We start from the raw sequence: 57671 nt of genomic DNA on the forward strand, positions 1-57671 counted from the left end.
AATAGCAAACAGACGTTCGAATATGACTGCCACATCAGATTCATCAAAAAATGCGCGATTTGCTTCAATCTGTAAAATCACATCTTGATGGTCGCCATATTCACAAAGATTGAATAACAAAGGTGTGGTTTCCACCCCAGGAGGGATAAACTCTGATTCGGCGTCTATCTGTCCGTCTGCATATTTATAATCTAGCTTTTGATAATTGAACTGGACATCGAATAAGCGCTCAAGGTCTGGCTTCAACTGACGAGCGTGCTCAACAATTTTACTTACCGGATATTTCTTAAACTTTGAGACATCTCGCATTTGCGTGCGGATCTCACTCACAAGGTCAGCCATGGTCCACTGTTGATCGATGCCAAAACGCATTGGTAAAACAGAGACTATGCCGCCAATTGCTCGCATGGTGGCTTTATCACGGTTGTGAAACGGCAAAGCCAAAATAATGTCAGATGTATGATATTGAAGGTTTAAATAACATGAGATAGCTGCCATAAACAGATGATGTATACGGACTCCCATGTTTTTTGCCAGCTCAGATAGGCTAGTATAGTCTGCCTGAGCAATCGCATACTGGCTCAAAAAGCTCTCATGCATCAGGGGGGTATTTAGCTGCTTGGGAACAAACATTCTATCTGGCAATTGGCTGCTGAACTTTTGCTGCCAGAAGTCTGCTGTTGCAGCACTAATATCCACATTGTGATGCATATAATCGACAACGTGTTCAAACTGCGTCAGCTGGATAGGCTCAACAATGCCGTTTCCATCTTTATGTGCCAAATAATATCTAAATAACGTATCAAACCAGTTGCTGTAACCAAATCCATCAGTAACCAAGTGATGCGCAATCGGTACATACCAATACTCGTCGCTCGTTAGTTTGAGCAAGAAGGTTTGATATAAACCAGGTTCAGATAAATCAAAAGGCTGCGTTAGCTGTGTTTTTACAAACTGCTTCGCTTGTTCTTTCGCATCAGAAGCGGCACTAAAGTCAAGATATTCGAACTTACACGCAACTTCAGCGCGACACTGAACTGGTTGACCCATCTGCTCTTGGAAATAGAGGTGAAAAACATCGTTTTCAGCCACTAGTTGCGCCATAGCCTGTTGAAAGGAGGCCACACAAATAGGCTCTTTAATTGTAATCACTCCACCAATGTTATAGTTTGGTGAGCTTGGATATCGTTTTTGATCCAGATAAATATCGAGTTGTGCAGATGTCAGCATCATACCCTTATCCTCTGTGAGTTTATTATTGTTTTTCATGGCTTATTCCTTAGACTCAGCGGGGAGTAGCTTGAGCGAGTAAACGGTTTCCTGCGGCAAAAATGGCGAGAACACCCCTTTTTGCCAGTCGTCATGCCCCGCCATCCAGTATGGCGACATTGGATTGGACGCTTGACCTACAGGCATATGAAAGAATCCACTTTGCTCTTCACCTGGTGTCACCCCCATTCTCATCGAGGCACCGAAGCTTTGTTCCTGTACCAGGGGCATGTTGATATCTCCGTCAGCACCGTATTCTGGGATATTAAAGAACCTCCCAATGAGTGGCAGAGCACCAGCGACAGGATGAGAAATAGCAACTTTGTTGTAGTCACCCCATTTGGCATTCGCTATCGAGCCATGAGTGTTATTAAAGTGGTCATTCAAAAAAGTCAGAGCATCGGCATACAAAGCTTGCCAAGACTCAAAATGTGTATTTAAAAGGTGATCTGGGTGTTCATTGACTAACTTCCATAGTGGCCCTTCCCACTGGCTGGTTAAGCTGAAGTAGTCAAAAACATTTAGGTCGGGATTACTTTCATTCACTCCACTCAGAATGCCGCTAAAAACTCGGCGTGCGACCTGAGTTCTGAATGCCCTCACCAACAAATAACCGGTGGAGTCTTTAAGTGCTTTACCATTCCAGTTATTGACAATTTTTCGGTATTCGGCCAATTCAGGATATTTGGCCATGAACTCTTCATTCATAATAGACAGCAGCAGATACTGCCAACGCTGGAGAAATATTGCGCGACTATCGAGCTGTGTACGCAACATCTGGGCTTCACTAGGCTCATGCATCACTCTGAGACCGTTATGAATTTGCTGCGCTCTCGCGCCAAGGGCGTAATTTTCGCGACCAATAATATCTAGTTCATCACCTGAAACGACTCGTGCATTAGCAGTAAAAATAAAACCTGATTCAGGATTAATACGTTTCGGATATTTATCTGTCGTTAAGTACCCGGACCAGTCATATTCTTTATCGTCATAGTCAATGGGAGCCCATACTGAATGCGCTCTCTTAGGCAATGCCCCCAACATCGTCCAGCCAATATTTCCTTGCTCATCACCCACTACTACATTGAGATGTGTCATATGTGTGTTATTGAATAAAGGCAGCGCGGTATCAACGCTAGATGCACGCTCAACCTCCAATAACCCTAAGTTGACTGCAGAGGATGAATGGGCGACCCAACGTAAAACCAATAAATCGCCATTCTGTTCACGTTCAACGACGGGTCCGTAAGGAGTGACATCAACGACATATTCCACAGGCTCAGCGTCCTTGACATCAATGCGCTGTGTAATATGTGTGACTAGTTCTTGGCCTTTATCTGCAGGGATCCGCAGCAAATCAGACCAATCTCCCATAGAGTTAGTGAAACCCCAGGCTATATGCGTATTACTGCCCGCAATCATCAGTGGCAGGCCGGGTAAGGAAACACCCGTTAATTTGCGGTCTTCATCTGCTTCGTGCCACGAAAAGCCAACTCGATACCAAATATTGGGAACATTGAGGTTTAAGTGCATATCATTGGCAACTAAAGCCTTGCCGGATTTTGTATTTTCGCCCGACACAGCCCAGTTATTACTGCCAACAACTGATGGGCTATCTTGTAACGCCATTGTATATAAAGAATCAGCTTGCTCATGCAACGCCAAGATGTCTTGATTAGTGTCAGTAGCAGTTCTTAGCGAGTAAACTTCGGCACTAGGAATAGATATAGCAGCAAGATGTTGTGTATCTAATGGTTGATCCCAAGGAGTACCCAGTGGCACCAGAAAGTCAACCAGTGTCTGTGGTAGGTTTTGTCGTAACTTATTTAGATAAAGTGTATTGCGGTAATCATGGCCTTGCATCTCCATAAACATGGCAAAAGAGACTAAGAATGAATCCTCCGCTTGCCAAAGATTTGGTGATGCCTGCAACAAAGTATATTCAAATGGGGTACTGTCTAGCTTTTCAAGCCCAGCATTTACGCCTTCGACATAGGCATCAAGTAATGCTTTATGCCTAACATCTAAACTTTCATAAGCTTGTCGCGCAGACTTTCTGAACTGATGCAGTCTAGCTTCCTTGTCAGCACTAACAAAAGACTCACCAAAAAGTGCACTAAGTTCCCCAGCCGCCTTTCGACGCAGGTAATCCATTTGAAAAAAGCGTTCTTGAGCATGTAAGAAGCCCATTGCTCGAGATACATCCATTCTTGTCTGTGCAATAATGGATGGCACACCGCTTCTGTCTCTGTCTATAACAACCTCATTTTCAACATGAGGAAGATTAACTTCACCATTTAATAAAGGCAGAGCAGAATTCAGTCGATCCCATAACCAATAACTAGCGCAACTGGTTATTACCATAGTTGATAGGCCACTAAATAATAGTGCCTTCTTTATAGTGCTATGTTTTCTTTCTATGCTCATCTTCGCTTTCCAATACCTGTTCCTTGTGCACGACACACGGTGAACAAAACTAAACTAGCCAAGATAATTGAATAATCAGCACAGAAAGACAAAACACTTCCCATTATAATGTGTTACATTGGTCGGTAACAAAAAAACACATTAAATAAACACAATGCAATCATGAATGGTAATAGTGTTAACAGGGCAATTTGGTTAGAAGATAAACAAATTACAGTTGGTCAATTTCAGATCGATTTCAAAAAAACACGCTTGTATGACAACAACGCCGTGAATGAAGCCGAACGAGTAATTAAGCTAGAACCCTTAACCATGGAGCTTTTATGCTACCTAGTTAAGCGCCAAGGTGACTATGTAAGCCAAAAAGAGCTGCTTGATCATGTTTGGGATGGGCGCATCGTTTCAGATAACGCTATTCGCCGAGTGGTTAAAAAGCTCAGAGATGCGCTAGGTGACGATGTAAAGTCTCCTACTTATATAAAAACCGTACCAAGCAAAGGCTACCTGCTTATTGCCGAAGTAAATATAGAGGCGGTCACACAAGGTAACGGCGCTGATCACACCGATGGCAATATTCAACCCCCTGATAATAAGAACATTAAAAAAACCATTCAAAATCAAGCTAAGTATTTGTTAATATTGCTTATAGTAATATTAATTACTTGCTATGTGGCTTACACTTATATTTTGAAACCTACTAAAAAGGAAATACAACAAATAAAAGCAGTCACCAGTATGTCAGGTGAAGAGGATTGGGCGGATTACCACAAAGAGTCGGATATGGTCGTCTATTCTCATCGTAAAGACGTGTCGGGTTTTTTTAACTTATACATTAAATCTTTGTCAACCAACGTTACTAAAAGGTTAAACTCAGGCAAGGCTAATTATTATTCCGCTAAATTCTCTAAAAATGGAAAGAAAATCGCTGCACAAAAACAAAAAGGTAATCATGCAGAACTAGTCATCTTATCGCTAAATGATGCAATGGATGTTTCTAAGGAAGAGGTGATCTATGAGTATGATACATCTCAGCCAAATTTATCCTGGGCTCCAGACGATAGTGCACTGTACTTTTCCCTGAAAAAGCAATCGGATTATCCAAATACCATCTTTAAGATCGATATTAACAGTAAGCGCCTAACTCAGGTAACTTACCCAGACTTTAATCCTTATGGAGATTACTTTTCAGCAATTTCAGGGGATGGATCACGCCTTGGCGTTTTAAGATACTCAAATTATCAACGTACACACTTGATCATTTTAGAATTGACCTCTGGAAAAGTGCAGAGCAATACCGTACTTGACTTTATACCGCAAAATATCGTCTGGGATGAAAGCGGTTCAGGCCTTTATCTTTCAAATAATAATGAAATCTTCTTTTTTAACGCTCAGAAAAATGAGCTCACCCCTCAAGTGCAAACCGATTTTGGGCTATCTTCAATTTACAGTACCTGCGGAAAACATTGCTTGTTAGTAGGTAAAGAAGAAGAAAATGTGCGTGATATTATTGAAGTTAAAAATCCATTTTTTGATAATAACATCAACAACTTATTTGAGTTTTCACTTGCGGGTAAAGAGGGACATCCCGATTATCTGGCAGACTCAAATAGCATAGTATTCCGCTATGAATATGACAATATTCCACAAATCGTTACTTATTCAACATCAGGAAAAATGGAGTTATTAACCGAGTTTACTCAGCATCACAATATAAGCGATCTGGAGTATCACCCGAAGCATCACTCCATACTCGGTATTTTAGACCGCCAACTATTTACCTTAGATATCAATAGCAAACAAATACACTATCTAACCACTCAGTTAGAAAATATTCAAAACCCGAGCTGGAGCAATGATGGACGTTCAATCTACTTCTCACGAAAGGAAGGCAATCAGTTTTGGCTTATCCGCCAAGATGTCAACAGCGGTAAATCAGAACCACTGCTTTCTAATGTAGTCAGTGCAAAAGAGGATCCCAAAGGGCAGTATCTATATTATCAGCGTACTGATGGCCAATTGTATCGAGCACCATTAGACACGATGAAAGAAAGTAAACCGATAGCAAAGCTAGAGCTAGCGTCTAATATTTCTTGGCACCTCACATCTCAATACGTCTATTATTCTGTCTCAAATGGTTATAAGTATGATTTGGTTCGTACAGATTTGAATTCAGGCAAGTCTGAGCGAGCTTCTCTACTGAAATACGCATTCTACGCAAAATTTCAACTCCACCCGAGCGAACAAAAACTATTGCTACTGCAACGAGCAGCACCGAGTACTGACCTTTACAACGTCTATTTTTAACTCGATACGATAAAGTGTCCTCTGCATCACATATCATTTTGCAGAGGACAACGGGCTAGAACGATCATAGGTGTTAAAACGCCTTTCTTAACCTTTTACTATACGACCTTAAATAATCTAACTATCGCATGTAAGTATCCACTTGGCAGTAGAATATCATTATTACTCTTCCGTTGAATTATCTTCCGGCCAACACTTAGGGAAGCTTGGGCAACTTGGGGTAATAATCTCACCATTTGGGGTACCTGTGGTGTTGGCACCATTCGTGTAATAAGGTTGCTCAGAAGCCTTTGCTGGCGCCCATAAAATAAAAAACACGGTGCCGATAAAAAGTGATTTCATTGTTGTTGAGTTTATTTTAGAAAACATATTATATCCTTGTGTAATTATTGTTTTTAATTGATTTTTAATTATATTTATTGTTTAGTCGTGCTTGTTCAGTAACATTATCACTACTGAGTGCATCACCTATTACCACTTTTTCAGCATCGGAAATAGGACGTAAGCAACCTCTTCGATGTTATCGTTTTATTCTTTATTTGTGCTGTGTTGTGACGTTGATGTTGGAGGTAGAGCCGGCCAACACTTGGGAAAACTAGGGCATGCAGGTGTTACTACAAAGTCATCTGTTACTGTTGCACTATCTTGACTGTTAGTATCTTGCTCATAAGCATTTACAGATACTGTAGTTAAAGTAAGTAGAGTTGTTAGCGCTAGTTTTTTTAATGTAGAGAACATATTTATTTCCAATTTTTGAGTTTAATTTATATCGAGTTTATATCGAGCACTCATTTACTTTATTATCGTGCTTCGATTTGATGAATCTACTTTAAGCGTAAAAAGCCTATTTACCACCCCACCATTCATGACTACGCATTATTTCAATTGATTACATTCCAAAAATAGAAATAAAACCAACAAAAACAACAATTTGTAAAAAATCAATATTGCTATCTTTTATCTATTACTAAGTACTTATTTGTTTTATTAGGCTATTCATAGCGGATAGTCACAAGAGCGTGAAGATGGAATGGGACCTGAATAGTTGTAATAAGAGGATAAGTTAACGCTGCTAACTAAGTTTTAGTGTGTAAGCTGCTGTAATGAAATAAGTCTGTCACAATTTCACTACCAATTAACTCACAATAATGACTCCCAAGCTTACGGAAATCAGATCGTAATGTTAAATAAGAGGCGTATTGTTGGGTGTAATATTCGATTAATACTTAATATCATAGCGCTCAGCACAGACTCAAATACTCTTGTACATTAGGGCATAATATGACACATCGTGTAGCCTTGATGGGGGTTCCAACTTTACACGTTTCAAAGCAAAACCAGAGTTCTACAACTCATAAGAGTTACAACGTGCAATACAATAAAAAGGCCACAACTAAGTGTGGCCTTGATGGAGTTCAACTAGGTAAATAAATATTATGAAGCCGTTTCAGCATGTGGGAAGTGGGCTTCTCGCTCTTTGTATTTGACGAAAACGGGTAAACTTAACAAAGCAGCCATAACAGAAAGAGAAAATATGGCACTGAATGTCATACCACCAACGATCACAATGGCCAAGCCACGATAAATCTCCGAACCCACGCCAGGAATAATGGCCAGAGGCAACATTCCAAAAATACTTGTCAGTGTACTCATATATATGGGCCGTGCTCGTGATTTAATCGCTAACTGAATTTTATCGCCTATGGTATAGCGCAAACTTTCAAGCTCATTAAAATGACCAACAAACAGAATCGCATTATTAATAACGAGTCCAATTAGAATGATGAACCCCATCATTGAGATAACATCTAAGGGTTGATAGGTAAAAAGATTAACGGTATTGAGTGCTAACATCCCGCCAATCAGTGCAATAGGTAACGATAGCATAATAGCCAAACCATTGCGGAAAGACTTAAACCACCCGGATACAAGTAAAAATAGAATTAGCATTGCAAAGCTAAACTGTTGCAGCATATCCGAAATAAGCTCATTTAATTTACTTGCGCTACCACGATAGGACACCGAAACAGACTGTGGCATATGTTGCTCAATAATAGGAGTCACTTGAACTTTGAGATCGTCAATAAAGGTAGATAAGGGAATGCTAGGCGGTGGCGTTACATTAATTGACAATGTACGAAAGCCATTTAGACGATATAAAGAACTTGGCCCGACATCCAACTCATAATCAACTAAGGTCCTTAACAGGGTAACTTTGTTTTCAAGTGGAAAATACAACGGTGTATCCATTACATTATTGATGGCATCCCAATCTTCCCCTTTGATATAGATTGGTAAGTTTTTTGTGCCATTAGAATATTCCCCAATATAGACACCGTCGGTCAGAGCACGTAACTTCTGCGACAAATTATACTGGGACTCTCCCAACTCAAGCAGCTGATTGTCTTTTGGAGTAAAGATAATTTGTGGGTCATCATTATAAAGCGGTGTATTACTCCACGGGTTGGCATAACCCATATTGGTATTTAGATGCTCATACACTTCACGCCCAATTAATTGCAAATCATCCAGCGACGTACCGGTAAAGTCGATAGTAACCCGGCGATTGGTAGACAAACCAAAACCAAGTAAAGAGTTAAAGTTGGCATACACATTCGCATGTGGAAAAGCCGCGTCCAGTGTGTTTTTTGCCCAAGACTTTAATTGCTCAGCCTGCTCAGGCTCTTTGGGGTATAGCACCAACTGGACCGACGAACTTCCCGAAACAAATGACAAAAATTTATCAATAAGTGGGCCTTGTTGCTGTTCCTGCTCAGCTTCAATCAGTTGATTTATGGGCATCAACAACTCACTGGTTAACGCTTCATGATTCATACTTTGGTTGACATTAACAGATACGTTAACGCGCGTTCCTTCCACTTGCGGTAGAATGTTCAACTTAGGCGCGAGTAATATCAGTCCGGCAATTGGTACTACCACTAATAACAGGAGCATCAGACTTCGGTTTCGTGAACTTACTACCATACGTGCAAGGCGTGCAGAAATTCTATCGACAAAGTCTCCTGTCGTATCCAGAGCCTTGATGCTAGGCAAAATATAGCGTAAAAGCAGTGGTAACAGCAGTAATGCAACAAACAAAGAAGCGCCTAGAGCCGATGAAATAGTGATGGCCAAATCGTGGAATAACTTGCCCTCTGCACTTTGCATCAAAAGTATTGGAGCAAATACGATAATGCTAGATACCACTGAATTTACCAGCGCTCCCGATACCTCAGCCATCGTTTTATGTATCGCGTCTACAACACGCTCCCCCTGCTCTCGATATCGCACTGCAGTTTCAACCACGACGATTGCAGCATCCAAAATCATGCCTGTCGACAGAGCAATACCGGCAAGCGATATCACATTAAATGTTCTACCCAAAACCTGCATAGCCAAAAATGTGGCCAAAATGGAAATTGGTAAACTGATGAATATCATCGCGATAACCGGGAGCTTTCTAACAAACAAAAATAGAATTAAAGTAGATAATACAACCCCAAGGATCAGGTTATTTTGCACCATACTTACTGCACTATTGATGGTTTTAGAGTCATCCTTGGTCAATTCCATTTGTACACCTAGCTCAGGCAGTACTGTAGTATTGAGTTCAGTCATCACTTTTCTTAATTGTGCCAAAGATGCCAAAGCATTTGAGCCCGTTGCGGCATTAACGCTGACATAAAAAGCTTGCTGTCGCTTCCAGTAAACTGGCGATGAATCAGTAACAAAAGCATTTTCGATGTAGGCAACATCACCGAGTGTAACCACCTTTTGTTCATTCTTAGCGATAACTAGCCCATTGAGATCTGAGATATCACGACGCCCCTCAAAACGTACCGCAAAGTTGCGTGTACCTTGTTCAACGATACCGACACTTTGATCTAGAGAATTGCGCAAAATATTTAGCATTTGATCTATCGTCAACGTGTATTTAGTCAACTTTTCAGGGTCAAAAATAATATCTATGCGCTGTTCAGTAGACGCTAAAGGCGAGAGGCTGCTAATGCCCGGAATCGCTAGGATTCTAGGTCTAACATATTTCTCAAATACTTCTGTGTATCTTGTTCGATCAGCCGGAACCCCTGCACTATTTGGGAAAAGTACTAGGCCGGCAATGCTTCCTTTATTATCTTTTGACTTGTTTTGAATGATTGGTTCTAGTGCTGTTTTTGGCCGCGTATTAAATTGATTCATCTTATCGATAACTTCAATATAAGCCTCCTGCATATCGGTGCCTGGCTGAAAGGTCATATTTACCCAAGCAAACCCAGTCCCAGTATCGGTTTCATAACGCAACACTCCGGGCACTTTACTTAGCAGCTCCTCTACTGGTTCAACAATCTGACGCTCCATTTCCATGGGCGATGCGCCCGGCCAGAAGTTTCCTACAACAATTCGGTCTTCACCAATATCTGGAAGTAATTGAACAGGGAGTTTGGGTATAGCAGCAATACCCAAGATGATTATGATGAGAAAAAAACTCACCACGTAGTGAGGGTTTTTCAGTATTCTGCTATTCATAATTGAGCTACCCTTTCATCCACTTTTACTACATCACCGGATTTCAAACCTAGCCCACCTCGAGTGACAACAACCTCCCCGGCAGATAGTGCACCGCTCACGACATAATCACCATTAATGCCAGCAAGCACCTTTACATTGGCTTTTTCTACTGAACTATCAGCTTTTAACTTGTAAACAAAACTATCCTTGCCTCTTGGGATCAGCGCATCACCAGGAATAAGCAGACTATTTGGTATCGTGATTGTGAGTTGTATGGACAGGTTAGAGCCTAATACTAGCTTATCTTTCAATCCAGGTTCCGGTTCAACAAATAGCTTTACAGCGCCAGTCCCTACACTTACTTCAGGTACTACTCTCGCGACTTTGGCTGTGCCTATACGCTTCGGTACCTGTAGCTCACTTTCGATGCTCAGTTCAGCATGCTCATCAATATAATCAAGTAGTTCAATGGGAAGCTGACTAGATAGCTCAATCGCAGCAAAATTATTGACTCTTGCAATCGCATCCCCTTCTTGGACAAATTCGCCTTTACGTACGAAGGTTTCTGCAACAAAGCCACTTTCAGAAGCACGAATTGTACTAAGCGAAATATGTCTTTGGATTTCAGTCAGACTGACTTCAAGCTCAGATACCTTATTTTTGGCGCTCGCAAGCTCATAAGTAAGCTGATCTAACTCCGATTGATTAACACTTTTAGTTTTTGATAAGGTTTCGAGTCGCTTTAACTCAACATTAAGATGCTGTACCTGAGCCTCAGCTTGGTGAATCTCAAAGCGCTTTTTTTGCTCCGACAACGATAGAAATTGAGTATCCAATTGTGCAATCACATCGCCAGCATTTACTCGCTCTCCAATCTTTTTAATCCTAAGAACGTGCGCGCTGCTGTAACTAGATAGTACGATGGCATCTGAATCAACAACCTCTGCAACCAACTTACTCGTGATCCCTCGGCTATTTTCGACAACCGGAGCGGTAGTCACGATACGCTGCGCTAAGCTGTGCTGAGACACAAGGAGTAGCAACAACAAACCGACTTGATGCGTAAAAATTTTCATAACTTGATCCCCGTTGATTTCTCTTTTCTCTGTGTTTGTTTGGGTGAGTTTAGAGAGTAGAGAGCGGATACGAGAAGTGAAGTGTTGTTACCTCACGCCACAACGTGTGACCAAGTAATTATTAGCATAATAAACATATAGTTATTACAACAAATACAGAAAGTAATGAATCGTGACAAACAGCTTAAGCCGGCATATTTGATACGTCAGCATTCCTAAAGAAAGAACTTCAACATAAAGAATTAATACTGTCACAATAAGTTGGTTGCCATTTTGTAGCTCTCCTAAGAGTAGGAAAGTTTAAATGTACTAAGTAATACCAATTCGCTTAATTAAGTGAATTGGAATAAACCCAAGGAGGCAACCTCGGTAAGAAATCTTGAACTTCGTTTGGGTCGGTCGGCTTGATACTTTCAAATTGATTGGGTGGTATACATCGTTCATAAAAAAACCCACGCGATGCGTGGGTTTTTGATAACCAGATAGGTGGTTGCTTATTTGCGCAGCTGGCGAATAACGCGTAGTTGAGCAAGGGCTTCTTCTAGTTGTACCGCAGCTTGTTGATAATCCAACTCACCGGTAGTACCAGAAGCCATTTGCGCTTGCGCTTCACGTTTAGCTTCTTCAGCAGCTTGCTCGTCAAGCTCTTCCGCACGAATAGCAACGTCCGCTAGAACAGTTACTGTTTGTGGTTGAACTTCAAGCGTACCGCCTGCAACGTAGATAACTTCTTCTGAGCTATCTGCTTTAACCAAACGTACCATACCAGGTTTTAGGCCAGTCAGTAGTGGCGCGTGACCTGGATGAATACCAAGCTCACCTTCACTACCTGTCACTTGGATAGTAGTCACAGCGCCAGAGAACAAGCTCTGCTCTGCACTTACTACATCAAGGTGTACTGTCATTGCCATAACAACCTCCTAATTACATGTTTTTAGCTTTATCGATCGCTTCGTCGATTGAGCCAACCATGTAGAATGCCTGCTCAGGCATATCATCGTAATCACCGTTTAGGATGCCCTTAAAGCCAGAGATTGTGTCTTTAAGAGATACGTATTTACCAGGAGCACCTGTAAATACCTCAGCAACGAAGAACGGCTGAGATAGGAAACGCTGGATCTTACGTGCACGAGATACAACTTGCTTATCTTCGTCAGATAGCTCGTCCATACCTAGAATTGCGATGATGTCTTTCAGCTCTTTATAACGCTGAAGAACTGTCTGAACGCCACGTGCTGTGTCGTAGTGCTCTTGACCGATAACTTGTGGGTCAAGCTGACGTGAAGTTGAATCTAGAGGGTCTACCGCAGGATAGATACCTAGAGACGCGATATCACGAGAAAGTACTACTGTCGCATCTAAGTGAGCAAACGTTGTTGCTGGAGATGGGTCAGTCAAGTCATCCGCAGGTACGTATACCGCTTGGATTGAAGTGATTGAACCTGTCTTAGTTGATGCGATACGCTCCTGTAGAACACCCATTTCTTCAGCTAGTGTAGGCTGGTAACCTACTGCTGAAGGCATACGACCTAGAAGTGCTGATACTTCAGTACCTGCTAGTGTATAACGGTAGATGTTATCTACGAAGAATAGTACGTCACGACCTTCGTCACGGAACTTCTCAGCCATTGTTAGACCAGTTAGTGCAACACGTAAACGGTTACCCGGTGGCTCGTTCATCTGACCATATACTAGAGATACTTTGTCTAGTACGTTTGAGTCGTTCATCTCATGGTAGAAGTCATTACCCTCACGAGTACGCTCACCAACACCTGCGAATACTGAGTAACCGCTGTGCTCGATTGCGATGTTACGGATAAGTTCCATCATGTTTACGGTTTTACCTACACCCGCACCACCGAATAGACCAACTTTACCACCTTTAGCGAATGGACATACAAGGTCGATAACCTTGATACCAGTCTCTAGAAGCTCAACAGAGTTGCTTTGATCTTCGTATGATGGTGCTGCACGGTGAATAGACCAACGCTCTTCTTCACCGATAGGACCCGCTTCGTCAATCGCGTCACCAAGTACGTTCATGATACGACCTAGTGTTGCTGTACCAACTGGAACCTTAATTGGCTCAGCTGTACCTTGTACTGGAGTACCACGACGTAGACCGTCAGTACTACCTAGTGCGATACCACGTACCACACCGCCACCTAGCTGCTGTTGCACTTCTAGTGTCAAACCAGCTAAGTCGCCTTCTGTAACTTTTAGTGCGTCATATACGGCTGGCACGTTGTCTTGTGGAAACTCGATGTCCACAACGGCGCCGATAATTTGGACGACCTTACCTAAACTCATGTCTATTCCTCTTATTAAACTTTGCCGAAGCGTTACACGGCAGCCGAACCGCTCACAATCTCACTGATTTCTTGTGTGATTGCGGCTTGACGTGCCTTGTTGTATACCAGCTGTAGCTCATCAATCAGGCCACCTGCGTTATCAGTTGCGGCTTTCATCGCAACCATACGGGCAGCTTGCTCAGAGGCAGCATTCTCAACTACGCCTTGGTAAACCTGAGACTCAATAAAGCGCACAATTAGTGTCTCTAAAATCGCCTCTGGGCTTGGCTCATATAAGTAATCCCAAGCGTGAGCTGATACTTCTTCTTCAGCTTTTGGCAAAGGTAATAACTGATCGATAACAGGCTCTTGTTTCATTGTGTTGACAAACTTGTTGTACACAACGAATAAGCGGTCAATTTTGCCTTCTTCGTATGCATCTAGCATTACTTTTACAGGACCAATTACGTCCTGAATTGAAGGTGCATCTCCCAGCCCTGCCTTTTTGGCTTCAAGCGAACCACCAAAACGTCTAAAGAAACCAGCAGCTTTGCTACCTAGTGTTGCGAACGACGCCTCAACACCTTTTTCTTTCCACGCTTTCACGTCTTTCGCTACACGCTTAAACTCGTTTGAGTTTAAGCCACCACAAAGACCACGGTCTGTAGAGATAACGATATAACCAACTCGTTTCACATCACGTTCTTCAAGGAACGGGTGATGGAAATCAAGATTAGCCTGAGCAACACGACCGATCACTTTGCGTAAGTTTTCAGCGTATGGACGACTAGACGCTACGCGTTCTTGTGCCTTCTTCATTTTAGAAGCGGCAACCATCTCCATTGCGCTGGTGATCTTTTGAGTATTCTTGATACTCCCGATCTTGCTTTTTATCTCTTTTCCGCTGGCCATGACTCTCTCTCCGAATCTCGGTGAGTAGTTACCTACTCACCTTAATAACACATTACCAAGTTTGCGTAGACTTGAACTTCTCAAGAAGCTCTTTAAGCTGCGCTTCGATCTCGGCGTTGTAGTTACCAGTTTCATTGATTTGAGCCATTAGCTCTGCGTACTCGCTCTTAGCAAATGCGATTAGGCTTGCTTCGAAATCAAGGATCTTGTTGATTTCGATATCTTTTAGGAAGCCTTTCTCTACTGCAAATAGCGATAATGACATATCAGCAACAGACATAGGTGCGTACTGTTTCTGCTTCATTAGCTCTGTTACACGCTCACCGTGTTCAAGCTGTGCACGAGTTGCATCATCAAGGTCAGAAGCGAACTGAGAGAACGCCGCTAGTTCACGGTACTGAGCTAGCGCTAGACGGATACCACCACCTAGTTTCTTAACAATCTTAGTTTGAGCTGCACCACCTACACGAGATACCGAGATACCAGCGTTAACCGCTGGACGGATACCTGCGTTGAACAAGTCAGTTTCTAAGAAGATCTGACCGTCAGTGATTGAGATAACGTTGGTAGGTACGAATGCAGAAACGTCACCACCTTGAGTTTCAATGATTGGCAATGCCGTCAATGAACCTGTTTTACCTTTCACTTCACCATTAGTGAACTTCTCAACGTAGTCAGCGTTTACACGAGACGCACGCTCTAGAAGACGTGAGTGAAGATAGAAAACGTCACCTGGGTATGCTTCACGACCTGGTGGACGCTTAAGTAGTAGTGAGATTTGACGGTAAGCAACAGCTTGCTTAGACAAATCATCATATACGATTAGTGCATCTTCACCGCGGTCACGGAAGTATTCACCCATAGTACAACCAGAGAACGGCGCTAGGAATTGTAGCGCTGCAGATTCTGATGCAGAAGCAACTACTACGATAGTGTTTGCAAGTGCACCGTGCTCTTCTAGTTTACGTACTACGTTAGCAATTGTTGACGCTTTTTGACCAACCGCTACGTACACACACTTAACGCCTGTGTCTTTTTGGTTGATGATAGCATCGATTGCTAGTGCTGTTTTACCAGTCTGACGGTCACCGATCACAAGCTCACGCTGACCACGACCAACTGGGATCATCGCATCGATAGACTTATAACCAGTTTGTACTGGCTCATCTACTGATTGACGCTCGATTACGCCAGGTGCGATTTTTTCAACTGGTTCAAAACCATCGTTATCAACAGCGCCTTTACCGTCGATTGGCTCACCTAGCGTGTTAACAACACGACCTAGTAGACCACGGCCTACTGGTACTTCAAGGATACGACCAGTTGATTTAACTTTTACGCCTTCTTTAAGGTCAGCGTATGGACCCATTACTACAGCACCTACTGAGTCACGCTCAAGGTTTAGTGCGATAGCATAACGGTTGCCAGGAAGCTCGATCATCTCACCCTGCATACAGTCAGCAAGACCGTGGATGCGGATGATACCGTCGGTAACAGATACGATAGTACCTTCGTTACGCGCTTCACTTACAACTTCAAACTGCTCAATGCGTTGCTTGATCAGTGCAGAAATTTCTGTGGAATTAAGTTGCATGCTCTTTTTCCCAATTACGATTGTAGCGACGTCGCAAGACGATCTAACTTGCCGCGAACAGAACCGTCGATTACGGTGTCACCGGCTTTAATCACTAGGCCACTTACAATGGCTTCGTCGATGCTACAATTCAGCTTAACTTTGCGTGCGAAACGTTTCTCAAGTGCCGCGACCAATTTTGCTTGCGTATCATCTGCAAGCACTGTTGCCGAAACCACATCTACTTCGATTTCTTTGTCATAGTCTGCTTTTAATTCTGCAAACAATTCTGCAACAGCTGGGATGGCGGCTAAACGCTCATTTTCGGCCATCAGCTTGATAAGATTTTGACCTTGTTCATTGAGTTGCTCAGCACATAACTTGATAATGATTTCAGACTGCTGTGATTCAGTAGCGATGCTACCAAGTAGCGCCTGAACCTGCTCGTCGCTGGTAACTTGACCAGCGAAGAACAGCATTTCATTCCAAGCTTCAACTGTGCCTTTTTCAACGGCAAGTTCAAAAGCCGCTTTAGCGTATGGGCGAGCGATAGTAGTCAATTCAGACATGCTCATACCCTCCTACTTAAAGCTCAGCGACAAGTTTTTCAACGATGTCACTGTGTGTGGCTTGATTGATTTCACGCTCTAAAATCTTCTCAGCGCCTGCGATAGAAAGTGCAGCGACTTGTGAACGCAGCTCTTCTTTCACACGGTTGCGCTCAGACTCAATTTCAGAGTGTCCCTGAGCAATGATTTTTTCACGCTCTTGCTGACCACGAGTAGTCTCTTCGTCAACAATCAGCGCAGCACGCTTCTTAGCTTGTTCGATGATTTCAGCCGCTTGTGCTTTCGCTTCTTTCAACTGTTCAGCACCTTGTGCACGTACGCGCTCAAGTTCTTTCTCAGCTTCATCAGATGCCGCTAAACCATCTTCAATTTTCTTCTGGCGAGCTTCAATCGCACCATTTAGTGGTGGCCATACGAACTTCATACAGAACCATACGAAGACCACAAATGCGATTAATTCACCTATTAGAGTGGCGTTTAAGTTCACGACCGCTCCTCCTTACTTGACAGTTGTTCGTTTCAGGTATTTTGCAATATTAAAGAGCGAACAACATGTACATAGCGATACCTACACCGATCATTGCAACGGCATCGATAAGACCAGCTAGGATGAACATTTTAACTTGTAGTGAAGGCGCAAGCTCAGGTTGACGAGCACATGCTTCTAGGAACTTACCACCCATGTTACCGAAGCCTAGTGCAGTACCGATAGCACCAAAACCGATTAGTAGTGCAACAGCGATAAGTTTAATAGCAACTGCGATTTCCATTTTTATCTCCAAAGTTTTAATAGTAAATTAAAGTTTAAGTTTAAATTTAAGTTGTAAAAATCTTTATTATTCAGCAGATTAGTGACTTTTTGTACTAGCCATGCTGAGGTAAACGATAGTCAGCATCATAAATACAAATGCCTGAAGTACGATTACCATAATGTGGAATACTGCCCACACGAAGTGCAGTGGTAACTGCATCAAACCAATTGCACCGATAAGGATGAAGATCATCTCACCTGCGTATAAGTTACCGAACAAACGTAGTGCTAGCGAGAACGGCTTAGCAACCAATGCGATTGTTTCAAGTAGTAAGTTAAACGGGATCAACACTGCCATCATTAGTTTGTTTTTAGAGCTAAATGGGTGCAATGTTAATTCTGCAATAAAGCCACCGATACCTTTGATTTTAATTGAATAACCGATCATCAGAATAAACACGCCTAGCGCCAGTGCTGCTGTCATGTTTAGGTCTGTTGTAGGTACAATCTTCATGTACACATCGTGTGAATCCATACCAAATGCTTGTTCACCAACAAAGCCAGCGAATGCAGGTAGGAAGTCAACTGGAATCAAATCCATCAAGTTCATTAGGAATACCCAAACGAAGACCGTTAGGGCTAAAGGTGCAACTAACTTGCTATTACCATGATAAGTGTCACGTACGTTGGCACCAACGAACTCAACAACCATCTCGATAAAGCACTGGAATTTACCAGGAACACCTATAGTGGATTTTTTAGCGGCACTTCGGAAGATCCATAAAAATATCAGACCTAAACCGATTGACCATGCGAGGGTATCTACATGCCATGTCCAGAAACCACTATCCGCACATGCTTTGTTGAAGGCAAGACCGGCATCGGTCGAGCACATCTTGGCATTGGTCAAGTGGTGCTGAATATGGCTTGATAGAGTAACTTCTTCTGCAGCCATGTTTTATCCCAAAAGTTAATGATTAAAAAAAATCAGGACCAACCATTGTGTCAGCATCACGAGCATATACGCGCCAAAGAAAGGCAGCATCATTACTGAAAAATGCTTAAAAATCAGTGCAAAGAGCACAACAGTTAGCAAAAATTTTAATCCATTTCCTCGTTTTATCGAGGAATATACTTGATTTGCTTTGCTTGCACCCATAAATCGAAAGGCGTAAGCAGCAAATACAAAATTAGGGAGTACCAACACAGCGCCGCCAGCTAATGCTGAAACTCCGGCTTGTACTCCCCAACCTATAAAAACGATTACTGCAGCGACTAATGCTACGATACCCTGAATCAAAACACCTTGTAATGCGGCTCGCCTGTATGGGCGGGCTAACGAATGAGTCACTTTATATTAACCTTAATGACGTTAAATTTTATCAGGGTATGAAAACTGGCGAAATTATACTTGTTTCTGCTTAATTTGCAACTTGACGAGGCGAAATGTGACGTTTTTTGGACGCCAAATAGGTCAAAATTTGTTAGGGAGGAAGGCTTAAATTAAAGCCTGTACAAGAGTGGCTATTTTTCCATCAAAGTTCTTCGTATTCTCGCTATTTCGCAGCATATCGGTGAAGAAATAGCGGCGCAAAATAAAGCACCGCATTCACGGATTAGTCAATTGGTTAAGTTTACCGTTAGTCAGCTTCATTCATTTCAGGGTTAATACGCCCCAAAATACCATCAAGCTCATCCAAACTAGCATAGGAAATAACCAGTTTACCTTTGCCTTTTTGGTTGTAGTTGATCTCAACTTTTGCGCCTAAGTTTTCCTGTAATTGCTGTTCAAGCAGCTTCACATCAGGATCTTTTTGCTTCGCTTCTTTTTTCTCAACAGGCTCTAAAATGGTGCGAACCAGTTTTTCGGTTTCTCTTACGGTTAATCCCTTGGCCACAGCAGTTCTTGCCGCTTCAGATTGCGCCTCACCAGTTAGGGCAAGTAAACAACGAGCATGGCCCATTTCTATGTCGCCATGTTCCAACAAGATTTTTACATCATCGTTGAGATTGTTGAGACGAAGTAAATTGGTGACCGTTGTACGCGATTTACCCACCGCATCGGCAACTTGCTGATGCGTGAGTTCAAATTCATTTAGCAATCTATCTAGAGCAATTGCTTCTTCCATTGCATTGAGGTCTTCACGCTGAATGTTTTCAATAAGCGCAATTGCAACAGCCGCTTCATCCGGCACATCTTTGATTAAACAAGGAACGGTATCTTGCTTTGCCAGTTGTGCCGCACGCCAGCGTCTCTCACCGGCAATAATTTCAAAGCTTTGCGTGGTAACTTTACGCACCACAATAGGCTGTAAAATCCCTTGTGAACGGATCGAACTCGCCAGTTCCTCAAGTGCCTGTTCAGACATATCTTTACGCGGCTGATATTTACCCGGCTTTAGCCACTCAATAGGTAATCGTTGTAACTCTTGTTCAACCGCCGATTCGGCAGGTGCTTCACTGACTGTCGCGACCGCTTCTTGTTGATTAGGCACAGGTGCCGCAGCACTTGGATTAGGTTTAGCTGAGCTGAGTAGGGCATCCAACCCTCGGCCTAAACCACGTTTTTTAACCGACATGTTCTTTTTATCCTCTTAGGCAACCGCAGCCGCTTGCTTTTCTTTGCGTCTTAGCATTTCACCCGCTAGCGCTAGATAAGCTTTCGCACCGCTTGATGCTCTATCATAATACATCGCAGGCGCTCCAAAACTTGGCGCCTCCGCTAATCGCACATTACGAGGGATCACAGTCCGGTACACTTTATCGCCAAAGTGTTGTTTTAACTGCTCAGATACGTCGTTAGCTAGACGATTACGCGGGTCGTACATAGTGCGCAAAATGCCTTCAATTTGCAATCCTGGATTCACCAACTTACCGAGTTGGGTAATGGTGTCCATTAAAGCTGTTAATCCCTCCAGTGCATAATATTCACACTGCATCGGAACTAAAACCGCATCGGCGGCAGCCATGGCATTTACCGTTAGCATATTTAATGAAGGTGGACAGTCGATGAATATATACTCATATTTATCTTTTATCGTCTCAAGGGCGTTGCGTAGTCTCACTTCGCGCGCAAACAACTCCATCAGTTTGACTTCTGCCGCGGTTACATCCCCATTCGCTGCGATCAGATGATACTCACCACTGGTTTCTGTGGTGATCACTTGATCCATAGGCGCTTCTTCGATCAACAGATCATAAACCGTTGCAACATCGGCGTATTTATCAACGCCACTGCCCATGGTTGCATTACCTTGGGGATCGAGATCGATCAACAGAACTTTACGTTTAGTCGCCGCCATGGACGCGGCTAAATTCACCGCAGTGGTTGTTTTACCAACACCACCTTTTTGGTTTGCTATTGCAATGACTCTTGCCACATTGTCCTCGACAATTAATCTTTAGAAAGAATGATTAAATGGCGCTCACCTTCAAGCTTGGGCACCACTAAACTAATATCTTGCGATAAACTCACGCCGTTTGGTAATTGTTCTAGCTCATCCGCAGGGTATTGACCCTTTAGTGCTAAGAATACACCTTGGTTATCGATTAAATGTGAACACCACTGGATCATATCTTGTAGTGATGCAAAAGCACGGCTGAGTACACCGTCTAATTTAACACTTGGCTGATATTCTTCAACTCGAGACTGCACTGGGGTAACATTCTCAATGCCAAGCCCATGTTTTACCTGCATTAAAAATCGAACTCTTTTACCAAGGCTATCAAGAAGAACAAAATTGATGTCCGGTCTAGCTATCGCTAAAACCATACCCGGTAAACCCGGTCCGGTGCCAACATCAATATAGTTACTGCCTGTTAAGTGTGGCGCAACAACCAAAGAATCCATGATGTGTTTCACCATCATTTCTTTTGGGTCACGAACGGAAGTGAGGTTGTAGGCTTTGTTCCATTTATCCAGCAGCTGGACATATTCGACCAACTGCTGCTTTTGTTGTTCGCTGAGCTCGATAGAGGTATCAGCGAGTAATTCATTCAATTGTTCTAGTAACACAGTGTTCCACTGCTATTACGCCGACTTACGTAATAGCCCTTGCTTTTTCAGATACACTAATAATAGCGAAATAGCAGCAGGGGTGATACCAGAAATACGTGAAGCTTGGCCAATCGTTTGTGGACGAGCATCACTTAGCTTTGCCACAACCTCATTTGACAAGCCGCTTACCTGAGCATAATCAAACTCAGCAGGCAGTAATGTCTCTTCATGACGAAGCTGTTTATTAATCTCATCTTGTTGGCGTGCAATGTAACCGGCGTACTTAGTTTGGATCTCAACCTGTTCAAGGGCTGGAATATTATCAAACTCAGATCCTAATCCTTCAATTGCCATCAGGTCGTGATAATTAACCTCAGGACGGCGGATCAGATCTTCAAGACTGGCTTCGCGTACCAGTGGTTTTTTCAATAATCCATTTACCGCTTCAAGTGCAGGGTGATCTTTATGGATCCAAGTATTGCGTAGACGCTGTGCTTCTTGTTCCATAACTTCAAGCTTGTCGTTGTATGCAGCCCAGCGTTCATCGTCAACTAAACCTAATTCGCGACCTTTTTCCGTTAGACGTAAATCCGCATTGTCTTCACGCAGTAACAAACGGTATTCAGCACGCGAGGTAAACATACGATAAGGTTCTTTTGTACCAAGCGTTGCTAAGTCGTCAATCAACACACCGGCATAAGCTTCATCACGGCGCGGTGTCCATGCTTCACGGCCTTGAACTTGAAGGGCTGCGTTCATACCCGCAATCAAACCTTGAGCACCAGCTTCTTCATAACCGGTTGTACCATTTATTTGACCAGCGAAGAATAAGCCATTGATAAACTTAGTTTCTAATGATTGCTTTAGGTCACGAGGATCGAAGAAGTCGTACTCAATTGCATAACCTGGACGACAAATATGCGCATTCTCAAAGCCTTTAATAGAACGCACGATCTCCAGTTGGATATCAAATGGTAAGCTGGTGGAGATACCATTTGGATACAGCTCGTATGACGTTAAGCCTTCAGGCTCTACGAAGATCTGATGTTTTTCTTTATCAGCAAAACGCACAATCTTATCTTCGATTGAAGGGCAGTAACGCGGACCAATCCCCTCAATCACGCCAGCATACATCGGCGAACGATGTAAGTTATTGCGGATCACATCATGGGTTTTTTCATTGGTATAGGTGATATAACAAGGGATCTGTTTTGGATGATCAGACACTTTGCCCATAAACGAGAAAACCGGAGTAGGGGTATCGCCTGGTTGCTCTTGCATCACTGAAAAATCAACTGTTCTTGCATCGATACGTGGTGGGGTACCTGTTTTTAGACGATCAACTCTAAAAGGCATTTCACGTAAACGCTCAGCCAAAGCGATAGAAGGAGGATCGCCAGCACGGCCGCCTTTGAAGTTTTCTAAACCAATATGGATCTGGCCACCCAAGAAAGTACCAACCGTTAGCACCACTGAAGAAGCACTAAAGCGTAAACCCATTTGAGTTACGACACCTTTGACCTGATCGCCTTCAACAATCAGATCATCACAAGATTGTTGGAAGATCTTTAAGTTTTCTTGATGTTGCAAAATGTCTTGGATCGCCGCTTTATACAATGCGCGATCTGCCTGAGCACGAGTCGCTCGTACCGCAGGGCCTTTCGATGAATTAAGCGTTCGAAATTGGATCCCACCTTTGTCGATTGCTTTGGCCATTGCACCACCAAGCGCATCGATCTCTTTAACCAAATGACCTTTACCAATCCCACCAATAGCTGGGTTACACGACATTTGGCCTAAGGTATCCATATTGTGTGTTAACAATAAGGTATTCATACCCATACGTGCAGCTGCAAGTGCAGCTTCAGTGCCTGCGTGTCCACCACCAACAACGATGACATCAAAATGTTCATGATAAATCATTTACGGGATCCTACTTAAAACAACCGAGCAAATTTAGAAAGGATGCGTATTCTACCTAGAATTAACCAGAAGTGAAATGGTTAAACTTTGCACAACGCAAAAAAGAGATCACTTAAAATATATAAGGATCTTTTTAAAGATCTTTATTGATCTTACTACTACTGATCCTTTGATCTGTGAATAGTTTTGTATTCCTGTTTAGATCCAACTGCTTAACTAAGATCAATTGGTGTGAATTAGATCGGATCAATGGGCTTAAAACCTTTGATCAACTTGGCACTTTATTCACAGGGCTAGATCTGAATTATTTTATCCAATGGATAAGTAAGCGTAGATCAGCAGTTAGATCATAGGTTATCCACAATACGATCTAAAATAGACTGAATTTGTGAATAACTTCTGTGTATTTCAATGTTGCAGCGTTAAGCGACACATTCAACAAACTTAGGTAACCAAGCAATAGCGGTATCTTCTGGTAGATCTGGGTGTAAAACGTCGATCTTTTCTATGTCTAACAGCTGTGTTGCACCTTTTTCTTTAAGTAGATCAGCAAGATTAATAGCTGCATGATTAAAGGTGTCATAACTTGAATCACCAATTCCTACTACCGCAAAGCGTAACTGGCTTAGATCCGAGCTCGCTTTTAATGCTGATATAAAAGGTAATAAGTTTTCTGGATAGTCACCGGCCCCATAGGTTGATGTCACCACCAGCCAAAGTGCTTGCTGACAAGCTTCAAGCTCAGGTTTTTCATGCAAATTCACGGTATAACCTTGAGATTCAAGCGATTCCATTAGCTGTTCAGCAACGTATTCTGCTGATCCCATTTGGCTGCCTACAATAAGATCTAAAGTTTGCATTGTTACCCTTACCTAAGTCGTATTGCGCGCCATCTTAGCGTTTAACGTGAATATGTAAAGAGGGCTTTGAAGTTATTGGATAAAAATATTTGCACAAATAGTGTGTAATTTTTAGTGTTTTTACTTATCCTTATGAAATAAAAGCAGAAAATAAAATATTCCTAAGCTTAACTCGGTGATTTATTTGTGGATAATCTATGGGATAGCTGAGCCTAAAAATACTTTTATAAGCTAAGGCACATGCTTGAAACGGTAAGAACTTCGCTGTTTTTGAACAAATTTTGAGGTTGTGGATGAGGTGTTGTGGATAACGATCTAAAAGCTGGAAGTCGATCCAGTCTTTTAGATCTATATAGTTAGATCCATATAATAAAAGAATCTAAAAAAGCGGTCAGATCTTGTGATTTATTTAGTTTGACAGCCAAGTTGTGCGGACTGATTGCTCAAATAAGAAGTCTACAGCATGTTCTTCGAGCAGCCTTCTGGTGGCTGATTCTTGTAGTGCTATCACATGATCGCTGAGAGCATTACCCGATGAGATACGTTTGACTCCTAACTCTGCTAACGCCTGTTTATCACTAAATCCGGGCAACAGCATCACATTGACTGGAATTGAAAGCAGGGCTGTTAGGTGTTTTATCATCGTGGTGTCGGTTAAACCGGGAATAAAAAAGCCATCGCAACCCGCTGCTTGATAGGCGAGTGCACGCTCATGCAGCGTCGCTTCAGTCCACTGTGGTTGTAAGCAAAGATCGCAACGGGCATTAATAAAAAATTGATCGAAACCGCCATGACGTAAAGCTTGTTTGATTGCCTGCAATAACGCTTGGTGTGCCTTTATATCGCGTAAGCTGTTCTGGTGACTGGGTTTGTCTTCAATATTGATACCGGCAACGCCAAGGTCGGCCAATTGGATAATATGTTTGATGATCTGATTTAGATCCGCGCTGTAGCCTGCCTCAATATCAACACTCAATGGAATAGTGATCACCTTAAGGATGGCACTTACTGTTTGTAGTACATGGTCAAATGTGAGTTGTTCTCCATCTTTGTAGCCCTGATGATTAGACATACCCCAGCTTGTTGTCGCAACGGCCTGACCACCAGCCTGTTCGATGATAAGCGCTGATGATGGATCCCAGCAGTTAGCTAGAAAAAGCGGGGATGATTGTTGGTGTAGTGCATTGAAAGTTGTAGATAGAGCCATTTTATTTCTCCTAAGTTGCAGCGCTTAGGATACCTAGTGTACGGGTATTGGACTGGCTAGATTGAGCACTTAACGTGATTGGGTAGATTTGCGGTTATCGCTCAGATCCTTATTATAAGTGTGCTGCTCTTTACTTTTTATTAATATTTATCAAAAACTTAACGATAAGTTTGATGTTGACCTAGTTATATGGATTCGAAATAATAGTGTTGATATTAAGGAACTACAAAAGGTAAAACATGGATAAGGGTCTGCACATTAGTGCTGCTGAAAATTGGTACTCATTTCGTATTAATGTATCTGGAGAGTTGGAATTTAAACGCGTTGCACTGTGGGCTGCTGATAAACAGGGCTCTGTCAGAGGGTTAGTCTCTGGTACAGCCAACAAAAAATTCGCCAACTATTTATACAATGCGCCATACGCACACGGTGGTTATATTCATTGGGATGATATGACACCCGATCAACAAAAAAAAGCAAAGCAGGACTGTCAAATAGATATCGACAGGTTAAAGGAGCTGCAAGCTGAGGATGCTAACGCGTAGCTGCCACTCGCTGTGTTTAGCATTTACTTGAAATTGCCGCAGTTCACAAAGCTGCGCTTCATTCTCTTTTTCTTCTCTATAGTCCGATTAGTACGGCTATACGTCAAATTCAATTAGAAATAACGACATGAACCAATTCGATAAAAACCAGATAATCACGCTGGATATCCAAAACCCGCAACAAATCAAATTAGCATTAGCTCAGTATAAGGCTTTGTTGGACAGTGATAAGGCCTGTTTTAACAGTCAGTTTGATGTTGAGTTTAAGCAACTTGATGAAGCGGGGATGCGCCGTTTGCAACCGCAAGATAGTGGCAACAACCTAAAGTTGCTTCAATCTGCATTAGATTTAGGCCAAGAAGGCGGTGCGCACCACTATGACCACACCATACTTGATGATACCGAAAACTATATTTCTGAGGTCATTTTATTTGCAGCAGCGCTGCAATACCCTGAGATCAAACAAGCTGTTGTAGAAGCCGCCAAGGCAATAGTGGCCTATAGTCGCCGCCAAAATGACACTGATGAAATGTGGCTTGATGATATGCGGGTATTTGGCGTTGAAGCTTTGTATATGCTTGCAAAGACGGATATACAGTACGCCTATTTGCTAGCACAATACTTTGTGCCTTATTGGGATGATGAACATGCATGCGGTTATGAAAGCTATTTAAGTGTATTGCTACACGAGCACGGTTGGCATCGTGAAATGATCAAAGCATTTATTTGGTGTGACAACGATACCTTTAGATCTGGCATGTTCAAAAATGATCAATACAGTGAAGAATGTGACTACCAGCCGCTTGGGGAATATTTACGCGAAAATCCTGAGAGTTATGAGCAATTTAAAGCATTAGTCATTGCACGTTTTCAAGCTGAGCCCGTATTACTTGCCCATGTCGATACCATGTGTGATGAGGATGAAGAAGAAGATCTGAGTAGTCATCAGCCTGTGATCTCTTTGTATCAATCGCTATTCCCCCATAGCTGTTTTTATGACGATGAAGAGGCTAAAGACAGCTTTATGGCAATGCCATTTTTTGGCAGTACCCTCGAAAATGAAGCGTATGATTTACAGCAAAAAGTCCAATCACAGGTTGCAGGCCCATTAGTTAAAATTGCACAGAGTGCCATTGCTGCTCGCGCAAATTATCGTGCTTATCTAGCCAGAGGTGAGCGTAAATATGAGCTTAACTATGGTACTAATTTGCTGAAACCTTTAGTGCTGGCTATGCCCCAAGGCGAAGTATTGTGGCGCTACATTGAAACTGGGGAACCACAAACAGTATTGGAAACAATCTGTGAAGTAAATGTGCTTGAATTAGCGAAAGTGCATGCCAGTGACATGGCTGAGCATCTTATTGATCAATTGAGTAGTTTTGAGCGCAATAATCAAGGCATAGTCGAGGAGCTGGAGTCGGTGCTCAGCCTTGTGCGAGGCGATCTACTTACAGATCACTTCAGTGAAGAAGCTGAATATACACAACCAAATGGCATGGTGTTGACGCTTGCGGTACGCAACGATGCAGAAAATAACTTACTACAAGCTCGTGCTGAGCAGTACCTTCGCGTGATTGATGTATTTTACCATGCCCTAGGCAAGCGTGAGTTTTGCAAATATATGATGGCATCACTTACCGAAGGTGATGAAGCTCTACTCTCGAGAGAAGCCTATTATCAGCGTTATACTCAACTCTCCGTGTCTGATATCAAGAGCGCGGCTGAAAATGCTAAAGCCAAAAATATCCAGTCGATATTTCGTCACTTCACCAACCAAGATGAATTACTGTGTCGCAAGCATCTTAAGTTGGTCAATGAGCATTTCCGCTCATCGCGTGCGCTGTGCCACCCAAAGCAATGGCCGCAATTGGATATGGGATTAATTACACTGGCCAGCTATCACCTGCACAGTGATTATAATCAGCATATTGGCGATGATATTACTGAGGCACTAGCAAATTATCTTAACGACAATCATATTTGGCAACTCGCTGCCCAGCACATCATTCAGAAATGTCATAAAAAGTCCGATCATTATAACCCTGATAACTTAGGATTGTCTGAGGCACAAATAACGCGGATCTGTGATTACTTTACTGCAGACACGCCGCAAGATGATTTAAGCAGTTTATTGACATTAGTGCAGCCGCAGTTGTATCGAGATGAGTGTTGTCGTGGCGATCTTTACCTAAACAAGTTTAGTGAAAAGCAGTCAAGCTATCAGCTTTTTAAAGATCATGATGATGATTTCCAACGCTTTACCCTAACGGCATTTTGGTTGCGACAGCTACCTTTACCCCTACAATACAAAGCGGATCGTTTATGGCAATTTATTATTGCACTAGCGCCAGTTAGGGTTGCACGCAATGTGCTTCGTGCTTATTCGGATGATCATTGGAGCATAGAGTTTGACACTATACTCGATGAAATTGAGGTCTACGAACAGTTAAGTAAAGCTGGAATAGATGGCGGTATACTGAATGCCTATGAAATGAGCAACCAACGTTATAACTCCGAACGTTACTTGAATTGGATAGAGATTTACAGCGAAATAGCCAGTGATGATAACAGTATGTTTGGCAGCATGGGACGTAACAAAGCCAAAGCTATGGAGCAGGGACTCGCATATATCAATGAGCGCACGAAAATTGAGTTTTTACATCATGTGTCGCTTAAACACCCGGAAGTTGAGCTTGATTTCAGCCATGATTTACAACGCGCGATTGATATTTTTGTGCAATTAAACCTGCACTCTTGGGAGCATGCGTTAGCACAGGAATTAGGTCGGGATTGTCTATATTTCGGTGAAGGTGAAAAGTTACCAAAGAAGCTGCATAAAGCCATTGTAGCGGATAGCCTCTCAATACACGATAAACCTTGCCATGTTGATGGTCGAAGTTGGGAAGCGTGCACTGTGTTACAAAAGCAAGGAGACAATTACGTTATTGTGATGGCCGATCATGAGGTACCGCTTGCTTGGTATGAAGAAAGGCTGCCATCTGGGCCGTTACTGATATTTTCAGAGCAGCTTGAGCGTGCGGCTATTATAAAACGCGTGGCTGAGCTGCAAGTGCAGTCCAATCGCATTAACGCGATTGTTGAGCAAACGATGGCTTATCTACATAACGAGGTCGAGTTTGATGTCATGGCTGCGCTGTTTAAAGGGCAAATTTCCACCGAGTTTATGCGTATCGATGCCGATGAATATCAAATGTATAGTCTTCGTCAGTTTGTGTGGATGTTAGATGCTGAGCGTCGCAACAAACTGGTACGTCTGCTTCTTAATCATGATTATCGGGGCTTTAAATTAATTGAAGCGCAAATGGAACAACCTTGGCTATTACATCAACTGGCACACAATGAGATAGATTTTGAAACTTACCTATCGAAAAGCGGTGAATATGAAGGCGAAGCGTCCGAAACCGGCATGGCATTTTTGCTCACCTGGTTATTTGATATAGGCGTTAAACCCGAACATTTGGTGCTGTTTTGTATTAAGCGCAGTCACTTTGACGTATGTCGTGAATTTATCGTGGCACATGCTCGTGGCCAATATGGCAGTTTTAAACAGAGTTTGAGCTATTTATATGCTGATCGCCGCGCTGAACTTCCTGAAATATTCAGCCAAGCAGCAGACGCTGAAGCATTGCTAGCTCCATTAAGAAAAGACAAATCTCGCAAGGTAAAAGAAGCGGTAAACCAATACGCTAGTTAGTGTGTAGTCATACGCCCAAAAAAGGCGTATGACTACTTAGATATTTGGGTTATTTACCGATACAAAATGAGCTAAAGATTTTGCCCAGCAAGTCATCGGAGGTGAATTCACCGGTGATCTCATTGAGGTATTGCTGGGTAAGGCGTAGCTCTTCTGCCAAAATTTCACCGGCAATATGCATTTCTAGCTGAGTTTGACCTATTTCTAGGTGCTCAGCTGCGCGCTCTAGGGCGTCTAAGTGACGACGGCGAGCCATAAAGCCACCTTCAGTTGCACCAGTAAATCCAATACAGGCTTTTAGGTGTTCCCTCAATAAATCAATGCCTTGAATGTCTTTAGCACTTAGACGGATAAGGGTATGGCCATCACTCGTTGTTGCGCCAACGGCTTCACCGCTTAAATCGACTTTATTGCGGATCACGGTAATTTCCATGCCTTGTGGTAATTGCTCGATAAAATCAGGCCATATCTTCGCAGGATCGGTTTCTTGGGTTTCGGTGCCATCCACCATAAATAGTACGTGATCGGCGCCGCGGATCTCTTCCCAAGCACGCTCAATACCTATTTGTTCTACTTTGTCTGGACTATCACGAAGTCCTGCGGTGTCGATAATATGAAGCGGCATGCCATCAATATGAATATGTTCACGTAGTACGTCTCGTGTGGTACCTGCGATGTCTGTAACAATCGCGGCTTCACGGCCTGCTAAGGCATTGAGTAGTGAAGATTTTCCGGCATTAGGGCGGCCAGCAATCACCACGCGCATGCCTTCACGCATAATGCTGCCTTGCTTGGCTTGTTTACGCACTTCTGCGAGTTGCTGAATAATGGCTTCTAGGTCACCCGAGACTTTACCATCGGAAAGAAAGTCGATTTCTTCGTCGGGGAAGTCAATTGCGGCTTCTACGTACATGCGCAGATGAATTACTTTCTCAACCAACGTATTGATATGTTTAGAAAAGTCACCTTGTAGTGAATGTAGCGCACTTTTTGCAGCTTGCTCGCTGGTGGCGTTGATCAAGTCTGCGATAGCTTCTGCTTGCGTTAAGTCTAGCTTGTCGTTCATAAAAGCACGTTCTGAGAACTCACCAGGCTTTGCCAAGCGCACTTGCTCAATTTTGCTGATTTCCTTTAACAGCATATCAAGTACCACGGGGCCACCGTGGCCTTGTAACTCAAGGACATCTTCACCGGTGAATGAGTTCGGCCCTTGGAAGAACAATGCAATACCTTGGTCTAGTTGTTCACCTGCTAGGGTATTGAATGGCAGGTATTCGGCATAGCGAGTTTTTGGGCATTTACCTAAGATTTGCTCGGCAACTGCTCGGGCTTTACACCCTGAAACTCGAATAATACCAACGCCACCGCGACCCGGTGCGGTAGCCTGTGCTGCTATGGTGTCTTGTGCGATCATGATGACTCTTTAGACTGTCTGGTTAATAGCCATAATTGTACAGCAATTGATATATCTCAGGTATAGCTGGTGGGTAATATCTAAGTCTGCTCATTGCATTTTGGGTGGTTGATGACCTTAATGATACGGTTATGCGCTTTTGTCAGGTATAATTATGGTCACAGTTTTTACTGTTCTTATTAGCAAAGGTTGTATAAGGGAAACTAACGCTGTGCTGCACTTTCTTCAATACCGCTTCGATCCAAATGTCTCGTGTTTATATCGTGATGCTGAGCAAGTGCCACTGAGGCCGAGAGTTGCGCAGCTGTTGGCTTATTTTTTAGCCCATCCAAATCAAATTGTTACACGTGAAACATTGCTCAGCACGTTGTGGCAACACGGTGAATTTAGAGAAGCTGCACTAACACAAAGTATCACTGAGCTAAGACAAGCTCTCAAAGATAACGCCCAGCAACCCACCTTTATTAAAACCATACCACAGCAAGGTTATCAGTGGATTTGTCCTGTTGAGAGCCGCACATTTAACACATTCAAATTCACTACAACAATGAAGGCGATGCTTGTCGTTGGCGCTGTTGCGTTAAGTGGAGTCGCGGCGAGTGTTTATCTCGTTTCTAGCTCAGTACCCGTTGTCACTCGTATACAAGCTGAGCAAGACTCGTTAATCATTGTGCCTATGGTGAATGAGACGGGTGTGCAAGCCAATGCGTGGTGGGGTTATGCGCTTGAAGCTGCATTGAGACAACATTTACAGTCTCATTATCAATTAGTACCGCGAAGCCAATATCCTGAGCTTGCAGAGAATAGTGCGATTAATCAGCTCACGCTTTCACTCAAGCCGATACAACAGCGTTTTTTACTCAGTGTTACTTATGGAGATAAGCAAAGCGAGATAATTGTTGAACAGTTAGATGAGAGCTTTGAAGCGATTGCAACAGAGGTTATTGCGCAGTTAGCGCTAGGTGTTGACACTAAAACCGCCAAAAAATCATCCTTAAATCTAGCAATGAATGACTATTACCGCGGTGTACAAGCATTAAATGAACAGGGACCTCAACTGGCAAAGGCATATTTTGAGGCGGCTGTGGCACAAATGCCGGAACATCTAGAAAGCCAGTTGGAGCTTGCGCAAATTTGTTGGCAGCTCGGTGATATTGATTCTGCCACACGTCGATTCGAACAGGTTTCACTAAGTTCAGCTTCAATCGCGACTCGTGCTCGCTACCACCTCTATTACGGAGAGTTTTTCAAGGCACAAGGCTTACATCAGCAAGCGTTGCAGCAAGCTCAGCTTGCTCTCGATGCTGCTGAGCAAAGCCAGCAAGTTGAATTGATAGCGATGGCATATCAACTCAAAGCGGATGCTTTTTGGGTGTTACAACGTTGGGATGAATACCAGCAAGCGATGAGTTCAGCGCATGTTTTGATAGGCAGTCGATCGTTTGCCTATAGCGAAGCACAGCGGAGTTTCTATCTTGCCAATCCACCAGCGGCTGGTCCCGCTGAAAAAACGTTACTGAACTTAGAGAAGAGTAAACCTGTACTCGCGCAAGCCATTGCCTATTATGAGCAAACAGAGCAGACCATGAATCTAATAAAAGCTTTGTTTGCTTATGGTCAAAATTACTTAGTGCCAGTGGTTGAAAGTGAGCCTAGTTTATTAAAAGCCCTCGCTTTAGCTCAGAAAAATGGTTATCACTATTTAGAAAAGCAAATACTCACTTACCTAGGGTTCTACTATATTCAGCTACATCAGGGAGAAAAGGCGCTACGTTATTTAAAAGAGATTAACGGCGAGCCGCGTTTTATTCCAAGCTATGAGCAACAGCAATTACTGATTGGCATGGCGCATATGGATATCGCATTGCAAACGGGTGATACGGATGCAATGCAAAGTGCAATTACGCAATATCAAATGCTGTTAGAAAGCGATTATATTTCTTCGGTGACGCGTGCCAACGTTAAATTGTTACTGGGTTGGACCTGGATCAAAGCGGGCAAGCTCGAATTAGCAGAGCCGTTGACGATTGAAGCAATGCAAGACTATCAAACGTTACAGCTACAAGAAGTTGAGACCTATGCGCTCTATACGCAAATGTATATCCACCTTTTGAGAAACGAGCCTCAACAAGCGCTTGAGATCATTACTGCACATCAACATACCAATTCACATCTTTTGTTGCTTTACGGTGTTGTTGCGGCTGATATGTTAAAAGAAGAAGCGCTGCAAAAGCGCTTTTCAGATAAATTGGCCGGACTCGAAAACAGCCAATTATTACAGCAACAGTTGCTGCAAATACGCCAGCAAAGCAGCATTGATAAGCACTTTATTACTGAGCTCATCGATGCCCCTTACAGCGTCTATTGTCAGAGTAAATGGACGATAAATTAGGCTCTAGTCTATGTTGGGTGGCTGGTTGCCGCGATAAACGACTTCACCTTGTTTGTCTTGTACCACCCAGTAAGGTAGCTCTCTAATCTCAAACTGGCTAAATACTTCGTTGTGGTGATCGAACACAATATCGTGTTTGATCTCAAAGCGTTGTTGGTAGTCTCTAGCACTTTGTTCTTCCACATAAAAGGGCTTAATCACAGTAACGACCGGATACGCACTCGAGTCAGCGAGTTGATTGTTTTGCTTTATTCTCATTTCACAGGCAGGAATATGTTGAAACGGACACAAACTATCGCTGAAAAATAACACTCTGTATTGACTGTTTATAGTCGCTATCGAAAATGGCATACCTGTGAGTGTTTGCAATGGGATCCGTGTTTCTTTCTCTGTGCTTGGTGCACTGTTAGTCGTCAACAACTCTCGTTTGATAACTTTGTCGTCTTTAACGATAACACGAACAGGTGTTTGCCTTATTGCAAAGCGTTGCAGCAACTGGTTTTGCTTATCAATGGCTAACTCAGCATAGCTTGGGTAGGCCGTTTTAAACTGCGCTAAGCTTGCCTCATCAATATTAATATCGGGCTGTAGCAATCTCCTTGGTGCTAGTGGCGTTGGTAGAGTCGTGGGCTGTACATACTCATCCCAAATATTAATAAACACATACTCTTGCGTGTTAGCGTGCGCAAACACGCTGAGGCACAAAGCGGCGAACATAAGTAGGGCTTTAATTGATGACATTAGTTTGCTCCTTGGAGTGTGCTCAGATGTTGTTGCAGCTCATCTGTAAACAATGCGCTGCGATAGATTTCTTTGCCGTTTTCATCAATGAGGATATGTTGTGGCGTGCCTAACACTTGAAACTGCTGAGTTATCTTGCCACTACCATCAAATACCGTTGGAAATTGGTAATCATGTTTATCAAGGAAAGCTTGCACGCCTTTTTTTGACTGATTGAAGCCGATATTGACTGCGATAACCTGATAGTGGTTATTGGCTTGCTGAAAGCTTTGCTCAAGCAGTGGCATTTCTTCCACACAGTAGGAGCACCACGTTGCCCAAAACTTCAAGTAAGTGACTTTGCCTTGACTGGTTACGGTATTATTTGCAAGCGTATTGGCGGTAAGTACGGGATAGTCCTTTGCTGCAGACATTGTGCTGAGTAACATAAAGAGTGAATAAAATACGATGTTTTTCATGGTGGTTCCTTTGCGTTTTATAGCCAACTTTTGCCAGCTTGAATAAGAAAATATTGCGCCATCGCTACTAAGATAAGTGCGGTTGCTGTAGTGATGTGATTTAACCAAGCTCCAGATCTTGGTAATGTATGCAAAAAGCGTGTGCTTAGCCCTGCTAGCAGTAATAGGGTGCTCATACCGAGCGCAAAACTAAACAGCAGCGCGCCTCCTAATAGAGGTTGCTGGGCATTAGCAACGAAGAGCAATAAGCCGCCTAAAATTGGAGACGTACAGGGAGCCGCAACAAGAGCGCTGGCCATGCCCATTAGAAGAGGTGCTGGTGAGCCTGTTGCAATCGTATTTGGAAAGCGTGGCAGCGAGATTAAGCCTTTTGATACCGCAGCAAAGTAGAGTAATAGATTGGCAAAAATAAGCAGCACCCAAGGGTTTGTTGCTACCTGGCCAAAGAAGCTACCGGTTAATGCTGCAATAAATCCAAGCGCGGCGTACACCGCTGCAAAGCCTAGTGCATACCAGATTGGGGCAAGGCGAATATGGCGTTGTTGGCTAAGAGTCGCAACAGTTATGGGAAGTATGGGATATACGCAGGGCGTAAAGCTGGTGAGTACACCGACTAAGAGTGCAATAGGCACTAACCACCAATCAGTTTCGGCACTGGAGAGTGCCTGTAGTAACGTAGATTCAAGCATCGTTTTCTCTTTGCATTTTTTAACTGCAAAAGAGCATGACGGATAGCCCAGATTTGACCTATCAAATCGTCATAAAATCGCTATCAAATTTTATCAAGTGCTTGTTTAAAATGCATAAAAAAACGGCTCAAAGAAGAGCCGCTTTTTACTATAGTGTGTCGGTATTAACCGCGTACTTTCATGCCTTTTTTCTCCATGCCACGGTAGATGATAAGCATCTGAGCGATAGAGATAAGGTTTGAAACCAACCAGTAAAGTACCAGACCTGATGGGAACCAAATAAAGAAGATTGAGAACACGACTGGCATGTAAGTCATCATCTTTTGTTGCATTGGGTCTGTAACTGTCATCGGCTGTAGTTTTTGTGTTAGGAACATACTTGCGCCAAATAGCACAGGTAGTACGTAGTACGGGTCCATTGATGATAGATCCGTTAGCCACAACATAAACTCAGCATGACGTAGTTCTGTTGATTCAAGGAATACGTAGAACAAGGCTAGGAAGATTGGCATTTGTAGTAATAGTGGGAAACAGCCACCCATTGGGTTCACTTTTTCCTTACGGTACATTTCCATCATCGCTTGGCCGAACTTCTGGCGGTCATCGCCATAACGCTCTTTTAGTGCCTGCATCTTAGGCTGTAGCATGCGCATTTTAGCCATTGAGGTGTATTGCGCTTTAGTTAGAGGGTATAACGCCGTTTTCACAATCAAAGTGATAGCAATAATCGCCAAACCCCAGTTACCTAAAATACCGTAAAGGAACTTAAGCAGCGTCAGTAACGGTTGTGAAATAAACCATAACCAGCCGTAGTCAACAGTGAGATCTAGGTCTTCTTGAATTGCTTCAAGCGCTTCTGTGTCTTTAGGACCCATGTAGTACACCGCATGGATAGTTGCCGTGCTGTTTGCTTGCACATTGGTTGGCTCGCTCTTCATACCAACAATACCACTACCATTTCTAAGCGCGGTATAAATCGTATTATTGGTTTGCTGATCTGGCACCCATGCACTGACGAAGTAGTGCTGTAGGAAAGCAACGTAGCCGCCTTGGGTATTTTTATTCAGGTTCGCATCCGCCATATCAGAGAAGCTGTATTTCTCATAAGGCTCTTCAGCGGTACCATAGGCTGCGCCTAAGTAGGTCTGATCAACCATGCTGCCTTTATCTTGGCGTGTACGTTTGATTTGTGTGTATAGTTGTACTTGAACAGGTGATGAGGTGGTGTTGTTAACTTGGTATTCTAAGTCAACATCATATTTACCAGCTTTAAATACATAAGTTTTTGTGTACTGTACGCCTTTCTCATCAGTAAAAGTCAGTGGTACACGTAATGTATCGCCATTAAGCTCATATTGCTGTTGTGCAGACTCATATACTGGGCGACCAGCTTTGTTTGCGTCAGGGCCGTTTAAACCAATTAAACCACTCTGTGAAACATACTGTTTGCCTTCAAATTCACCAAGTAACATGAAAGGCGTGTCGCTGCCATGGGTTTCTGCGTGTTGTAGTAAGTTGGCTTCAACTATGTCACCGCCTTTAGTATCAATTTTTACCGAAAGTACATCGGTAGTGATACTAATAACAGAACGTGTTGCCTGAGTTGCTACAACTGGGACATCGGATTGGCTTGATGCTGGTACATCAGCTTGCTCTTCTGTTGGGGTTGAGTTCGCCACTTGTTGTGTGACGGCACTGGTATCAGCTTGTGCCGGGTTTTGTTCTTGTGTCCACTCTTGGAACAGTAGGAACGAAACCAGCAACAAACCGATAAATAAAAACGTGCGTTGCGATTCCATAACAGCTCTTATTTCTCGTGTTGTTTAACTTTAGTCGACTTCACAGGTACAGGATCATCTCCACCTGCGCTCAAAGGATGACATTTTAATATGCGTTTAACCGCTAACCAACTCCCTTTTGCAATTCCATGTAAATTAATTGCTTGAATTGCATAACTAGAACAGGTCGGGTTAAAGCGACAATGAGGCCCGAGTAGGGGGCTAATCCATTGTTGATAACCGCGGATCAGCAATATAAGCAGGTGCTTGGGAAGCGAACAAACTGCTTTGAACTGATTTCTGATCTTGCTACGCCCTGAAGTTGAATTCATGGCTTTGTAGATATCAATTTCCTCAATTTACTGCTTCAACCCAAGTGAGCAAAAACAGACAATTTTTCCATTGATATAGCTGATTAAAAGGTGAGCTAACCTTACCTTAATTGGCGTAAAATTACTATGCTAGCAAGGGTAAATGCGCCGTAAAAAGGAAAGGCTAAAGCAGATTATTGCTTTTTCGCGTTAGCTTGAGGATTTTTTGAACGCTTGTGTTGAGGCTTTGGCTTAAAAGGTGGTTTAGGTGCACCTGGCTTACAACGTTCATTTATTTTGCGCCACATCTTAGTGAGCTGTTTAGTTAGCTCTTCATTAGATTGCTCGTCAACACCGGTTTTGACCATCAACACAATATCGATATTATCAAGTTTATGACGATTTAATCGAAAGCTTTCTCTGGCAAGTCGTTTGATACGGTTTCGTTGACATGCTTTTTTGCAGCGTTTTTTTGCTACAGTTAAACCGAGTCTTGGATGACCAACATCATTTGGTTTTGCAAGTAGAGTAAAGTAAGGCGTAGCAGCGCGAGCTGGCTCTTGAAATATGCGGGAGTAATGCGAGGGAGTTAACAGACGTAACTCCCTGCTAAAGCTAAAGTCTTCCACTAAATATTAAGCAGAAAGTACTTTACGGCCTTTAGCACGACGACGTGCTAATACTTTACGACCGTTCTTAGTCGCCATGCGAGCACGGAAACCGTGAGTGCGCTTGCGCTTAAGTACGCTAGGTTGAAAAGTTCTTTTCATAACAATTCCATCCGATCGGTTAAAAGTTAAAACATCCTATGCAGGTCGCGATCCTGGCACAGGTGCCATTGCGAGCGCGAGATATTAAAGCTGAGCGTGTCTAAAGTCAATCAAAATCTGTTCTCTGTGGCTAAATAATCCACAGTGAGAGGTTTCTCTATCCTTTATATAGACAAAACTTGGCAAAGCTATCGAGCAAACATAGACGATCTACATAAAGTAGGATCAATACGAAATCGATCTGCATAGATCTGATCCGATGGGCGGCATTATAGCATTTAGTAAGAATAGGAAAAGCTCTGGAAAACTAAATTTGATCTTAATTTTGGGGTGAGATCGGGAGAGTTTTTTGCTATGATCTTACTTGTGGGTAAAAAATAAAAACCTTTAAATTTCATGTGTTTATTTTTTTGCTAGGGTGAGATCTTGCTTTTTCTAAATGTCAATATTGAACTTGTGGATAAGATCACTTCATAATACCCCGCTTCCACCAGTGATTTTGTAATAAAAACTAAGTATTTCCGGCGATCCTTTCATTTAGATCTGATTTTTTAGATCTGAATGCTCTATTTCTTATTCTCGGGAATCAAAACCTATTGGAGTTCAGAGTGTATCTGTCGGTTTGGCAAAGTTGTTTATATGTTTTGCAAGATGAATTGCCATCTCAGCAATTTAGCATGTGGGTAAGACCACTACAGGCAGAAAGTACTGATGATACGCTAACTATCTATGCGCCGAATCGTTTTGTATTGGATTGGGTACGAGAAAAGTATCTCCACCGCATCAATGAACTGCTGATTGAGATCTGTGGTGATGAAGCACCAGAGCTGCGCTTTGATGTGGGTAGCAAACCTGTGTTAGCTGCACAACCAAGTGTATCTAACGAAAAAGCCGCAAGTGTAGGTCATGCAGCTGATAACATGTCAATGCTGCAAGGCACTCAGCCAAAAATGGCAGAAAAAGTTGAGCCAGCTCCTAAATCTTCGCATAAGTCTAATATTAAAGAGAATTACACCTTTGATAACTTTGTGGAAGGTAAATCTAACCAGCTGGCAAAAGCCGCTGCAACGCAAGTTGCAGATAATCCAGGTTCTGCATTCAATCCCGTATTTATTTACGGTGGTACAGGTCTGGGTAAGACGCACCTGTTACACGCCGTAGGTAATGGCATTATTGAACAAAAACCGGATGCAAAAATTGTTTATATGCATTCAGAGCGTTTTGTTCAGGACATGGTTAAAGCACTACAGAATAATGCCATTGAAGAGTTCAAGCGTTACTACCGCAGCGTTGATGCATTGATGATTGATGATATCCAATTCTTTGCAAACAAAGAGCGTTCGCAAGAAGAGTTCTTCCATACTTTTAATGCGCTGCTTGAAGGCAACCAACAAATTATTCTAACTTCTGACCGTTACCCTAAAGAAATAGAAGGGGTTGAGGACCGACTGAAGTCGCGTTTTGGTTGGGGGTTAACTATTGCTATTGAGCCACCAGAATTAGAGACTCGCGTTGCTATCTTAATGAAGAAAGCGCAGCAAAGTAATATTAACTTGCCACACGAAGTTGCCTTTTTTATTGCTAAGAAATTACGCTCTAATGTGCGAGAGTTAGAAGGTGCGCTAAACCGCGTGATAGCTAATGCCAACTTCACTGGTCGTCCAATTTCTATCGATTTTGTTAAAGAAGCGCTACGCGATTTATTAGCGCTACAAGACAAACTCGTTACCATCGATAATATCCAGCGCACCGTGGCGGAATATTATCGAATTCGTGTTTCTGACTTATTGTCAAAACGTCGTAGCCGTTCAGTTGCAAGACCAAGACAAGTTGCCATGGCATTGTCTAAAGAACTGACAAACCACAGCTTACCAGAAATAGGTGATGCATTTGGTGGCCGCGACCATACCACCGTGTTACATGCGTGTAGAAAAGTAAAAGCACTTCGTGATGAAAGTCATGAGGTAAAAGAAGATTATCAAAACTTAATTAGAACGCTGTCTTCTTAAGGGTTAAATGATGCAAATAACGATTCCAAGAGAACTATTTTTAAAGCCACTGGTACAGGTGTCGGGTGCCATTGAGCGCAAACATACACTGCCTATTTTGTCTAATGTATTGCTAGAAGTGAAAAATGGCGCGTTACATATGACAGGTACAGATTTAGAGATAGAGCTTGTTGCATCTGTTGCCCTTGAAACCAATGTGCCAGACGCCAAGATCACTTTACCGGCGAAAAAGCTCCTAGATATTTGTAAGAGCTTGCCTGATAACTCGGATTTAGTGCTGAGTAGCCAAGAGCATCAATTGCTACTGACTAGCGGTCAAAGTCGCTTTTCTTTGACAACCTTAGCCGCTGAAGACTTCCCTAACCTTGAAGAGTGGGACGGTGAGGTTGAGTTTGCCATAACGCGTTTAGAGCTGAGAAAATTGCTAGAAGCAACGCATTTTTCTATGGCTAACCAAGACGTACGTTACTATTTAAATGGTATGTCTTTCGAAGTAGATAATAATGAAATTAAAACGGTAGCTACTGATGGTCACCGTTTGGCAATTGCGCAGCAAAAATTACCTGAGTCATTGCAAACACAACGTCAATTGATCATTCCTCGTAAGGGCGTGCAAGAGATCATGCGCTTACTGCCTGCGGATGATGAAACTATCACCATTCAATTTGGCGCTAATCATGTGCGTATCATCGACAGCGAATTTACTTTTACGAGTAAGCTGGTGGATGGGCGATTCCCTGATTATCGTCGCGTATTACCTCGTGGCGGGGACAAGTTGGTTACCGCAAATCGCGATTGGCTACGTAGTGCATTTCAGCGTGTGTCTATTCTTTCTAACGAGAAGTTTCGTGGCGTGCGATTGAATCTGAGTAATGGACAATTAAAAATTAGTGCCAATAACCCAGAGCAGGAGCAAGCTGAAGAAATTGTTGAGGTAGGTTACCAAGGCGATGATCTTGAAGTTGGTTTTAACGTTTCTTACTTATTAGACGTGTTAAATACAATAAAGTCTGAAGATGTACAATTTACGCTTTCTGATGCGAACAGCAGTGCGCTTATTGAAGCCGCTGGTGACGAACATGCAATGTATGTAGTTATGCCGATGCGTTTATAGAGTTATGAGTTTAACTCACCTTAGCCTCAATGCATTTCGAAACATTGAGGCGATGGCGCTTTCACCTAGCAATGCCGTTAATGTCATTCTCGGTGAAAATGGTAGCGGTAAAACCAGTCTGCTCGAAGCCATTTACTTTCTCTCCAGTGGTAAATCTTTCCGTACCAATCTGCAAAAATTAATGATCAAGCATGAGGCTTCTCATTGCGTTGTTCATGCTAAAAAACAACTACATAACTTGTCTATACCGCTTGGCATTAGTAAATATACCAGTGGTGAAACTAAGCTTCGAATTCAGGGGCAGGCAAGCCGGAAAGTGGCAGAATTAGCGCAGGTTTTACCTGTTCAAGTTATTACGCCTGAAAGCTATGAGCTGTTTTTTGGTGGTCCAAAAGAGCGTCGTAAGTTTCTTGATTTAGGTGTGTTCCACGTGGAACATCAGTTTTATTCCACATGGAAAATGTTCAATCAGGTGCTCAAGCAACGTAACGCTTTATTGAAATCTAAACCGAGAGATCTCCAATCCCAGCTAAGTTATTGGGATAAGGAGTTTGTACGCCTTGCTGAGCAAATAAATATGTTTAGAGAGGCTTATATAGGTAGGTTTCAGACGCATTTTTTTGATAAGATAGGGGATATAAGCCCTATCTTTAAAGGCCTTGAAATTCGCTTTCACGCGGGCTGGAAGGGGGAACTCGCTGAGGTATTAACAAATCAGTTAGAGCGAGATGTAAAACTTGGCTATACAAGTAAAGGGCCGCATAAGGCTGACTTTAACTTTTATACTCAAGGAAACAGCGTAGAACATATTTTTTCTCGTGGTCAACTCAAGCTATTACTGTATGCACTTAAAGTAATGCAAAACAGTTTGATTGACCAAGAGAGTAATAAGCAGTCAATTCTGCTTATTGATGATTTACCTTCGGAGCTTAGTGAAGATACTAAGGTGGCGGTATCGCGTCTGTTGGCGCAATGTCAGTCACAGCTGTTTATCACTGCTATTACTCCAGAAAGTATTGCCGCCGTTATTGAACCAATGGAACGTGAAATTAAAATGTTCCACGTGGAACATGGCAGCTTAATAACAAAATAATTGGAAGAAACCATGTCGGAAAATTACGATTCGTCGAGTATTAAAGTACTTAAAGGATTGGATGCTGTAAGAAAGCGTCCGGGAATGTATATCGGTGACACAGACGATGGTACTGGTTTACATCACATGGTGTTTGAGGTCGTTGATAACTCAATCGACGAAGCACTAGCAGGATATTGTGACGATATTTTCGTAACAATTCATACCGATGGCTCTGTATCTGTTCGAGATAATGGTCGTGGTATCCCAACTTCAATTCACGAAGAAGAAGGGGTTTCTGCGGCAGAAGTTATCATGACTGTACTACATGCCGGTGGTAAATTTGATGATAACTCATATAAAGTATCTGGCGGTTTGCACGGTGTAGGTGTTTCTGTTGTAAATGCACTTTCTGAAAAACTACAATTAACAATCCGCCGTGATGGCAAAGTGCATCAGCAAAAATACACTATGGGTGTTCCAGATGCGCCGTTAGGTGTTATCGGTGAAGCGGAATCCACTGGTACAGAATTGAGATTCTGGCCAAGTGCTGAAACGTTCTCAGATACAAATTTCCATTACGATATTCTAGCTAAGCGCCTACGTGAATTATCTTTCCTTAACTCTGGTGTAAGCATCATTTTGAATGATGAGCGCGAAGAGAATAAACAAGATCACTTCAAGTACGAAGGCGGTATTCAAGCATTCGTTGCGTATCTAAATCGTAAGAAGACACCAGTTCATCAAAGTGTTTTCCACTTCTCGACGGAACGTGATGATGGCATTAGCGTAGAAGTTTCTATGCAATGGAATGATGGTTTCCAAGAAAACATCTACTGTTTTACCAATAACATTCCTCAACGCGATGGTGGTACTCACTTAGCGGGTTTCCGTGCAGCACTTACGCGTACGCTTAACACCTACATGGAAAAAGAAGGCTTTAATAAAAAGTATAAAACCAGTGCTACGGGTGACGATGCCCGTGAAGGTTTGACTGCTGTTGTTAGTGTTAAAGTTCCTGATCCTAAGTTCTCTTCACAGACAAAAGATAAGCTCGTTTCTAGTGAAGTGAAAGGGGCTGTTGAGCAAATGATGGCTGAAAAGCTAACTGAATTCTTGCTAGAAAACCCAGGCGATGCAAAAACCGTTGTAAACAAAATCGTTGATGCTGCGCGAGCACGTGAAGCTGCACGTAAGGCCCGTGAAATGACTCGTCGTAAGGGCGTTATGGATTTAGCTGGTCTACCGGGTAAACTCGCTGACTGCCAAGAACGAGATCCTGCACTTTCTGAACTATATATAGTGGAGGGTGACTCGGCGGGTGGTTCTGCTAAGCAAGGTCGTAATCGTAAGAACCAAGCAATCCTGCCGCTCAAAGGTAAAATCCTGAACGTAGAAAAAGCACGCTTTGATAAGATGCTTTCTTCTCAGGAAGTGGCAACACTAATTACTGCATTAGGTTGCGGTATTGGACGTGATGAATATAACCCTGAAAAGCTAAGATATCACCGCATCATCATCATGACCGATGCGGACGTGGATGGTTCACACATCCGTACACTGCTACTGACTTTCTTCTATCGTCAAATGCCAGAGATCATCGAACGCGGTTACGTCTATATTGCTCAACCACCACTATATAAAGTGAAGAAGGGTAAGCAAGAGCGTTATATTAAAGATGATAATGCGCTAACTTCATACCTAACAACATTAGCGCTAAACGAAGCATCACTATATCCGTCGGAAGGTGCAGAGCCAATTACTGGTAACAGACTAGAAAACCTAGTACATGATTATCAGAATACGATAGATATCATTGAGCGTTTAAAGCGTAAGTATCCGTCTTCAATCATGAACCGTTTGCTTTATCGCCCAGAGCTAACCGAGTCAGACTTATCTGATGAAGCAAAAGTAACGGCGTGGACTGAAAACTTGGTTACTGATCTTGTGAAGAAAGACGAAGACGCTACTATCTTCAACGCAGAAGTCGCATTTGATGAAGAGCGCCACATGTATTATCCGGTGATCAATATTCGTCAGCACGGTGTTGATAAAGCGCATACTTTGAACTTCGACTTTATTACATCTAAAGATTATGTTCGCATTGCGAACACGGGTCGTCAGATTGGTAGTTTGATCAGCGAAGGCGGTTATGTACAGCGTGGTGAGAAGACTCAAGCAATCGAATATTTTGAGGCTGGTCTTGAATGGCTTATCTCTGAGTCTAAGCGTGGCTTGTATACACAACGCTATAAAGGATTGGGTGAGATGAACCCTGACCAACTTTGGGAAACAACGATGGATCCAGGTGCTCGCCGTATGCTACGTGTGACCATTGAAGATGCCATTGCTGCAGACCAATTGTTTGCAACCTTGATGGGTGACCAAGTTGAACCTCGTCGAGAGTTTATCGAAACAAATGCACTGAGAGTTGTTAACTTAGACGTGTAAACTCAAACATCTAGTAAAAAGGAGGGATTTTCCCTCCTTTTTTTATGCTTTAAAGCTTAAAACCCTCCTGCGCTCGCGGTATACTGAGCATAATTTTCAATCATTGAATCTAGCGTGAGCGCCAAATTACTGAAGGCGTTTACATACGATAAGTACCAGATAAAAATAAGCCAACTATGCAAAAATACGATATCAAAACCTTCCAAGGTTTGATCCTGGCTTTACAGGATTACTGGGCGCAGCAAGGCTGTGTTGTAGCTCAACCTTTAGATATGGAAGTTGGTGCGGGTACATTCCACCCGATGACCTTCCTTAAGTCCATTGGTCCTGAGCCAATGTCGAGCGCATATGTACAACCTTGTCGCCGCCCGACGGATGGTCGCTATGGTGAAAACCCTAACCGTCTTCAGCATTACTACCAATTCCAAGTTGTATTGAAGCCATCGCCTGAGAATATTCAGGAACTCTACCTAGGCTCTTTAGAAGCGTTGGGCATTGATACATTGACGCACGAAGTACGTTTTGTTGAAGACAACTGGGAATCACCAACGCTAGGTGCTTGGGGATTAGGTTGGGAAGTATGGTTGAATGGCATGGAAGTGACTCAGTTTACCTACTTCCAGCAAGTTGGCGGTATTGAATGTTCACCGGTAACGGGTGAAATTACTTATGGTTTAGAGCGCCTTGCAATGTATATACAAGGTGTAGATAGCATTTATGATCTCGTTTGGACAGATGGTCCAATGGGACGCGTAACTTATGGTGACGTGTTCATGCAAAACGAGATAGAACAGTCGACATATAACTTTGAATATGCGGATGTAGAGGCATTATTCAAGCAGTTTGACCAGTGTGAAAAAGAAAGCGAAAAACTAATTGAAGCAGGGCTTCCTCTACCAGCTTATGAGCAGGTAATGAAGGCATCTCATGCATTTAACCTGTTAGACGCACGTCACGCTATCTCAGTAACTGAGCGTCAGCGCTATATATTAAGAGTTCGTGCTTTATCAAAAGCCTGTGCACAGGCTTACTATGATGCACGTGAAGCACTTGGCTTCCCGCTTTGTAAGGATAAATAATGTCGACTGAAAACTTACTCGTAGAAATTGGTACTGAAGAGCTACCACCAAAGGCGTTACGCAACCTTGCTGAGTCATTCGCAGAAAATACTAGGCAAGAACTTGAAACATTAGAGCTTAGTCATGAAGGCGTGAGCTGGTATGCATCACCTCGTCGCTTAGGTATTCAAGTTAAAGCATTACAAACGCAACAGGCCGACAAAGTAGTCGAAAAACGTGGTCCAGCTATTCAGGCAGCATTTGACGCCGATGGTAACGCGACTAAAGCGGCGCTAGGTTGGGCTCGTGGTTGTGGTATTGATATTAATGATGCTGAGCGTTTAGAAACTGATAAAGGCACTTGGCTGCTACACAAAGCGAAAGTAGAGGGGCAACAGACCTTAGCGTTACTAAGCGATGTGATCAATAAAGCACTGGCTAAGTTACCTATTCCAAAGCCGATGCGCTGGGGTGCGAACAAGACGCAATTTATCCGTCCAGTACATACCGTGGCTGCACTACTTGGTAGTCAACAAGTTGAAGGTGAAGTGCTAGGTAAAGCTATCAGCAATGAGCTGCAGGGACATCGCTTCCATCACCCTGAGCGTGTTCGTGTTGAACATGCGGATGATAGTCATGCAGTGCTAAAAGGTGCATACGTTATTGCGGATTACGAAGCACGTAAAGCATTAATTCGAGGCCAAATTGAAGCTGAAGCTGAAAAGCTCGGCGCGCAAGTCGCGATGGATGAAGACCTTCTTGAAGAAGTTACATCGCTAGTCGAGTGGCCAGTCACTTTAGTTGCTTCTTTTGAAGAAGCCTTCTTGCAAGTGCCAGATGAAGCACTTATCTACACCATGAAAGACGACCAAAAGTACTTTCCACTATTAGATAAGCAAGGCAACTTGATCAACAAGTTCTTGTTTGTTTCTAACATTGAAAGTAAAGATCCGAGCGTAGTGATCTCGGGTAACGAGAAAGTGGTTCGCCCGCGTCTGGCAGATGCTCAGTTCTTCTTTGAAACGGATAAGAAGAAAACGCTGGAAAGCCGTCTTGAGTCACTTGATTCAGTGTTATTTCAGAAGCAGCTTGGCACACTAAAAGACAAGTCAGAGCGTATTTCGGCACTCGCAGGTTTTATTGCGGAGCTGCTTGGTGCTGATAAGGCGCTAGCAGAGCGTGCAGGTTTGCTAAGTAAAACGGATCTTATGACTGAAATGGTCATGGAGTTTACTGATGTTCAGGGCGTGATGGGTATGCATTACGCGCGTATTGATGGTGAAGCGGAAGAAGTCGCGCTAGCACAAAATGAGCAATATATGCCGCGTTTTGCTGGTGATAATCTACCGTCTAACCCAATCAGTTTTGCCGTGGCGCTTGCGGATAAGTTTGATACTCTGGTTGGCATTTTTGGTATCGGCCAGACACCAAAAGGTGATAAAGATCCGTTTGCACTTCGCCGTGCTGCCATCGGCGCATTGCGTATTATGGTAGAAAAAGAACTACCATTAGACATTCAGGATATCGTTGCCGAAGCAATGACGTTATTCGGTGATAAGCTAAGCAATGCAAATGTTGCCGATGAAGTGGTTGAGTTTATGTTAGGTCGTTTCCGTGCCTGGTACCAAGATGAAGGTATCAGCGTGGATGTGATCCAAGCAGTACTTGCAAGACGTCCAACGAGCCCAGTTGATTTTGATCGCCGAGTAAAAGCGGTTAGTCACTTTAGAACGTTGGCGGAAGCTGAAGCGCTAGCTGCTGCCAATAAGCGTGTAAACAACATTTTAGCGAAGAATAACGTCGCGTCAGAAGCTGCGGTGGAGAGCTCACTCCTGCAAGAAGAAGCTGAGCAAACATTGGCTGCACAAGTTGCTGCGTTAACTGCTGAGCTTGCACCTGTTTACGCTGAAGGTGATTATCAAACTGCACTGACGCGTTTAGCGAGTTTACGTGAAGCAGTAGATAACTTCTTTGATAATGTTATGGTAATGGCGGACGATGAAGCGGTTAAAGCCAATCGTTTAGCACTACTTGGTCAGTTAAGTAAGTTATTCCTTAATACTGCAGATATTTCAGTGTTACAAAATTAATTGCTGATACAAAAGCCAGCAACTGCTGGCTTTTTGCTGATTGGTAAAAGCAAGTAAAAGGCGTCTAGCTATGATTAAAAAACAAGGGGCAATGGCGATTGCGCTATTAGCACTTACCGCTTGTAGTAGTAACTTTCAATTGCCAACAACGTCAACTTCACCGGTTGTTGCTGGTGAGTTGGATAAGACAATGTATTTACGCGGTGACTTCACTCTGTGGGATGCCGAACCTCAGTATCGCCTTGAAGAAACACAACCGGGGATCTACGCAACAAAAGCAAGATTTATGAGCCCAGGTAAAGTGTATGAATTTAAAATTGCTGATGAGCAGTGGAGTGAAGGCTACAACTGTGGCTATAAGAGTGAAGGGCAGTTAACGCTAGGACAACCGCTGGTCGCGGATTGTAACACGGTGTATAACTACTTTAGTTTCAAGCCAAGTAAAAAAGGTTGGTACGAAATCCGCTTAGATTATCGTAATCCTCGCTCACCAAAGGTGGTGATTGTAAAATCTTAAAAAAGCGGCAGATGCCGCTTTTTTATTGTCTATGACTCATGAGTTCAAATAGTGTTAAAGAGGAGATCACTGACCTTTCTTAATCACATATTTGTAGGGAGATTCAGCCACTGCTTTGGCTACCAAAGTGTGATCCATAAATTCACAGAAGCTCGGAATGTCTCTTGTCGTTGATGGATCATCTGCGATAACTAACAACGTCTCACCTAAGTTCATCCGTCTCACCATGCCTCTAATCATCATTACCGGCTCTGGACAACGTAAGCCTACTGCATCTAAGGTATGGTCGGTATTATCAAAACTCATTGTGGGTGGCCTTGTTCGTTACGTTGCTAATTACGGAAATTGCTATTTTAACCGCATGTTGTAAGTAAGCTCAAGTTTGGATAACTCATGTCTGATACCAATTAGTCTTAATACTTGTTCAATTTGAAGGAGCAAATCTGACGCTAACTGCGTTAAAAATTTCTCATTTAGAACAACTAAATAGCAAAATATTTGCCTTGCCTACATGGATGTAGGTACCTCAGCGATAGCAGGACGCGGTAGCGGTGTTATCGACAAAATTTTCTCGCCTCAAAATAGACCACTTAATTAAGATAATTGGTATTAGCCAATCTGAAGTGAGGCAAATGCAGGTAATAAAAAAGGCAAAACAGCTGTGCCGTTTTGCCTTGGTCACCAAGTTGAAGTTGTGTGCTGGTATTGTCTTATAAAAGCCCAGTACCAGCTGGTTGGAATTAGTTATCTACGCGCTCGAATACGGTAGCGATACCTTGGCCTAAACCAATACACATAGTTGCAAGACCATACTTCGCGTCTTTCTCTTCCATTAGATTGATAAGCGTTGTGCTAATACGTGAGCCTGAGCAACCAAGTGGGTGACCGAGTGCAATTGCACCACCGTTGAGGTTCACTTTCTCATCTACCTTATCTAGTAGACCTAGGTCTTTTAGCACTGGTAGTGATTGCGCTGCAAAGGCTTCGTTTAGTTCAGCGACATCAATATCATCGATAGTAATGCCCGCTTGCTTCAAGGCTTTTTGTGATGCTGGAACTGGACCATAACCCATAATGGAAGGATCGCAACCTGCGACTGCCATCGACTTAACACGAGCACGAATAGGAAGACCGAGCTCTCTTGCTTTAGACTCGCTCATGACCAACATAGCTGAAGCACCGTCAGACAGCGCTGAAGAGGTACCTGCAGTTACCGTACCCGATGCTGGGTTAAATACAGGACGTAGCTGTCCTAGACCTTCTAGGCTTGTCTCTGGACGGACAACTTCGTCATGCTCGACAAGTACAGGTGTACCATCGGCATCATGACCTTCCATTGGTAGGATTTCTTTTGCAAAACGCCCTTCAAGGGTTGCGGCATGTGCGCGCTGGTGTGAACGTACGGCAAATTCATCTTGCTGCTCACGACTGATACCGTGCATTAGCGCTAAGTACTCAGCCGTTAACCCCATCACACCGGCAGCTTGTGCAACTGATGTCGCAAGGCCTGGGTGAAAGTCATTACCATGTGTCATTGGTACGTGACCCATGTGCTCAACACCACCGATAAGGTAAGTGTCACCAGCACCGGTCATGATAGCGCGAGCTGCGTCATGCAATGCCTGCATTGACGAACCGCATAGGCGGTTTACGGTTACCGCCGGTACGGTGTGAGGAATGCCAGCTAAGAGGGCAGCGTTACGACCAACGTTAAAGCCTTGCTCTAACGTTTGCTGTACACAACCCCAGTAAATGTCATCAATTGAGTCTGGTGCTACTTGAGGGTTACGCTCAAGTAGGCCTTTCATCAAGTGTGCGCTGAGGTCTTCGGCACGTTTATGCTTAAATACACCGCCTTTTGAACGGCCCATTGGGGTACGAATACAATCTACGATTACCGCGTTTTCCATGTTACTGGCCCTCCACTTGATAGAACACTTTACCTTCATCTGCCCACTGTCTAGTTTGCTCAGAAACTTGATAAATTTCACCAAGGTGAGCGTACTTATCAGCCATAGCTACAAAGTTTGCGAGGCCGATTTGGTCTAGATAGCGGAATGCACCACCTCTGAATGGAGGGAAGCCAATACCGTAGATCAGTGCCATGTCTGCTTCTTGCGGAGAAGCAACAATGTTTTCTTGCAGACACAGTAACACTTCATTGATCATTGGCACCATACAACGCTCAATAATCGTCTGTTTATCAAATTCAGTTGGGGCGTCACAAATACCGCTCATCAGCTCAAGCGCGCTGTCGTCTTTACTCTTCTTCAGACGACCTTTGCGATCTGGTGCGTATTGGTAGAAGCCTTTTTGGTTTTTCTGACCAAAGCGTTCGGCACCCGCAAGTACTGCGACAGGATCTTTGTCTTTACGTGCCATGCGAGTAGGGAAGCCATCAGCCATTACACCAGTACAATGGTTTGCCGTATCGATACCCACTACGTCTAGTAGATACGCGGGACCCATTGGCCAGCCGAAGACATTTTCCATAACCTTATCTACTTTTGCGAAGTCAGCACCTTCTACAACAAGTTGGCTGAAGCCTGCAAAGTAAGGGAACAGAACACGGTTCACGAAGAAACCTGGGCAATCGTTAACAACAATAGGAGACTTGCCAAGCTTTAAGGCATAATCTACCACTGCGGCAACGGTTTCATCCGATGTTTGCTCGCCACGAATGATTTCTACCAATGGCATTTTTGGCACTGGGTTAAAGAAGTGCATGCCACAGAAGTTTTCTGGCTTCTCAAGTGCGGTGGCTAACTCATCAATACGAATAGTCGATGTGTTTGAAGTTAGGATCGTACCTTCTGGTAATTGCGACTCTAAACTCGCCAATACCGTTTTCTTGATTTTAGGGTTTTCAACAACGGCTTCTACGATGATGTCTGAGCCTTGTAGATCGTGATCGTTGAGCGTAGCTTTGATTTTACCTAAAGTGGCAATCATCTTGTCCATCGACATGTGGCCGCGCTGTACTTTTTTACCAAGCAGTTTTGCAGCCTCACCCATACCAAGGTCTAGGGCACCTTGCTGGATGTCTTTCATGACAATTGGCGTACCTTTGTAGGCTGATTGGTAAGCGATACCGCCACCCATAATACCAGCACCAAGTACCGCAGCTTGTTTGATCTCTGTTTTACTTTGTTTCGCTTGTTTCTTGGCAACCGTTTTGATGTATTGATCCGCTAAGAAAATACCGGTTTGCGCTGCGGCTTCTGCCGTTTTGGCAAGCTTAGCAAAGTTTTGGTTTTCGAGTGCCATCGCTTCGCTGCGGCTAAGGTTAGCTGCTGCTTTAAGCGTTTGTACCGCCATCATTGGTGCAGGGTAATGACCTTTGGTTTTTGCCATGACTAAGCCTTCAGCCATACCAAAGCTCATGCCTTGTTCAACACGATTCATCTTCAATGGGTCAAGCTTGATTTGGCGTTTCGCGCGCCAATCCAATTTACCTGCTATAGCTTGCTCCAAGGTACGAATAGCGGCAGCCATAAGTTTGTCAGCAGCTACTACACCGTCAACCGCACCCACTTTTAGTGCGTCATTCGCTCGGTTTTCTTGACCTGTGGTGATCCACGTCATTGCGTTGTCAGCGCCGATTAAGCGAGGAAGTCTTACGGTACCACCAAAGCCCGGCATAATGCCAAGCTTAACTTCTGGTAGGCCAATTTTTGCGTTGTCAGTTGCAATACGGTAATCCGTGGCGAGCAACCACTCGCAACCACCGCCAAGCGCAAGGCCATTTACTGCCGATAGTGTAGGGAAAGGTAAATCTTCTATTGCGTCGAAGACATCGGTTGCGGTTTTAATCCAACCAACAAGTTCTTCTTCTGGGCGTTGGAAAGTCGGAAGGAATTCAAAAATATCAGCGCCAACAATAAAGTGGTCTTTGTCGCTGGTAAAAATTAAGCCGTCGATGTCGTCGCGCTGGCTCAATTCGATAAGCGCTTCGTGGCTTTCCTTTAGTACTTGCTGAGATAGTTTGTTTACTGAGCCTGGTAGGCAAAACTTAAACTCAGCGATATTGCCTTTGCAAAAATCAACTACAAAGGACTCGCGTTTGATTAACATACATGTTCTCCCGTGCTTTACACTGGTACGATGAGTTGTAATTTCAATCAGTGTGGATCCTTTGGCGGCAAATTGCAATGAAAAATTTACCGCACATTTACTGAAATACCTGAGTCGGTTTGCTATGGTGGCTTAACGCACCTCGCATTTAGTGTCATTTATGAGCATGCTCGCAAGTGACAAGCCGAGTTTTGGTCTTCAGCGCCATCTTTAGATAAGCATAATTTGGCTGTATTTCAATTTAGGTGTGTATTCTTTTGGCAGATAAAAAAGGGTTTGCATGACATATTGGTTACCCCGCTTAGCTGCAGGCAGCTTATGTATGGTGAGCTGGCTCTGTGCAGCCGATAGCACTCACGACGAATTTAAAGAGGCTGAGCGTGTCGCTTGGTCTGGTAATTATAGTAATTTTAAAGCGGTAGCAGCGCAGCTCGATCACCCACTTAAGCCGTACGTTGAAAAGGCGTTTTATGAACGCCATCCTAAACTTGAGTACCAGCAAGAAATTCAGCATTTTTTAACGGTATACGAACACACCCCACTAGAATGGCCAGTGCGCTCTGCTTGGCTCGATTATTTAAAGCGTCATAAAAAGAAAGCACGATTCATCGAGTTTTATCGTGAGACCAGCGATACTGAACTCAAGTGTACGTATTTGGCGTATCAGTTGGACTTAGGCGCGCCAAAAAAAGCCATTCTTGATCAAGTAACTGATATCTGGACGGTAGGAAAGTCTCAGCCTAAAGCCTGTGATGGCCTTTTTAGCCAATGGCAAAAGGCGGGGTATAGAACGCCTGATCGTGTCTGGCAGCGTATTTCCAGTGCTGCGCAATCCGGTCAAACGTCACTGCTAGATTATCTTGAGAAGCTGTTACCAAAAAAAGAGGCGTATCTTGCCAAGCTTTATAAAAAGGTTCGCCAAGATCCGAGTGCCGCTGCCGGGCTTTATCGGTTTAGTAAACGCACCGAAAAAGAAGCCGAAATTGCGGTATATGGTGTAAGACGCCTAGTTTGGCGCGATCCTGATTTAGCGCTACGTGCCTGGCAGAAGATGCAGGATATGTTTACCTTTACCCAGCAGCAAAAGGATAGTGTTGCTTATCGTTTTGCTCTGGCGCTTGCGTCTAAAGGTCATGAAGATGCGCGGTTTTGGCTAAATAAAGTGCCTAAATCGTTGCAGGACAAAAAGCTACTACAGTGGCTGATGAGTAACATGCTGAAAGAGCAAGATTGGGAAGGGATCTCGGCCTTATTCGTGGGTCACGAGCAGCTTAGCAATGGTCAACAATACTGGCTTGCATATAGCCTCGCGAAGCGTAACGAGTTGGCTAAGGCTAACGAGATTTGGCAGCAATTAGCACAAGAGCGTGATTACTACGGCTTTTTGGCCGCTGCCCGGTTGGGAATACCAGTCTCACTAAATGAAGAGCCGTTAAATGTTGACCCCAGCATTGTAGAACGAGTATCTCATGCGCCTGGTTTTAAGCGAGCAAAGGCTTTATACGAGCTGGAAAGGTATACTCAAGCACGCCGAGAGTGGAACTATCTTACTAACACCTCAAGCAAAGAGGAAAAGCTTGCAGCATCCATATTGGCTGCTGAGTTTGATTGGTACGACAGCACTATTTTTACTCTTGCACAGATCAAAGCTTGGGATTACGTTGATTTACGTTTCCCGATGGCGTTTAAAGATCTGTTCACTAAATATAGTGAGCGTAATCGAGTCGATATCGCATGGAGCATTGCGATTGCTCGCAGGGAAAGCTCTTTCGCACCGGATGCACGCTCGAGTGCGGATGCTCACGGTTTAATGCAGCTGCTGCCAAGCACCGCCAAATACGTTAATAACCGCAAGCGCGTGGCAAAAAATCGCCTCTATCATCCGGCCACAAACATTCGTTTGGGGACCAGTTATTTAGAGTATTTGAAGCGTAAAAATGCTGGAAATGAGATTTTGGCGACAGCATCGTACAACGCGGGTTATCATAGAATTAAGCGTTGGCTGCCGTCAGAGGCCATGCCTGCTGAACTTTGGATTGAGCTGATCCCGTACCGAGAAACACGTGACTACGTGAAAAATGTGATGGCATATCGACAGGTTTACCATACCCGTCTTGGTCGTGATGGCAACATATTGGCAAGTATCTTGGATATGAAAATTGTGAAATAACCGCACATGGCTGGTGCTTAGACTCAGTTCGTCGTTTTTAGGTAGCAGCTATGATAGACTCGATAGTATGTGAATTTTTGAAAATGGGTACACCATGGATAAGTTAGCAAATTTATACGCAGAGCATATTGCCACGTTGCAACAGCGTACAAGAACGATAGTAGAAAGAGAAGGACTGGATGGACTTGTGATCCATTCGGGGCAAGCAAAGCGTCAATTCCTTGATGACATGTACTATCCGTTTAAAGTTAACCCGCAATTTAAAGCTTGGTTGCCTGTTATCGATAATCCGCATTGCTGGATTGTGGTCAATGGCAGTGACAAGCCGAAACTCATTTTTTATCGTCCGGTTGATTTTTGGCATAAAGTGCCTGACGAGCCGAGAGATTTTTGGGCAGAGTATTTTGATATTCAACTGCTGGTTAAGCCAGATCAGGTTGAACAGTTACTGCCATACGACAAAGCAAACTATGCCTATATCGGTGAATATTTAGAGGTTGCACAAGCGCTTGGCTTTACTCAAGTGAATCCAGAGGCGGTGATGAACTTCTTGCATTATCATCGTGCATATAAAACTCAGTATGAAATGGCATGTTTACGTGAAGCAAGCCGTCTTGGTGTGCTTGGCCACATGGCGGCGCGCGATGCCTTCTTTGCTGGTGGCTCCGAATTTGAAATTCAACAAGCTTATCTTAATGCAACTCAGCATATGGAAAACGATACGCCATATGGCAACATTGTCGCCTTGAATGAAAATTGTGCGATTTTGCACTATACCCATTTTGAGCGTAAAGCGCCGAGTAAGCACTTATCATTTTTGATTGATGCTGGTGCAAACTTTAACGGTTATGCGTCAGATATTACCCGTACTTATGATTTTGCTAAACAAGGCGAGTTTGCCGAGTTGGTGAAAGTCATGAACGATCACCAAATTGAGTTGGGCAAAGCATTGCAACCGGGCAAACTATACGGTGAGCTGCATATCGATTGTCATAATCGCGTGGCGCAAGTGCTGAGTGACTTTGGTATTGTTAAGCTTGATGCTCAGGCCATCGTCGAGAAGGGGATTTCTTCCACTTTCTTCCCTCATGGTCTCGGTCACCATATTGGTTTACAGGTACACGATATGGGCGGATTCATGGCTGATGAAGCCGGTACGCACCAAGCACCACCTGAAGGTCACCCGTTCTTGCGTTGTACTCGTAAGATAGAGGCTAATCAGGTGTTCACTATTGAGCCTGGGTTATACTTCATCGATTCATTGTTGGAAGACTTGGCGCAAACAGAAAACAAACAGTATATCAATTGGGATAAAGTTGATGCACTGAAGCCTTACGGTGGTATCCGTATTGAAGATAACATCATTGTGCATGAAGATAGACTAGAAAATATGACGCGAGATTTCGGTCTCGAGTAAGCTGATTTCTAGCGCTAAAAGCAAGTATTTGGGGGCCGATTGGCTCCCTTTTAGTTTGGAACATTATGTCTGAATATTTCATTCCGAGTGAGTCACTGAGTCATCATGAGGAAATTAAGAAAAGCACGTTTATCGTGCATTTGGCCCACACGCCAACCATCGAAGATGCTAAAGCGTTTATAAAGCAGATTAATGACGCGTATCCCGATGCAAGACACAATTGTTGGGCACACATAGCTGGGCCCCCTGGTGGCAGCCATGTACTAGGGTTTTCTGATGATGGCGAGCCTAACGGGACGGCTGGTAAGCCAATGCTAAATGTGCTGATGGGATCAGGGATTGGTGAGATCACTGCGGTGACGACGCGTTATTTCGGTGGTATTAAGCTCGGCACTGGGGGATTGGTCAGAGCCTATGGTGGTACGCTTAATAACGCGCTAGCACAGCTAAGCACGACTAAAAAGGTACCGGCTTCTATTATTGTTGGCCACAGTGATTACCATCTTCAAGGTGTGATAGAGCAGCTATTACAAAGTCAGTTTACAGTGCTAAATTTAGATAAAGAATACGCTGCTAATATTACTTGGCAAATAGCAGTGGATAGTCGTGAAACACAACAAATCATTGATGCTATTTATGAATTAACCAATGGTGTTGTATTATTTAAGCAACTCAAGGAGTAGGTTCTACTTCTTTACATTCACTAATTAACCTCTGGTTAAATAACAAAAAGCGCAGCGTACAAAATGCAATTTCGTACCATAATAAAAATACTCGGGCAGTTAGTCGCTCTATTTAGTATCACTATGGTGCCACCAGCCATTGTATCTTTGATATATAAAGATGGTGGTGGTGTACCTTTTGTTTTAGCTTTCATTTTTAGTGTGCTAATGGGTTTGTTTGCGTACTACCCAAACCGCAAGGAAAACGGCGATCTTAAAGCCAGAGAGGGCTTCTTAATCGTTGTCTTATTCTGGCTGGTACTGGGGTCGTTTGCATCATTGCCGCTTATTTTCTTAGATAAACCGAATCTATCTCTAGCAGATGCCGTGTTTGAAGCTTTTTCTGGGCTGACAACTACAGGGGCTACGGTCTTGACGGGCATAGAACATTTACCTAAAGCGGTATTATTCTATCGCCAGCAGTTGCAGTGGCTTGGTGGTATGGGGATCATTGTTTTGGCCGTAGCCGTTCTTCCTATGCTTGGAGTTGGTGGCATGC

The 57671-nt window shown here is 43.3% G+C and carries 46 protein-coding genes (2 of these 46 cut by a window edge); 15 read left to right on the forward strand and 31 right to left on the reverse strand.

The genetic code is table 11. The features are described 5' to 3' along the window. Positions 1 to 1269, reverse strand: the beginning of a protein-coding gene (locus MHN30_RS14770) for a non-ribosomal peptide synthetase (protein WP_239360146.1). 4503 nt of this gene lie to the left of the window's left edge; the window shows 1269 of its 5772 coding nt (coding positions 1-1269); the start codon lies at positions 1267 to 1269; its stop codon lies beyond the left edge, outside the window. 3 nt (positions 1270 to 1272) lie between these two features. Then, a complete protein-coding gene (locus MHN30_RS14775) occupies positions 1273 to 3696 on the reverse strand; it encodes a penicillin acylase family protein (protein ID WP_130165229.1) in 2424 nt (807 codons plus the stop codon). A gap of 162 nt (positions 3697 to 3858) precedes the next feature. Here MHN30_RS14775 and MHN30_RS14780 point away from each other — a divergent pair, with 162 nt between their 5' ends. Beyond that, a complete protein-coding gene (locus tag MHN30_RS14780) occupies positions 3859 to 6000 on the forward strand; it encodes a winged helix-turn-helix domain-containing protein (RefSeq protein ID WP_239360147.1) in 2142 nt (713 codons plus the stop codon). A 162-nt stretch (positions 6001 to 6162) separates the two neighbouring features. Here the strand turns inward: MHN30_RS14780 and MHN30_RS14785 are convergent, their stop codons facing one another. From MHN30_RS14785 to MHN30_RS14870, 18 genes are all read right to left on the reverse strand, one after another. After that, the gene (locus MHN30_RS14785; protein ID WP_130165231.1) at positions 6163 to 6369 is read right to left on the reverse strand and encodes a hypothetical protein; all 207 of its coding nucleotides are present in this window, start codon (positions 6367 to 6369) and stop codon (positions 6163 to 6165) included. 1065 nt (positions 6370 to 7434) lie between these two features. Further along, positions 7435 to 10524: an efflux RND transporter permease subunit gene (locus MHN30_RS14790; protein ID WP_239360148.1), complete on the reverse strand. Its 3090-nt coding sequence runs from the start codon at positions 10522 to 10524 to the stop codon at positions 7435 to 7437. Beyond that, the gene (locus MHN30_RS14795; RefSeq protein WP_130165233.1) at positions 10521 to 11582 is read right to left on the reverse strand and encodes an efflux RND transporter periplasmic adaptor subunit; all 1062 of its coding nucleotides are present in this window, start codon (positions 11580 to 11582) and stop codon (positions 10521 to 10523) included. The genes MHN30_RS14790 and MHN30_RS14795 overlap by 4 nt, the downstream gene beginning before the upstream one ends. Positions 11583 to 12076: 494 nt before the next feature. After that, on the reverse strand, positions 12077 to 12493 hold the full coding sequence (locus tag MHN30_RS14800; protein ID WP_010376888.1) for a F0F1 ATP synthase subunit epsilon: 417 nt from the start codon (positions 12491 to 12493) through the stop codon (positions 12077 to 12079). Positions 12494 to 12506: 13 nt separating this feature from the next. Continuing rightward, on the reverse strand, positions 12507 to 13892 hold the full coding sequence (gene atpD, locus MHN30_RS14805) for a F0F1 ATP synthase subunit beta (RefSeq protein ID WP_017218546.1): 1386 nt from the start codon (positions 13890 to 13892) through the stop codon (positions 12507 to 12509). Between the two features lie 32 nt (positions 13893 to 13924). Then, positions 13925 to 14785, reverse strand: coding sequence for a F0F1 ATP synthase subunit gamma (gene atpG / locus MHN30_RS14810; RefSeq protein ID WP_010604140.1), 861 nt, complete (start codon positions 14783 to 14785; stop codon positions 13925 to 13927). Between the two features lie 52 nt (positions 14786 to 14837). Next, positions 14838 to 16379, reverse strand: coding sequence for a F0F1 ATP synthase subunit alpha (gene atpA, locus MHN30_RS14815; RefSeq protein WP_010376884.1), 1542 nt, complete (start codon positions 16377 to 16379; stop codon positions 14838 to 14840). Between the two features lie 14 nt (positions 16380 to 16393). Further along, positions 16394 to 16927: a F0F1 ATP synthase subunit delta gene (atpH, locus tag MHN30_RS14820; protein WP_010604141.1), complete on the reverse strand. Its 534-nt coding sequence runs from the start codon at positions 16925 to 16927 to the stop codon at positions 16394 to 16396. Positions 16928 to 16943: 16 nt separating this feature from the next. After that, entirely contained in the window at positions 16944 to 17414 is a 471-nt protein-coding gene (gene atpF, locus MHN30_RS14825) for a F0F1 ATP synthase subunit B (RefSeq protein ID WP_010376882.1), read from the reverse strand. Positions 17415 to 17463: 49 nt separating this feature from the next. Beyond that, complete coding sequence (gene atpE, locus MHN30_RS14830) at positions 17464 to 17697, reverse strand: F0F1 ATP synthase subunit C (protein WP_010376881.1); 234 nt, start codon at positions 17695 to 17697, stop codon at positions 17464 to 17466. Positions 17698 to 17775: 78 nt separating this feature from the next. After that, positions 17776 to 18633, reverse strand: a complete 858-nt coding sequence (atpB, locus tag MHN30_RS14835; RefSeq protein ID WP_069021955.1) for a F0F1 ATP synthase subunit A — start codon at positions 18631 to 18633, stop codon at positions 17776 to 17778. A gap of 15 nt (positions 18634 to 18648) precedes the next feature. Beyond that, positions 18649 to 19029, reverse strand: a complete 381-nt coding sequence (locus MHN30_RS14840) for an ATP synthase subunit I (protein WP_010604145.1) — start codon at positions 19027 to 19029, stop codon at positions 18649 to 18651. Positions 19030 to 19318: 289 nt separating this feature from the next. Further along, positions 19319 to 20257 (reverse strand): ParB/RepB/Spo0J family partition protein, encoded by a 939-nt coding sequence (locus MHN30_RS14845; protein WP_017218543.1) that lies wholly within the window; start codon positions 20255 to 20257, stop codon positions 19319 to 19321. A 15-nt stretch (positions 20258 to 20272) separates the two neighbouring features. Continuing rightward, positions 20273 to 21058 carry a ParA family protein gene (locus MHN30_RS14850; protein ID WP_010376876.1) on the reverse strand — a complete coding sequence of 262 codons (786 nt, stop codon included), beginning with the start codon at positions 21056 to 21058 and terminating at the stop codon, positions 20273 to 20275. Positions 21059 to 21072: 14 nt separating this feature from the next. After that, positions 21073 to 21693 carry a 16S rRNA (guanine(527)-N(7))-methyltransferase RsmG gene (gene rsmG / locus MHN30_RS14855; protein WP_010376874.1) on the reverse strand — a complete coding sequence of 207 codons (621 nt, stop codon included), beginning with the start codon at positions 21691 to 21693 and terminating at the stop codon, positions 21073 to 21075. A 15-nt stretch (positions 21694 to 21708) separates the two neighbouring features. Beyond that, positions 21709 to 23598 (reverse strand): tRNA uridine-5-carboxymethylaminomethyl(34) synthesis enzyme MnmG, encoded by a 1890-nt coding sequence (gene mnmG, locus MHN30_RS14860; protein ID WP_010604147.1) that lies wholly within the window; start codon positions 23596 to 23598, stop codon positions 21709 to 21711. A gap of 422 nt (positions 23599 to 24020) precedes the next feature. Further along, positions 24021 to 24458 (reverse strand): FMN-binding protein MioC, encoded by a 438-nt coding sequence (mioC, locus tag MHN30_RS14865; protein ID WP_010604148.1) that lies wholly within the window; start codon positions 24456 to 24458, stop codon positions 24021 to 24023. A 409-nt stretch (positions 24459 to 24867) separates the two neighbouring features. Then, on the reverse strand, positions 24868 to 25665 hold the full coding sequence (locus MHN30_RS14870) for an isocitrate lyase/phosphoenolpyruvate mutase family protein (protein ID WP_239360149.1): 798 nt from the start codon (positions 25663 to 25665) through the stop codon (positions 24868 to 24870). 239 nt (positions 25666 to 25904) lie between these two features. On the opposite strand from MHN30_RS14870, the gene MHN30_RS14875 reads away from it, so the two are divergent. Together MHN30_RS14875 and MHN30_RS14880 are read left to right on the forward strand one after the other, a co-directional pair. Beyond that, on the forward strand, positions 25905 to 26210 hold the full coding sequence (locus MHN30_RS14875; RefSeq protein ID WP_239360150.1) for a hypothetical protein: 306 nt from the start codon (positions 25905 to 25907) through the stop codon (positions 26208 to 26210). Between the two features lie 127 nt (positions 26211 to 26337). After that, positions 26338 to 29925, forward strand: a complete 3588-nt coding sequence (locus MHN30_RS14880) for a hypothetical protein (protein WP_239360151.1) — start codon at positions 26338 to 26340, stop codon at positions 29923 to 29925. A 49-nt stretch (positions 29926 to 29974) separates the two neighbouring features. Here MHN30_RS14880 and mnmE read toward each other — a convergent pair whose 3' ends face one another. Next, positions 29975 to 31339 (reverse strand): tRNA uridine-5-carboxymethylaminomethyl(34) synthesis GTPase MnmE, encoded by a 1365-nt coding sequence (mnmE, locus tag MHN30_RS14885; protein ID WP_239360153.1) that lies wholly within the window; start codon positions 31337 to 31339, stop codon positions 29975 to 29977. 211 nt (positions 31340 to 31550) lie between these two features. On the opposite strand from mnmE, the gene MHN30_RS14890 reads away from it, so the two are divergent. After that, the gene (locus MHN30_RS14890; protein ID WP_239360155.1) at positions 31551 to 33731 is read left to right on the forward strand and encodes a winged helix-turn-helix domain-containing protein; all 2181 of its coding nucleotides are present in this window, start codon (positions 31551 to 31553) and stop codon (positions 33729 to 33731) included. Between the two features lie 3 nt (positions 33732 to 33734). Here MHN30_RS14890 and MHN30_RS14895 read toward each other — a convergent pair whose 3' ends face one another. From MHN30_RS14895 to rpmH, 7 genes are all read right to left on the reverse strand, one after another. Next, complete coding sequence (locus MHN30_RS14895) at positions 33735 to 34472, reverse strand: hypothetical protein (RefSeq protein ID WP_222241936.1); 738 nt, start codon at positions 34470 to 34472, stop codon at positions 33735 to 33737. Further along, positions 34472 to 34930: a TlpA disulfide reductase family protein gene (locus tag MHN30_RS14900; protein WP_239360157.1), complete on the reverse strand. Its 459-nt coding sequence runs from the start codon at positions 34928 to 34930 to the stop codon at positions 34472 to 34474. The genes MHN30_RS14895 and MHN30_RS14900 overlap by 1 nt, the downstream gene beginning before the upstream one ends. A gap of 17 nt (positions 34931 to 34947) precedes the next feature. Continuing rightward, positions 34948 to 35619, reverse strand: coding sequence for a cytochrome c biogenesis protein CcdA (locus tag MHN30_RS14905; protein WP_239360161.1), 672 nt, complete (start codon positions 35617 to 35619; stop codon positions 34948 to 34950). A 164-nt stretch (positions 35620 to 35783) separates the two neighbouring features. After that, positions 35784 to 37418 (reverse strand): membrane protein insertase YidC, encoded by a 1635-nt coding sequence (gene yidC, locus MHN30_RS14910; RefSeq protein ID WP_239360162.1) that lies wholly within the window; start codon positions 37416 to 37418, stop codon positions 35784 to 35786. Between the two features lie 8 nt (positions 37419 to 37426). After that, the gene (gene yidD / locus MHN30_RS14915) at positions 37427 to 37729 is read right to left on the reverse strand and encodes a membrane protein insertion efficiency factor YidD (protein WP_010604158.1); all 303 of its coding nucleotides are present in this window, start codon (positions 37727 to 37729) and stop codon (positions 37427 to 37429) included. Positions 37730 to 37902: 173 nt separating this feature from the next. After that, a complete protein-coding gene (gene rnpA / locus MHN30_RS14920) occupies positions 37903 to 38337 on the reverse strand; it encodes a ribonuclease P protein component (RefSeq protein WP_010376847.1) in 435 nt (144 codons plus the stop codon). 6 nt (positions 38338 to 38343) lie between these two features. Beyond that, the gene (gene rpmH, locus MHN30_RS14925) at positions 38344 to 38478 is read right to left on the reverse strand and encodes a 50S ribosomal protein L34 (RefSeq protein ID WP_010376846.1); all 135 of its coding nucleotides are present in this window, start codon (positions 38476 to 38478) and stop codon (positions 38344 to 38346) included. 608 nt (positions 38479 to 39086) lie between these two features. Here rpmH and dnaA point away from each other — a divergent pair. From dnaA to MHN30_RS14960, 7 genes are all read left to right on the forward strand, one after another. After that, on the forward strand, positions 39087 to 40487 hold the full coding sequence (gene dnaA / locus MHN30_RS14930; protein WP_069021935.1) for a chromosomal replication initiator protein DnaA: 1401 nt from the start codon (positions 39087 to 39089) through the stop codon (positions 40485 to 40487). A gap of 10 nt (positions 40488 to 40497) precedes the next feature. After that, complete coding sequence (gene dnaN / locus MHN30_RS14935; RefSeq protein ID WP_017218529.1) at positions 40498 to 41601, forward strand: DNA polymerase III subunit beta; 1104 nt, start codon at positions 40498 to 40500, stop codon at positions 41599 to 41601. A gap of 4 nt (positions 41602 to 41605) precedes the next feature. Next, on the forward strand, positions 41606 to 42694 hold the full coding sequence (recF, locus tag MHN30_RS14940) for a DNA replication/repair protein RecF (protein ID WP_239360163.1): 1089 nt from the start codon (positions 41606 to 41608) through the stop codon (positions 42692 to 42694). Positions 42695 to 42706: 12 nt separating this feature from the next. Next, the gene (gyrB, locus tag MHN30_RS14945; RefSeq protein WP_239360164.1) at positions 42707 to 45124 is read left to right on the forward strand and encodes a DNA topoisomerase (ATP-hydrolyzing) subunit B; all 2418 of its coding nucleotides are present in this window, start codon (positions 42707 to 42709) and stop codon (positions 45122 to 45124) included. Between the two features lie 176 nt (positions 45125 to 45300). Then, the gene (gene glyQ / locus MHN30_RS14950) at positions 45301 to 46203 is read left to right on the forward strand and encodes a glycine--tRNA ligase subunit alpha (protein WP_010376835.1); all 903 of its coding nucleotides are present in this window, start codon (positions 45301 to 45303) and stop codon (positions 46201 to 46203) included. Continuing rightward, positions 46203 to 48272 carry a glycine--tRNA ligase subunit beta gene (gene glyS / locus MHN30_RS14955; protein ID WP_239360165.1) on the forward strand — a complete coding sequence of 690 codons (2070 nt, stop codon included), beginning with the start codon at positions 46203 to 46205 and terminating at the stop codon, positions 48270 to 48272. Before glyQ ends, glyS begins: the two co-directional genes overlap by 1 nt. Positions 48273 to 48342: 70 nt before the next feature. Next, entirely contained in the window at positions 48343 to 48789 is a 447-nt protein-coding gene (locus MHN30_RS14960) for a hypothetical protein (RefSeq protein WP_010376831.1), read from the forward strand. A gap of 66 nt (positions 48790 to 48855) precedes the next feature. Here the strand turns inward: MHN30_RS14960 and tusA are convergent, their stop codons facing one another. The 3 genes from tusA to fadB form a co-directional block, all read right to left on the reverse strand. Then, a complete protein-coding gene (gene tusA / locus MHN30_RS14965) occupies positions 48856 to 49095 on the reverse strand; it encodes a sulfurtransferase TusA (protein ID WP_010376829.1) in 240 nt (79 codons plus the stop codon). Between the two features lie 434 nt (positions 49096 to 49529). Then, positions 49530 to 50699 carry an acetyl-CoA C-acyltransferase FadA gene (gene fadA / locus MHN30_RS14970; RefSeq protein WP_239360167.1) on the reverse strand — a complete coding sequence of 390 codons (1170 nt, stop codon included), beginning with the start codon at positions 50697 to 50699 and terminating at the stop codon, positions 49530 to 49532. Position 50700: 1 nt separating this feature from the next. Continuing rightward, positions 50701 to 52863 carry a fatty acid oxidation complex subunit alpha FadB gene (gene fadB / locus MHN30_RS14975; protein WP_239360169.1) on the reverse strand — a complete coding sequence of 721 codons (2163 nt, stop codon included), beginning with the start codon at positions 52861 to 52863 and terminating at the stop codon, positions 50701 to 50703. Positions 52864 to 53143: 280 nt separating this feature from the next. Here fadB and MHN30_RS14980 point away from each other — a divergent pair, with 280 nt between their 5' ends. From MHN30_RS14980 to MHN30_RS14995, 4 genes are all read left to right on the forward strand, one after another. Further along, positions 53144 to 55033: a transglycosylase SLT domain-containing protein gene (locus tag MHN30_RS14980; protein ID WP_239360171.1), complete on the forward strand. Its 1890-nt coding sequence runs from the start codon at positions 53144 to 53146 to the stop codon at positions 55031 to 55033. 94 nt (positions 55034 to 55127) lie between these two features. Further along, complete coding sequence (gene pepQ, locus MHN30_RS14985; protein WP_130165252.1) at positions 55128 to 56450, forward strand: Xaa-Pro dipeptidase; 1323 nt, start codon at positions 55128 to 55130, stop codon at positions 56448 to 56450. Positions 56451 to 56515: 65 nt separating this feature from the next. Further along, positions 56516 to 57133 carry a YigZ family protein gene (locus MHN30_RS14990; RefSeq protein WP_039493122.1) on the forward strand — a complete coding sequence of 206 codons (618 nt, stop codon included), beginning with the start codon at positions 56516 to 56518 and terminating at the stop codon, positions 57131 to 57133. 63 nt (positions 57134 to 57196) lie between these two features. Continuing rightward, a protein-coding gene (locus MHN30_RS14995) for a TrkH family potassium uptake protein (RefSeq protein WP_010376815.1) crosses the window boundary here: on the forward strand, positions 57197 to 57671 show its 5' end (the start). 977 nt of this gene lie beyond the right edge of the window; the window shows 475 of its 1452 coding nt (coding positions 1-475); it begins with the start codon at positions 57197 to 57199; the stop codon falls past the right edge of the window.

This window comes from Pseudoalteromonas sp. OF7H-1, from assembly GCF_022347825.1.
Lineage (GTDB): Bacteria > Pseudomonadota > Gammaproteobacteria > Enterobacterales > Alteromonadaceae > Pseudoalteromonas > Pseudoalteromonas maricaloris.

What these genes read in the sequence shown, in the direction of transcription:
- atpB (WP_069021955.1), bottom strand. Translation starts at nt 18,633, where the DNA reads ATGGCTGCAGAAGAAGTTACTCTATCAAGCCATATTCAGCACCACTTG.
- yidD (WP_010604158.1), bottom strand. Translation starts at nt 37,729, where the DNA reads ATGAATTCAACTTCAGGGCGTAGCAAGATCAGAAATCAGTTCAAAGCA.
- glyS (WP_239360165.1), top strand. Translation starts at nt 46,203, where the DNA reads ATGTCGACTGAAAACTTACTCGTAGAAATTGGTACTGAAGAGCTACCA.
- atpA (WP_010376884.1), bottom strand. Translation starts at nt 16,379, where the DNA reads ATGCAACTTAATTCCACAGAAATTTCTGCACTGATCAAGCAACGCATT.
- MHN30_RS14790 (WP_239360148.1), bottom strand. Translation starts at nt 10,524, where the DNA reads ATGAATAGCAGAATACTGAAAAACCCTCACTACGTGGTGAGTTTTTTT.
- MHN30_RS14785 (WP_130165231.1), bottom strand. Translation starts at nt 6,369, where the DNA reads ATGTTTTCTAAAATAAACTCAACAACAATGAAATCACTTTTTATCGGC.
- mnmE (WP_239360153.1), bottom strand. Translation starts at nt 31,339, where the DNA reads ATGATCGCACAAGACACCATAGCAGCACAGGCTACCGCACCGGGTCGC.
- recF (WP_239360163.1), top strand. Translation starts at nt 41,606, where the DNA reads ATGAGTTTAACTCACCTTAGCCTCAATGCATTTCGAAACATTGAGGCG.
- fadA (WP_239360167.1), bottom strand. Translation starts at nt 50,699, where the DNA reads ATGGAAAACGCGGTAATCGTAGATTGTATTCGTACCCCAATGGGCCGT.
- MHN30_RS14870 (WP_239360149.1), bottom strand. Translation starts at nt 25,665, where the DNA reads ATGGCTCTATCTACAACTTTCAATGCACTACACCAACAATCATCCCCG.
- MHN30_RS14795 (WP_130165233.1), bottom strand. Translation starts at nt 11,582, where the DNA reads ATGAAAATTTTTACGCATCAAGTCGGTTTGTTGTTGCTACTCCTTGTG.
- pepQ (WP_130165252.1), top strand. Translation starts at nt 55,128, where the DNA reads ATGGATAAGTTAGCAAATTTATACGCAGAGCATATTGCCACGTTGCAA.
- atpH (WP_010604141.1), bottom strand. Translation starts at nt 16,927, where the DNA reads ATGTCTGAATTGACTACTATCGCTCGCCCATACGCTAAAGCGGCTTTT.
- yidC (WP_239360162.1), bottom strand. Translation starts at nt 37,418, where the DNA reads ATGGAATCGCAACGCACGTTTTTATTTATCGGTTTGTTGCTGGTTTCG.
- MHN30_RS14875 (WP_239360150.1), top strand. Translation starts at nt 25,905, where the DNA reads ATGGATAAGGGTCTGCACATTAGTGCTGCTGAAAATTGGTACTCATTT.
- glyQ (WP_010376835.1), top strand. Translation starts at nt 45,301, where the DNA reads ATGCAAAAATACGATATCAAAACCTTCCAAGGTTTGATCCTGGCTTTA.
- mnmG (WP_010604147.1), bottom strand. Translation starts at nt 23,598, where the DNA reads ATGATTTATCATGAACATTTTGATGTCATCGTTGTTGGTGGTGGACAC.
- MHN30_RS14960 (WP_010376831.1), top strand. Translation starts at nt 48,343, where the DNA reads ATGATTAAAAAACAAGGGGCAATGGCGATTGCGCTATTAGCACTTACC.
- MHN30_RS14780 (WP_239360147.1), top strand. Translation starts at nt 3,859, where the DNA reads ATGAATGGTAATAGTGTTAACAGGGCAATTTGGTTAGAAGATAAACAA.
- MHN30_RS14895 (WP_222241936.1), bottom strand. Translation starts at nt 34,472, where the DNA reads ATGTCATCAATTAAAGCCCTACTTATGTTCGCCGCTTTGTGCCTCAGC.
- MHN30_RS14775 (WP_130165229.1), bottom strand. Translation starts at nt 3,696, where the DNA reads ATGAGCATAGAAAGAAAACATAGCACTATAAAGAAGGCACTATTATTT.
- MHN30_RS14845 (WP_017218543.1), bottom strand. Translation starts at nt 20,257, where the DNA reads ATGTCGGTTAAAAAACGTGGTTTAGGCCGAGGGTTGGATGCCCTACTC.
- atpG (WP_010604140.1), bottom strand. Translation starts at nt 14,785, where the DNA reads ATGGCCAGCGGAAAAGAGATAAAAAGCAAGATCGGGAGTATCAAGAAT.
- gyrB (WP_239360164.1), top strand. Translation starts at nt 42,707, where the DNA reads ATGTCGGAAAATTACGATTCGTCGAGTATTAAAGTACTTAAAGGATTG.
- MHN30_RS14980 (WP_239360171.1), top strand. Translation starts at nt 53,144, where the DNA reads ATGACATATTGGTTACCCCGCTTAGCTGCAGGCAGCTTATGTATGGTG.
- atpD (WP_017218546.1), bottom strand. Translation starts at nt 13,892, where the DNA reads ATGAGTTTAGGTAAGGTCGTCCAAATTATCGGCGCCGTTGTGGACATC.
- MHN30_RS14905 (WP_239360161.1), bottom strand. Translation starts at nt 35,619, where the DNA reads ATGCTTGAATCTACGTTACTACAGGCACTCTCCAGTGCCGAAACTGAT.
- MHN30_RS14900 (WP_239360157.1), bottom strand. Translation starts at nt 34,930, where the DNA reads ATGAAAAACATCGTATTTTATTCACTCTTTATGTTACTCAGCACAATG.
- MHN30_RS14990 (WP_039493122.1), top strand. Translation starts at nt 56,516, where the DNA reads ATGTCTGAATATTTCATTCCGAGTGAGTCACTGAGTCATCATGAGGAA.
- MHN30_RS14800 (WP_010376888.1), bottom strand. Translation starts at nt 12,493, where the DNA reads ATGGCAATGACAGTACACCTTGATGTAGTAAGTGCAGAGCAGAGCTTG.
- fadB (WP_239360169.1), bottom strand. Translation starts at nt 52,863, where the DNA reads ATGTTAATCAAACGCGAGTCCTTTGTAGTTGATTTTTGCAAAGGCAAT.
- dnaN (WP_017218529.1), top strand. Translation starts at nt 40,498, where the DNA reads ATGCAAATAACGATTCCAAGAGAACTATTTTTAAAGCCACTGGTACAG.
- rpmH (WP_010376846.1), bottom strand. Translation starts at nt 38,478, where the DNA reads ATGAAAAGAACTTTTCAACCTAGCGTACTTAAGCGCAAGCGCACTCAC.
- mioC (WP_010604148.1), bottom strand. Translation starts at nt 24,458, where the DNA reads ATGCAAACTTTAGATCTTATTGTAGGCAGCCAAATGGGATCAGCAGAA.
- tusA (WP_010376829.1), bottom strand. Translation starts at nt 49,095, where the DNA reads ATGAGTTTTGATAATACCGACCATACCTTAGATGCAGTAGGCTTACGT.
- MHN30_RS14880 (WP_239360151.1), top strand. Translation starts at nt 26,338, where the DNA reads ATGAACCAATTCGATAAAAACCAGATAATCACGCTGGATATCCAAAAC.
- atpE (WP_010376881.1), bottom strand. Translation starts at nt 17,697, where the DNA reads ATGGAAATCGCAGTTGCTATTAAACTTATCGCTGTTGCACTACTAATC.